37 protein-coding genes, 1 tRNA gene and 3 pseudogenes are annotated in these 44,778 nt (G+C 64.1%); 17 read left to right on the top strand and 24 right to left on the bottom strand.

Annotation, left to right across the window (positions count from 1 at the left end; all coding sequences use genetic code 11):
* Positions 1–661 (bottom strand): AraC family transcriptional regulator (locus EN745_RS02700; RefSeq protein ID WP_145991971.1); only part of this gene is annotated, 661 nt, incomplete at its 3' end.
* Between the two features lie 90 nt (positions 662–751).
* Between EN745_RS02700 and EN745_RS02695 the strand changes: the two genes are divergently transcribed.
* The gene (locus EN745_RS02695; RefSeq protein ID WP_127420475.1) at positions 752–1,900 is read left to right on the top strand and encodes a DJ-1/PfpI family protein; all 1,149 of its coding nucleotides are present in this window, start codon (positions 752–754) and stop codon (positions 1,898–1,900) included.
* A gap of 267 nt (positions 1,901–2,167) precedes the next feature.
* A complete protein-coding gene (locus EN745_RS02690; protein ID WP_245487611.1) occupies positions 2,168–3,046 on the top strand; it encodes a hypothetical protein in 879 nt (292 codons plus the stop codon).
* A gap of 66 nt (positions 3,047–3,112) precedes the next feature.
* Here EN745_RS02690 and EN745_RS02685 read toward each other — a convergent pair whose 3' ends face one another.
* The 3 genes from EN745_RS02685 to EN745_RS02675 are packed head-to-tail and all read right to left on the bottom strand — an operon-like array spanning position 3,113 to position 7,996.
* Positions 3,113–4,642 (bottom strand): hypothetical protein, encoded by a 1,530-nt coding sequence (locus EN745_RS02685; protein WP_127420474.1) that lies wholly within the window; start codon positions 4,640–4,642, stop codon positions 3,113–3,115.
* A gap of 60 nt (positions 4,643–4,702) precedes the next feature.
* Positions 4,703–5,839 carry a cellulase family glycosylhydrolase gene (locus EN745_RS02680; RefSeq protein WP_127420473.1) on the bottom strand — a complete coding sequence of 379 codons (1,137 nt, stop codon included), beginning with the start codon at positions 5,837–5,839 and terminating at the stop codon, positions 4,703–4,705.
* Positions 5,840–5,842: 3 nt separating this feature from the next.
* On the bottom strand, positions 5,843–7,996 hold the full coding sequence (locus EN745_RS02675) for a GumC family protein (RefSeq protein WP_127420472.1): 2,154 nt from the start codon (positions 7,994–7,996) through the stop codon (positions 5,843–5,845).
* Positions 7,997–8,236: 240 nt separating this feature from the next.
* On the opposite strand from EN745_RS02675, the gene EN745_RS02670 reads away from it, so the two are divergent.
* The gene (locus EN745_RS02670) at positions 8,237–9,646 is read left to right on the top strand and encodes a lipopolysaccharide biosynthesis protein (protein ID WP_127420471.1); all 1,410 of its coding nucleotides are present in this window, start codon (positions 8,237–8,239) and stop codon (positions 9,644–9,646) included.
* Positions 9,643–10,737, top strand: coding sequence for a glycosyltransferase family 4 protein (locus EN745_RS02665; protein WP_127420470.1), 1,095 nt, complete (start codon positions 9,643–9,645; stop codon positions 10,735–10,737). Before EN745_RS02670 ends, EN745_RS02665 begins: the two co-directional genes overlap by 4 nt.
* Here EN745_RS02665 and EN745_RS02660 read toward each other — a convergent pair.
* Complete coding sequence (locus tag EN745_RS02660) at positions 10,723–12,207, bottom strand: hypothetical protein (RefSeq protein ID WP_127420469.1); 1,485 nt, start codon at positions 12,205–12,207, stop codon at positions 10,723–10,725. The genes EN745_RS02665 and EN745_RS02660 overlap by 15 nt on opposite strands.
* 294 nt (positions 12,208–12,501) lie before the next feature.
* On the opposite strand from EN745_RS02660, the gene EN745_RS02655 reads away from it, so the two are divergent.
* On the top strand, positions 12,502–13,659 hold the full coding sequence (locus EN745_RS02655) for a GNAT family N-acetyltransferase (RefSeq protein WP_245482439.1): 1,158 nt from the start codon (positions 12,502–12,504) through the stop codon (positions 13,657–13,659).
* An 80-nt stretch (positions 13,660–13,739) separates the two neighbouring features.
* Here EN745_RS02655 and EN745_RS02650 read toward each other — a convergent pair whose 3' ends face one another.
* The 3 genes from EN745_RS02650 to EN745_RS02640 form a co-directional block, all read right to left on the bottom strand.
* A complete protein-coding gene (locus EN745_RS02650) occupies positions 13,740–14,966 on the bottom strand; it encodes an NAD(P)/FAD-dependent oxidoreductase (protein WP_126058540.1) in 1,227 nt (408 codons plus the stop codon).
* Entirely contained in the window at positions 14,963–15,673 is a 711-nt protein-coding gene (locus EN745_RS02645; protein ID WP_245455400.1) for a WecB/TagA/CpsF family glycosyltransferase, read from the bottom strand. Before EN745_RS02645 ends, EN745_RS02650 begins: the two co-directional genes overlap by 4 nt.
* A gap of 432 nt (positions 15,674–16,105) precedes the next feature.
* Complete coding sequence (locus EN745_RS02640) at positions 16,106–16,912, bottom strand: MerR family transcriptional regulator (RefSeq protein ID WP_126058541.1); 807 nt, start codon at positions 16,910–16,912, stop codon at positions 16,106–16,108.
* 181 nt (positions 16,913–17,093) lie between these two features.
* Between EN745_RS02640 and EN745_RS02635 the strand changes: the two genes are divergently transcribed.
* On the top strand, positions 17,094–18,374 hold the full coding sequence (locus EN745_RS02635) for a 4-aminobutyrate--2-oxoglutarate transaminase (RefSeq protein WP_126058542.1): 1,281 nt from the start codon (positions 17,094–17,096) through the stop codon (positions 18,372–18,374).
* A 33-nt stretch (positions 18,375–18,407) separates the two neighbouring features.
* A complete protein-coding gene (locus tag EN745_RS02630; protein WP_127420468.1) occupies positions 18,408–19,889 on the top strand; it encodes an NAD-dependent succinate-semialdehyde dehydrogenase in 1,482 nt (493 codons plus the stop codon).
* Positions 19,890–19,937: 48 nt separating this feature from the next.
* Here EN745_RS02630 and EN745_RS02625 read toward each other — a convergent pair whose 3' ends face one another.
* Positions 19,938–24,758, bottom strand: a complete 4,821-nt coding sequence (locus tag EN745_RS02625; protein ID WP_127420467.1) for a winged helix-turn-helix domain-containing protein — start codon at positions 24,756–24,758, stop codon at positions 19,938–19,940.
* A gap of 156 nt (positions 24,759–24,914) precedes the next feature.
* On the opposite strand from EN745_RS02625, the gene EN745_RS02620 reads away from it, so the two are divergent.
* Complete coding sequence (locus EN745_RS02620) at positions 24,915–25,769, top strand: DUF1194 domain-containing protein (RefSeq protein WP_126058544.1); 855 nt, start codon at positions 24,915–24,917, stop codon at positions 25,767–25,769.
* Between the two features lie 62 nt (positions 25,770–25,831).
* Here EN745_RS02620 and EN745_RS02615 read toward each other — a convergent pair whose 3' ends face one another.
* Positions 25,832–27,661 (bottom strand): patatin-like phospholipase family protein, encoded by a 1,830-nt coding sequence (locus EN745_RS02615; RefSeq protein ID WP_189362934.1) that lies wholly within the window; start codon positions 27,659–27,661, stop codon positions 25,832–25,834.
* Between the two features lie 309 nt (positions 27,662–27,970).
* Positions 27,971–28,047, bottom strand: a tRNA-Met gene (locus tag EN745_RS02610).
* A gap of 240 nt (positions 28,048–28,287) precedes the next feature.
* On the opposite strand from EN745_RS02610, the gene EN745_RS02605 reads away from it, so the two are divergent.
* Positions 28,288–29,253 carry a Gfo/Idh/MocA family oxidoreductase gene (locus tag EN745_RS02605; RefSeq protein ID WP_126058589.1) on the top strand — a complete coding sequence of 322 codons (966 nt, stop codon included), beginning with the start codon at positions 28,288–28,290 and terminating at the stop codon, positions 29,251–29,253.
* 42 nt (positions 29,254–29,295) lie between these two features.
* Here the strand turns inward: EN745_RS02605 and mnmA are convergent, their stop codons facing one another.
* A complete protein-coding gene (gene mnmA, locus EN745_RS02600; RefSeq protein ID WP_126058590.1) occupies positions 29,296–30,486 on the bottom strand; it encodes a tRNA 2-thiouridine(34) synthase MnmA in 1,191 nt (396 codons plus the stop codon).
* Positions 30,487–30,747: 261 nt separating this feature from the next.
* On the opposite strand from mnmA, the gene EN745_RS02595 reads away from it, so the two are divergent.
* Positions 30,748–31,023: a DUF1153 domain-containing protein gene (locus EN745_RS02595; RefSeq protein WP_006203587.1), complete on the top strand. Its 276-nt coding sequence runs from the start codon at positions 30,748–30,750 to the stop codon at positions 31,021–31,023.
* 68 nt (positions 31,024–31,091) lie between these two features.
* Here EN745_RS02595 and EN745_RS36765 read toward each other — a convergent pair whose 3' ends face one another.
* Positions 31,092–31,580 (bottom strand): zinc-binding dehydrogenase, encoded by a 489-nt coding sequence (locus tag EN745_RS36765; RefSeq protein ID WP_245487609.1) that lies wholly within the window; start codon positions 31,578–31,580, stop codon positions 31,092–31,094.
* A gap of 190 nt (positions 31,581–31,770) precedes the next feature.
* Positions 31,771–32,004 (bottom strand): annotated as a pseudogene (locus tag EN745_RS36760) (zinc-binding alcohol dehydrogenase family protein); the annotation flags it as partial.
* Positions 32,005–32,168: 164 nt separating this feature from the next.
* On the opposite strand from EN745_RS36760, the gene EN745_RS02585 reads away from it, so the two are divergent.
* The gene (locus EN745_RS02585) at positions 32,169–32,498 is read left to right on the top strand and encodes a helix-turn-helix domain-containing protein (protein WP_245487607.1); all 330 of its coding nucleotides are present in this window, start codon (positions 32,169–32,171) and stop codon (positions 32,496–32,498) included.
* A 67-nt stretch (positions 32,499–32,565) separates the two neighbouring features.
* Here EN745_RS02585 and EN745_RS02580 read toward each other — a convergent pair whose 3' ends face one another.
* Positions 32,566–32,943, bottom strand: a complete 378-nt coding sequence (locus EN745_RS02580; RefSeq protein ID WP_126058593.1) for a flagellar export protein FliJ — start codon at positions 32,941–32,943, stop codon at positions 32,566–32,568.
* A gap of 449 nt (positions 32,944–33,392) precedes the next feature.
* On the opposite strand from EN745_RS02580, the gene ctrA reads away from it, so the two are divergent.
* Positions 33,393–34,088, top strand: coding sequence for a cell cycle two-component system response regulator CtrA (ctrA, locus tag EN745_RS02575; protein WP_006203583.1), 696 nt, complete (start codon positions 33,393–33,395; stop codon positions 34,086–34,088).
* Positions 34,089–34,172: 84 nt separating this feature from the next.
* Here the strand turns inward: ctrA and EN745_RS02570 are convergent, their stop codons facing one another.
* Positions 34,173–34,541 carry a response regulator gene (locus EN745_RS02570; RefSeq protein WP_126058594.1) on the bottom strand — a complete coding sequence of 123 codons (369 nt, stop codon included), beginning with the start codon at positions 34,539–34,541 and terminating at the stop codon, positions 34,173–34,175.
* Between the two features lie 248 nt (positions 34,542–34,789).
* Positions 34,790–35,419 carry a histidine phosphotransferase family protein gene (locus EN745_RS02565; protein ID WP_126058595.1) on the bottom strand — a complete coding sequence of 210 codons (630 nt, stop codon included), beginning with the start codon at positions 35,417–35,419 and terminating at the stop codon, positions 34,790–34,792.
* A gap of 362 nt (positions 35,420–35,781) precedes the next feature.
* Here EN745_RS02565 and EN745_RS02560 point away from each other — a divergent pair, with 362 nt between their 5' ends.
* The 3 genes from EN745_RS02560 (at position 35,782) to EN745_RS02550 (ending at position 38,046) form a co-directional block, all read left to right on the top strand.
* Complete coding sequence (locus EN745_RS02560) at positions 35,782–36,363, top strand: DUF1134 domain-containing protein (protein WP_126058596.1); 582 nt, start codon at positions 35,782–35,784, stop codon at positions 36,361–36,363.
* Between the two features lie 151 nt (positions 36,364–36,514).
* Positions 36,515–37,675, top strand: coding sequence for a hypothetical protein (locus EN745_RS02555; protein ID WP_126058597.1), 1,161 nt, complete (start codon positions 36,515–36,517; stop codon positions 37,673–37,675).
* 41 nt (positions 37,676–37,716) lie between these two features.
* The gene (locus tag EN745_RS02550; protein ID WP_127406638.1) at positions 37,717–38,046 is read left to right on the top strand and encodes a hypothetical protein; all 330 of its coding nucleotides are present in this window, start codon (positions 37,717–37,719) and stop codon (positions 38,044–38,046) included.
* Here EN745_RS02550 and EN745_RS02545 read toward each other — a convergent pair.
* From EN745_RS02545 to EN745_RS02520, 6 genes are all read right to left on the bottom strand, one after another.
* Complete coding sequence (locus tag EN745_RS02545) at positions 37,994–38,791, bottom strand: RNA methyltransferase (protein ID WP_126058599.1); 798 nt, start codon at positions 38,789–38,791, stop codon at positions 37,994–37,996. The genes EN745_RS02550 and EN745_RS02545 overlap by 53 nt on opposite strands.
* 111 nt (positions 38,792–38,902) lie before the next feature.
* Positions 38,903–39,241, bottom strand: coding sequence for a metalloregulator ArsR/SmtB family transcription factor (locus EN745_RS02540; RefSeq protein WP_126058600.1), 339 nt, complete (start codon positions 39,239–39,241; stop codon positions 38,903–38,905).
* A 160-nt stretch (positions 39,242–39,401) separates the two neighbouring features.
* Positions 39,402–40,178: a HugZ family protein gene (locus EN745_RS02535; protein ID WP_127420464.1), complete on the bottom strand. Its 777-nt coding sequence runs from the start codon at positions 40,176–40,178 to the stop codon at positions 39,402–39,404.
* 38 nt (positions 40,179–40,216) lie between these two features.
* Positions 40,217–41,389 (bottom strand): CaiB/BaiF CoA-transferase family protein, encoded by a 1,173-nt coding sequence (locus tag EN745_RS02530; RefSeq protein ID WP_126058602.1) that lies wholly within the window; start codon positions 41,387–41,389, stop codon positions 40,217–40,219.
* A 5-nt stretch (positions 41,390–41,394) separates the two neighbouring features.
* On the bottom strand, positions 41,395–42,156 hold the full coding sequence (locus EN745_RS02525; protein WP_127420463.1) for a 3-hydroxyacyl-CoA dehydrogenase: 762 nt from the start codon (positions 42,154–42,156) through the stop codon (positions 41,395–41,397).
* 114 nt (positions 42,157–42,270) lie between these two features.
* Positions 42,271–42,807 carry an N-acetyltransferase gene (locus EN745_RS02520; RefSeq protein WP_126058604.1) on the bottom strand — a complete coding sequence of 179 codons (537 nt, stop codon included), beginning with the start codon at positions 42,805–42,807 and terminating at the stop codon, positions 42,271–42,273.
* Between the two features lie 275 nt (positions 42,808–43,082).
* On the opposite strand from EN745_RS02520, the pseudogene EN745_RS02515 reads away from it, so the two are divergent.
* Positions 43,083–44,071, top strand: a pseudogene (locus EN745_RS02515) (glutathione S-transferase family protein).
* Positions 44,072–44,073: 2 nt separating this feature from the next.
* On the opposite strand, the gene EN745_RS02510 reads toward EN745_RS02515, so the two are convergent.
* Entirely contained in the window at positions 44,074–44,577 is a 504-nt protein-coding gene (locus EN745_RS02510) for an NUDIX domain-containing protein (RefSeq protein ID WP_126058606.1), read from the bottom strand.
* Positions 44,578–44,645: 68 nt separating this feature from the next.
* Here EN745_RS02510 and EN745_RS36755 point away from each other — a divergent pair.
* Positions 44,646–44,778: pseudogene (locus tag EN745_RS36755) on the top strand (metallophosphoesterase); the annotation flags it as partial.

The raw sequence follows: 44,778 nt of genomic DNA, 5'->3' as shown, positions 1-44,778 counted from the left end.
CGGCGAGATGGTCCCGCATCCACTCAATCAAATCGGCGAAGCGGCCGGTGCGGCCGCCGAGCTCCACCAGCGAGGAAAACTGCGACTGGCCGGACCTGCGCTGGTGGACGACAAGCTGCTGCGCCGTGCGGCGCGCGACATCCTGGCCGAGATCGTCCTCGATGAGGGCGAGCGCGAGGTCGATGCCGGCGGAAATGCCGGCCGAGGTCCAGACATCGCCATCGTGAACGAAGATGCGGTCCGCATCGACGCTGATCCTCGGATAGCGGCGGGCGAAATCGTCCGTGCTTGCCCAATGCGTGGTGGCGCGGCGGCCGTTGAGCAGCCCCGCTTCCGCGAGCAGGTAGGCGCCCGAGCAGACGCTGGCGATCCGCCGCGCGCCGACGCGCTTCAGCCAGGCGGCGATCTGTTCGGCGGCAGCCAGGGAGCGCACGATCTCGCCGCCGGAAATGATGACCGTGTCGAAGCGCCCGTCGCGCAGAGGCGCCGTGGTGAGGCGGACGCCCGACGAGCTTTCGACCTCGCCGCCGCCCGGAGCCAGCATCGCCAGCTCGTAGCTTCCGGGGGCGAAACGCCCGGCGATCTCGAAGGCGGCCGTCGGCCCCGCGGCATCGAGCAACTGGAAGCCCGGGTGGATAACGATCGCGACTGTCCGTTGCATGGCAGTTTTCGCACGATTTATGTCATTTCGGCCAAAGCCTAGCGCCTTTACACTTTCGGTCAATCTCTTCGGTCGAGCAGAGGATCCACCATGCGCTTGCGGACTGTCTTGTGGGGCGGGCTGGGTATCGTTGTGCTTTTCCTGGCTCTCGGCGCGGGATGGCTGTTGTCGCTGCCGCCGACACCCGAAGCCATCGCCGCGCCGGCGATCGGCCGGCAAGAGGCGGACGCCACGATAGCGGCGCTGGGGCCGAAGCGGCAGCGGCCGCTGGTCGCCATCATCGGCATCAATGACGCCACCGAAACCACCGACTATCTGATGCCCTACGGCATCCTGAAGCGCGCCGATGTGGCCGATGTGATGACGGTGGCGACGCAGCCGGGGCCGATGACGCTCTTCCCCGCGCTCAGTGTCGAGCCGGACGCGACGGTGGCGGCGTTCGATGCGCGGCATCCGCAAGGCGCCGACTACGTCATCGTTCCGGCGATGAGCCGCGACGACGATCCTGCGGTGCTTGAATGGATAAGGCGCCAGTCGGCCAAGGGCGCCATCGTCATCGGCATCTGCGCCGGAGCCAAGGTCGTCGGCGCCAGCGGGTTGCTCGACGGCAAGCGGGCGACCACGCATTGGTACTCCGTGGGCGAGCTTCGCGATCGGCATCCCTCGATCCGCTATGTCGCCGACCGGCGCTTCGTGGTCGACCCGGGTGTGGCGACGACGACCGGGATCACGGCGTCGATGCCGATGATGCTGACCCTGATTGAGGCCATTGCCGGCAGGCAGAAGGCCGAAGCCGTCGCGACTGAGCTTGGACTGACCGGCTGGGATGCGCGCCATGCCAGCGCCGCCTTCAAGTTCACGCGCCCCTTCGCGTTGACGGCGATTCGCAGCACGCTTGCCTTCTGGGATCACGAGCAAATGGGTCTGGAACTGACGCCGGGCATGGACGAGGTGTCGCTCGCCCTTGTCGCGGATGCGTGGTCGCGCACCTACCGTTCGCGCGCCGTGACGGTTTCCGGGACGAATGAAGCCATCACGAGCCGCAACGGCATACGCTTCCTGCCCGACCAGGTGGCCGCCTCTTGGCCTTCGGAACGGCGGATCGCCAGCTTCGAGCATCAGCCACCGGTCGAGGCGCTGGACCAGACGCTGCGGAACATCGCCGACCGCTACGGCACCGGCACGAAGGATTTCGTCGCCATGCAGCTCGAATATCCGAAGCAGGGAGCTTCGCAATAAAGGCGCTGGCGCCATGGTCAAAGCCTCGGACTTCGAACAGCCGCCGGCGGCGACGCGGAAGGGGCGTGGCGCTTCGGCCTGGCGAGCCGTGGCCCGTACGGGATGCCGTGTCCTTGCGTGACCAAAAGCCGATGGTTGTGCAAGGTTGTATTTCAGAAACGACTACAGAATTACCTTTTAAGGCGCAGAGATTGTTAATTTTTGCCAAGTAGCATAAGTACGAACGTGAAGCTATCCAGCTAGTTTGGTAGTATTCCCGAGTCGATTATGGATGGCGCACTTCCCTCCGATCTCAGCTGTCGACCAATTCGCGAGGGCGATTGGGATGGCGTGATCGGCTGCCTCCGCAGGGGCTTTCCGATGCGTCGCCGCAGGTACTGGGAACATGCGCTGACCCGTCTGTCGCAACGGCCCGCGATCGACGACTGTCCGCGATACGGTTTCGCCCTGGAGAGTTCCGGCCGGATCGTCGGGGTCGTGCTCACCCTCTATTCCCGCTACCCGGGGCGGGAGGGCGATGAAATCCGCTGCAACATCTCAAGCTGGTCGGTGGATAAGGCATTCCGCCCCTATGCCATGAAGCTGATCTGGCCGGTGCTCAGGCGACGGGATGTGACCTATACCAACATTTCGCCGGCGCCTTCGACGTTGAATGCCAACAAGGCGCTCGGCTTTCGCCTCTTCGCCAGCGGCCAGTTCGCGTTCCTGCCGGCCTTGAGTTCGGCGCAGCCGTCATGCCGGGTGCTCGAGGTTAGCTCCGATCTCGCCGAGATGGCGATGCTGTCGGACAGCGAGAGATCCATCCTCGAGGATCATGCCGCGCTGGGCTGCCTGTCATTCGTCTGCATTCGCGACGGGGCGGCATACCCGCTGGTGCTGATGCCGCGCCGCATCCTGCACGGCCTGATCCCGTGCGCCCAAATCGTCTATTGCCGTTCGGTCGCGGATCTGAGCCGCGGCGCCGGCGCGCTGGGACGCTTTCTCCTGCGACACGGAATCCTGCTCTGCCTAGCCGATGCGAACGGGCCGATCGCAGGCCTGTTCGGCCGCTACTTCGCGAACAAGGGGCTGAAATATTTCAAAGGGCCGAAACCGCCTTCGCCCGGTGACCTGACATTCACCGAACTGGTGATATTCGGCCCCTGAACCAGAGGGCGACGACAGGTCAGCAGCGCCGTCTTTCGTCGGCATTGCCTTTGTGCTCCCGAAAGTTCAGTCCTGCGGCCTGGCCCTTGCCGCCGCTACCTCGCGCCAGTGCGTTCCGAGCGAGACACCGACGAGCAGCAGGCAGAAGCTGAGCGCAAGCGGAGAGTAGAACGCCTCTTCCTGCAGCACGGCATTGGCCGAGATGGTGACGATGCCGACAAAGGCGAACAGGAAATCCGGGTCGCCGGTCTCGATCAGCTGCCGCCGGGCGGCCACGGCGAGCGCCGCCAGGAAGCCGAAGAAGATGAAGCTGCCCACGCCCATCTGGTAGAGCATGACGCCGACGGCGCTCTCGACGGGAACCGAGGCGACGCCCTCGGCCTGGGCGGTCGCCCAGCTGAGATTGAGGCTGGTGCTCGACAAATTGCCGCCAAATCCCAATCCTTGCCCAAGCGGATTGGCCAGGAAGTCGCGCAAACCGGCGGTCAGGCCAAGCACGTGGTAGTCGCCATGCGTGGCGCCATAGGCGATCGCGGCCGTCGTCCAGGCTGCTGCCAGAGCCAGGGCGACCGCGAGCGTCAGGCGGACGCGGGAAGGGCGGTAGATGATGCGCATGGCGAGTGCGATGAGCAAAAGGAACGTGGCGCCCTTGGAGCCGATGACCAGAAGCAGCGGTAGGGCGGCGATGGGCAGCAGCCAGCGGCCCCTGAACAGGAGCCAGGCCGAGATGATGCTGAGCGCGTAGGCGTAGCTGATCGAATGGAAATTCGGGCCGCCGATGCGGAAGACACTGGGCAGGATGTCGTTGAAGAACGGCGTGTTGAAGAAGGTCGTCGTCATCACGTCCTGCAGGCCACGGAAAACGAAGCCCGTTTCCTTGAGCGACTTCTCCCAGACGCCGGTCTCGATTTGCCGGGCGATGTTGCGCTGGATGTAGAGGTCGCCATGGAACAGGCTGAGGAAATCCATCGTGAAGGTCAGCTCCACATAGCCGTAGATGACGGCGCCGGCGCCGAGCCAGAACATGCTCTTGCGCAGGTCGACCGGATAGAGGCTGGCGGCGAGAACCGCGATGTGGAAGCAGGCGAGCGGCGTGATCGTGTTGCGGAAATAAACGACCGCATCCTTGGGCTGGCCGTGCACGATCCCCAAGGCAAGATAGAAACAGATCGTCCCGCACAGAACGATGCTCAGCAGCAGCCAGAAGCGCAATTCGGTCAGGGCCCGCACGCGCTTCTGGAACGACGCGGCAAGGAAGATGCAGAAGGCGGTCATCAGGATGACGAAGTTGGTGCCGCGCAGCGCGTCGAACGTGTCGTTGTCGGGGATGTAAGGGGTGTACCAGGTCACCACGAGGTTCTGGTAGAGGAAGGCGCAGATGATCAGGACGGGGACGCCCGCGGGCATGGCGTTGGCCACGATCAGCGTCAGCAGGAAGGTCGCCGCGATGCCGAACGGCGTCCAGACGGCAAAGGCCGAAACCGTCAAGGCAACGAGGGTAAGCGACACGCAGACATGCAGCAGCGCGTCGTCGCGCGGCGCCTCAAAGCTCGACGCGTCCAGGCCGACCGGCGGATATGTCCCGGTGACGCTCATTGCCGGTCGGCCTTGACCGTCGCAGGCATCGGCGCCCGGATGTGCTGAGCCTTGTCCATGTCAGTCCTCGCCGTCGCTGCCCAGCAGGGCGGCGATCATCGAGCTGTCGAACCCTTCCGCGCTCTGCCTGTTGGCGATGAAGCCGAAGCCCTGGTCGAGCTCCCAATGGGCCCAGCCGATCTGGTTGGCCTCGGCAGCCCTGCGCACGGCGCGAACCCAGCGCGCGCGGCTGTCGGCATCGACGCAGAAATTGAGCACGCCAAATTCGTTCAGCATGACCGGGCAGTGCTGGGCCGCCGACCAGCGGCCGAGCCCAGCGAAGTCCGACGCAATCCGCGCTTCGCTCCACGGCCTCGACAGTTCCTGCTCCAGAAGGGAGGCAGCCTCCTCGTCGCCCGCCGCCTGGAGTTTGGAGACAAGCGCCCGGACCGGCGGCGAGTCCTTCGTCGCAGGAAAGGGCAGGTTGGCGAGACGGGCGAGCGGCGATCGATCCCAGGTCTCGCATTGATGCGTGAAGGCCATAGGCGCGTAGTAGTGGATGGCGGCGATCTGCCTGTCGTCGGCCAGCGGCGGGGTGTCGCCGATCTCCCAAATGCCCTGGAAGCGCGCCGGCCCCCAGACCAGCGCGTGCAGCGGACATTTGGCGCGCAAGGTTGCGGCAAGGTGTTCGCGCAGCGCGAGCCAGTCGCTCCGCTCCATCGGCGGTTCGTTGAGCAGCTCCGGATAGACCGAGTCCTCCGGCAGGTCGGCAATGACGACGCGGAGCGCCGTCCAGGCTTGAACCACGCGTTCGGCCGCGCTTGCCGGATCGCGCTCGAACGCGGCGCGCAGATCACCCGAAGGATGCATGTCCACCAGCACCGCGAAGCCCAGCCCGACAAGCTCGGCCACGCCACGCTGAATGGCGCGCAATGCCGCCCTGTTGCCATCCGCGACGAGATCGCCATTCACCGGCAACCGGATCGTTTCGAACCCCGTTTGACGAAGCTTCTCCAGAACGGCCGGGGCAGGGGCGGTCCCGCCTTCTCGTTCGAACCATCCGGGGAGGTTGAAGCCATGCGAGGGAACGGCGCGCTTGTTCGCCGCCGGCAGCGTGGCGGAGACGGAAAACGGCAAGGCTGTAAGCAGTGCGCCGCCGGTCAGGGCAAGCGCACGCCGCCGCGACAGCGCCGGCAAAGCCTGCTCCGGCGCCCGCATGGATCAGGTCCTCGCAAGGGCGCCGCGGCGCCAGTCGCCGGCGTTCGACGGGACGTCGTGCGGGGTCTTGCCGGGCTGGGCGCTGTCCTGCGCGATCACCAGCGTGGCGCTGCGTTCGACCTGGCCAGCGCCGAGATGCCGCTCGATCAGATCGGCGGCGTCGGATGCCCTTTCGGACCGGTTCAACGCGAACAGCGTGAGATCGGCCTTGGCAAAAAGCTCCGGGTCCCAACCTTCTTCGCCAAGCGATGGGGCGACCACGAGCACGAAATCGAAGGCGTTGCCGGCTTCGGCAAGAATGCTGCGCAAGCTGTTGCGATCGCGCGATTGCTGACCCTGTCCGGCCGCCCCACCGGCTGCAACCGTGCGCAGGCCGCTGGCGCCGTCGATGAACAGGCCGGAGCCGTACCCGGCGCGATGCGGCAGGTCTCCGACTTCAACCACGAGCACATTCTGTTCGGCTCGCTGCAGGCCGATCCCGACCATCGCGCCGGCGAGCCGTGCCTCGGCGCTGCTTTGCATCGAGGACACCAGCAACACAAAGGGTTTGGGGTGGTCGCTCAGGCGTCCGAGGATCTGCCGCATCAGTCTCAGCACGGCCAGCGACAGCGTTTCGTTGTCGGTCTCGAACAGCGACTTCCTCATCGCCTTGATATTTGCAAGCGCCGCGCCCCCGGCGACCCCGGGCAAGCGGTATTCGCCGAAATCGGCCGGCACGGGCAACGATCGGGGCTTGGCCTGCGGGCCATCCTGGCCCGGGTCGACCGCCTGCGGAGCGTCCCGCCGTTGGCTCGACGGATCATCCTCCGGCCGACCGACCGGGCCCAGCATCAGCGCGAGGCCGCATCCGGCCATGAGGCCGAGAAAGACGCTCACCGGCAGCAGCAGGGCCGGCTTTGGCCAGGTCGGCTGCAGCGGCGGCGCGGCGGCACTGATGGTGCGTGCCTCGGACGTCTGGACGCCCTGCAACTGCGATGTTTCCTGCGCGCGTTTCAGGAAGTCGTCGAGCACGGTGCGGGCGGCCTGAGCTTTCGAGTCGAGTTGCCTTAACTGCACCTGCGCCAGGCTCGAGTCCTGGGACTGCTGGCGCAAGGCTTCGAGCTTGTCCTGCAGCTTTCCGGCATTCTGGACGGCGAGATCGTAATTGGCCTTCAGCTGCTGCCTGATCCGCATCGCCTCACCGGCCATAAGCCGGTTGATGCGGTCCAGTTCGGACCTCAGCCGGCCGATCGCCGGATGGCGCGGCCCGTACATGGTTTCCAGATTTGCGAGCTCGGTGGCGCGCTGGTTGTAATCGTCGCGCAGATTGGCGGCCGCGTTGGAGGAGAGTATTTCCGACAGCTTGGCCAGGCCGGCAGCGGAGGTGCCAGCTGCCAAGGCCTGATTGTATCTGTCCTTGGCCTTGTCGGCATCGCCCTGCGCGGCAATCAGCTGCGTCGTCAGCTGGTCGAGCTGCGATTGCAGCGTGCCGCCATCGGTCGGGTCAACGATCCTGTGCTGCGATTTGAAATCCTCGACCGCGCGCTCGGCGTCGCTGACGTCCTTCTGCAGGCCTTTGATCCTGTCGTTGAGAAGGGAATTCACATCGTCATTGGCGGTTTCCCGCTCGCCGGCCAGGCTCGCCTTGTAACGGTCGACGATGGCGTTGGCGATGCGGGCCGCCTTCTCCGGCGACGGCGAGGTGAAGGAGACGTTGATGACATAGGTCAGCCCTTCGCGCTCGACCGATACCGCCTTCTGGAAACGCTTGAAGGCCGCGTCCTGCGGGGTACTTCCGCCGAACAGGGACATGACGCGCGATATCAGGCCGCGGGACGAGAATTCGGGATCGTTCCGGAGCTTCTGGCTGTCGAAGACGGTGCCCAGCAGGTCCTGCGATTCGATGACGAAGACCTGGCTCGCGATGGCTGCGCTGTCGGCCCCGATGCCCGGAAGGACGTTGTTGAAGTTGGTCGCGCGCGCGTCGCGCGGATCGATCAGGATCGAGGCGGTCGCGGTGTAGCTGGGACTGGTCACGGCAAGGTAGAGCACCGCCAGAAGCAGCGCCGCGCCGATGAAGGCAAGCACCAGCAGTCGGCGCCCCCAAAGAATGGCCCACAACGGTCCGATATCGAACAATGGCGGAAGAGCGCGATCGTCGATCCTGGCTGGCTTCATTACCTTTCCCCTGCAGAGCCGGCGTACCGACGCCACTCTACACGGTCCAGTATTCAGGATTAACGTTAGCCTTTCGTTAAGGTTACTGAGGTGCTTACGCGATTCATTTCGCGGTAACAGTAACCATGCAGAGCGTTCGCGCTGGCGCAATTGCCGGCTTTTGCTCTATTCAGGGGCAGGTTTCAGCGTCGGCTCGCCTGCCGCGGGGGTTAGGCCAGTTGATTGCTACAGGGGCCGACGTTGAGTGAGAATCAAGCCGATCGCGACGCCGTGGCCGGGAGCGCCAGCCCCGGGGCCGGCATGCGCATGCCCATCGTGGCGCTCGCCAAGAGCGGCGCGGTGGCCGGCATCATCAAGCTTGCCAGCGCGGGCCTGTCCTTCCTGATGTTCGTGGCCGTCGCCATGGTGATGGACGGACGGCAGTTCGGCCTTTACAGCGCGACCTATGCCGGCGCCAGCCTGGTGTCCTTCTTCGCCTCGGTCGGGCAGCAGAGCACCGTGCTCAGGTTCTGGCCGCAATATGCCGGGCTCGGCGATCTCAACTCCGCTCACGGCATGATGGCGCGCGCCATTCTCGTGGCGCTGGCGGGGCTTATAGGCTCCAGCCTGCTCATCCTCCTGGTCGGATTCCTGCCGTTCATCGGCAAGGGCACGCCGGAACGGTTCTCGCTGTGCCTGGCCGCCGCGGTCTTGTCCTTCTCGCTCGGCTGGTCGGAGTTCACCTCCGGCGCCTTCCGGGCCAAGAACGCGCTGATATCCGGCCTTTTGCCGCGCGATATCATCTGGCGCGCGGCGACGATCGGTATCCTTTTCGTCTGCCATTCCATGCGCGTCGAGATGAGCGCGGTCGAGGCGACCTGGCTGACCGCCCTGCTGCTCGTCCTTTCGGTCGTTCCGCAAACCGTGGCTCTGGTGCGCGACACGGCGCGCGCCGAACGTGGCCCCCTGAGCGAAGGGCAGAAGCAGGAATTCAGGACGGTGACGCTTGGCCTGTGGGGCGTCACCTCGCTGCCGCCGGCGCTCGGGCAGGTCAGCACCCTGCTCGTGGCCATGATCCTCGGGCCCGAGGCCGCCGGCGCGATCTTCGTCGCCGACCGGACGACACGGTTCGTGGCGCTTGCGCTCAACGGCATCAACCAGGCGCTCGCGCCGCAGATCTCCAGCGCCTTCTACAGCGGCGACAGGGCGCACGTTCAGCGCATCACCAGCCTCGCCGCGCTTGGCAGCTTCGCGATCGCGCTGTGCGTGCTCGCGGCATTCTGGATCCTGGGCGGCTTCATCCTGTCGATGTTCAATCCGGCCTATGCCACGCCCGCCATGCGCGCCACGCTTGTCATCTTCGGCATCGGCGCGACGTTCGGCATGGCTTGCGGCCCGATCGAAGTCCTGCTGCAACTGACCGGCCTCCAGCATGCGCTGTTCAAGGTGCTGGTCATCGTCAACGCGCTGGGGCTCGGCGCGACCGCCGTGACTACCTACTTCTTCGGGCCGATCGGCGCGGCGGTCAGCATCGCTGGCACCGTCATCGCATGGACCGCCATTGCGGTGTCGATCGCCAAGCGTAGAATAGGCATCGACCCATCGATCTTCGGCTTTGCGATGGGGAGGGCGGCGCCCGCTCCCCGCGTGGCGCTGAAGGGGCGTATGTGAAGATCATCCAGGTTCAGACCCAGGCCGAGGCCGCGGGCGCGCAACGTATTTCCGACATGGTGGGTGAAGGCCTGCGGGTTCGCGGGCATGAAGTGCGCACCGTCTTCATGTACCGGAAGACCGACGCTTTCGACGGCGATCCGTATGCGGATTTCATCCTGGCCGGGCGCCCGGGAGGATTGCCCGGACAGGTGCGCGCGGCCATCGGCCTTGCGGCCTATCTGCGCGCGGCGCGGCCGGACGCGGTGATCTCCTATCAGCACTACGGCAACATCTTCGGCACGATCGGCGCCCGGCTGGCCGGAGTCCGGCACATCGTCGCCAACCAGAGCGGCGCGCCGCAGACCAAAGGGGTGATGGGCCTGCTCTCGCAGATCGACAAGCTGATGGGCATGTCGGGGCTTTATCAGGCGAACGTCGTCAACTCGGCCTGGACGGAAGCGCAGTTCGATCGCTACCCGCAAGCCTACCGGCGGCGGATCCGGCGCATCGATCACGGCGTCCCCGCACCAGATGGGGACTTCAACAAGGTGGCCGCGCGCGCCGGCTTCGGCTTGCCCCGGGACGCATGGCTTGCCGTCTCGTCGGGGCGTCTGACGCAGATGAAGAACCAGATCGCGCTTGTCGGAGCGCTCGCGCACCTTCCCGATATCCATGTGGCGCTGGCCGGCGTCGGACCGGAGCGGGATGCGCTTGTCGATTTTGCCGCGAGCCGGGGCATCGCGGATCGGCTGCACTTGGTCGGCGAAGTGCCCACGGCGCGCATTTTCGAATTCCTCGCGGCCGGCGATGCCTATGCGTTTCCGTCGATGACCGAGACCTTTGGCCTTGCCTGCGTCGAAGCGGCGATTTCCGGTCTGCCGGTGGTGTCGAACGACCTTGCGGTGATGCGCGAGGTGCTGACGGCCGAGGATGGCGAAGCGGCGGCGATCTTCGTCAAGGCCGATGCCGACGGCATGGCCGGGGGCCTTGCCGAGATGATCGCCAGGCCGGAACTGATGGCCACGCTCTCCGCGGCGGGGCGGCGACTCGGACAGAAATATTCGCCGGCGAGGATGTGCGCGGGCTACGAGGCGCTACTGTTTCCCTGAACGCTTTCGCACCGCCGCGATCCCGTCGATAACCTCCAGCATGCCGGCGCGGTTAAGCGTGTGGATCTTCGGGTATGGCCAGTCACCTTCCGGATCGACCGGCCGGGGCTGCGAGAGCCGTACCGTCCGCTGGTCGAGTTCCAGCAATTCGGACAGGCCTAGCCCGCCGCCATAGCCGAGCGTTCCGTCCTGAACCGGAAGCAGGATACGGCCCTCCCGGTTGCGAACGAAAGCTCCGCCTGGGCGTGCCATACGAAGGTCGATCAGGACAGGGTTCATGGGATGCGGGGTCCACGGGCCGGAGAGCGCCTGAGCGCTGAAAACCACCAGCGTGTCGGACGTGCTGCCGTAACCGTCGCGATCGGTCGCGAACAGCCAAAGTTGCCCGCCATGCTCGAGCAGCGTCGCGTCGGAGATCTCGCCTTCGACCAGCACCGTCTCGGCGGCCCAGCGGTCCGGGAAGCCCGTGGCGCGATAGAGGGTGAGCCTGCCGCCGGCGCTGGCCTCGGGAAGCATCCAGACCGCGCCGTCACGCTCGAACACCTGCGGGTAGGAGAGGTGGTGCGGTTCCTCCAGCACGACCCTCGGCGTCTCGGGGGCGCCGCTGGCATCGAACGGCACGACGGAGATGACGGCCTTGCCGGTCGCATGAGGGTAATCCTCGACGAAGAGGAATGACCGGCCTTGCCACTGGAACGGAAAAGGGTCGGCGTAGAAATGGTCGCCCGGATCCGGCAAGACCGACCAGCCGCTCCCGAGCCGGCCTGTCTCAGCCACGCCGGGCGCATCGGTGAAGCGGTAGCCGACGCGCCAATGCGCATGGCGATAACCGACGCGCCGGATGGCCTCCCGGCCGAGCCGCGGCAGCGCGGAGGACAGATAGGCGGTGGCGAAGCCAAACGCCGTCGCGCCCTTTCGGCCCAGGGCGTCAGGCGTTTCTTCGTTCCGGAGTGATCCGCCTTCAGCGAACGCCCGCGCGATCGAAACGACCAGCGTGACGGCGCGGGCCAGCACATCCTCGGTGCCGAGCGCCGCCGATTCCCGCTTGTCCACCATCGGCCGAGCCCGGCCCACCACCGTCTCGCCGTTGAGGACGGCGTCGATCACTGGCAGCCTGCCGGCCGCGACTGCTATCGCCGCCGAGAGGTCAAAGCCCGAGCCGTCAAACCGAAGGCCGACTGTCGGGATATCCGACAGCGCCGCGTTGCCGGCAAGGTCCAGCCTCAACGCGGCGGGCCGGCCGCCGGATCGTGCCTCGATCCTGTCCAGCGGAGCGCCGAGGCCGGGCCCTTTCCGTCGAAACAGGCGCTGCTCGAAGGCAAAGGCGAGCTTTGCCGCAGCCGGCCAGGCGGCCGCTTCGGCCTGATGCAACACGGCCACGTCATGACCGTCGGCCCGAAGCCGCTCGATGACGAGCTCTTGCCATCGGCGAGGGGCAATTTGCGGAACAATCACGTCGATCGAGACCATGTCATTCCCGTTCGCGGTTATTTTGGTGCTCGGGCCGCAGACACTCGAAAACAGATGACTTGGCGGAAAAAGCTTACCTTGCGGTTACACTTGAAATCCGCAAGCGTGATTTGCGGGAAAATAAATCTCGACTGCCCCGGCCCGATCCTGCGGAACGTAGAATGCATGACAGATTTGCAACCGGCGTCCGAACTCTTGCATATACCAAGTTTCTAACTTTCCTGCGATTTGCCTTGACGCGGAACGCAAGACGTCGTCGATAGATCGGGCCGCTGTCTGCCGGTTCGGATTCTTATGTTTGAAGTCACTGCCGAGGATTCCTTCGACTTCCGCTCGACGGAATATGTCGAGCTGTTCGCCAGCTCGGCGGCGACGGCCTTTCAGCACCCCATATGGCTGGCGCAGCTCTATGAGCGGATCGTCCGGCAGAGCTCCGCCACCCCGCTGATCATCGTTGTGCGCGCCCGGCCGGGCGGCAAGCTCGCCATGGTCCTGCCACTCGTCAGGCGCCGATACACGTTGCTCAAGGTCGTGGAATTCGCCGACATGCGCGTTTCCGACTATGTGTCGCCGGTCACCACCGAGGAGACCTTGTCGCGCATCCTGGCGGATAGCCGCGCAGTCGCCGCGATCCGCAGGCATTTGCGGCCCTATGATCTCCTGCGCATCGGCAAGCTTGCGGATCGCTCGCTGGCTATGGAGCGCCTGTTCGGCATAGCGAAGCGCGAAAGCATGGGCATGAGCGCCTATTCCAGTAAGCTGGAGCCGACATTCGCCTCCTGGCGGGAACATCAGCTCAACCAGTCCTACCGCAAGGAGCTCGACAAGAAATCCCGGCAGCTCGGTCGCATGGGGGAGGCGCGCTTCGAATGCGCCCAGAACATCGACACCATCCGCACAACATTCGACGCGCTCAAGATCTACCGCGGCAAGCGTTTCGACGGCAGCAACGGCCCTGCCGACCTGCTGCAGCAGCAATCCTATTTCGATTTCTATCTGGCCGTGGCCGCAGAAGGGTGCGACGGCTTCGCGCGCACCTATACGTTCTGGATGAATGACAGGGCGATCGCCGGCGCGCTTGGGCTTGCTCACAAAGGCTCTCTCCTCGTCATCCTCGGCGGCTTCGACGAGGCCGGTTACAGGAAGCAGTCGATCGGCAGCCTGCTGTTCGAACAGATCGCGCGCGACTGCATCGAGCGCGGCGACCATTCCCTCGACTTCACCATCGGCGACGAACCCTACAAGCGCATCTTCGGCGGCCGGCCGTCGCCGATGTGGCAGATCTTCCGGGCCGGGAGCCCGCTCGGCTACGCGGCGCATTTGACGGTAGAGAAACTGCCCGCGGCCAAGGCGCTTGCGCGGCGCGTGCTGCACGGCAAGAAGGCCTCCCCCGATCGCGTGTCGCCGGTCCAAGCGGACGATGAATTGAGTCCCGAAGCTCGAAAGACCTGAAGCGCGTCGCGCTCGGCGGACTGTCTACAAAAGCGCCGGCTGGATGGTCGGGGTGGTTCGCGGTCTCGGATCGGCCCGCATCACGTCGCGGCTTCGAGTCTCGGCCTGCTCAGTCCGCGTAGCCTGGCGGCGAAACTGGGGCTCAGCCTGTTGATCCCGTGCATGATGCGGCGGCGGCTGAAGTGAAGCTGCCGCCATGCGCGCCAGCGTAGGTCGTTCTCGATCGTCAGCCTACGGCGGAAGTCCGCCAGATGAAGCCCGCGTGCATCCATCGCGCGCTTCGCAGGGTCGCCGTAGAAGCTCGCGATCTTCGCGGCCGCCATCCCTGGCGAGGCCATCCATTGCGGCACGTGCACCTTGCACAGGCGCTCGACGTCGGTGAGCAGACGGCTGACGCCCGTTCCGGCCGCGGGGCAGGATGTCTGATAGGCATCGCCGATCAGGACGACGCCATCTTTAACGCAATTCTCGGCGACGGTGATGTCGGTCAGCCAGCTCTCGACCTTGTCCATGACCTCGAAATCGCCGAATGCCTTGACGAGCCCCGGCAGGGTGTCGATCAGCGTTTCCCTGGGCCGCTCGCGCAGGGCCTTTACCCAGGGGTCACGATGATCCCTGAAGACAAACAGATTGGCGCGCGTGACATCGGCGGCCGGGAACAGGTTGAGATAGTCGATGCCGTCCGAGGTCCGTTCGCCATAGTAGGTGAGCGCCGGATGCCTGAAGGTGCTGTCCCCAGCCGGGCGAATGTTGAAGCCGAAGGTCAGCGACTGCCGCTGGTGGACGAACCGGCGCTCGATGCCAAGGTCGCGCTTGAGAATGTCGCCCATGCCCGTGGCGAGCACGAGCAGCCTGGCGGTGACGTCGCCTTGCCCCAGGATCGACACGCGCTGACGGTCCGCTCCCGCCTCCAGAGCGTTGACCCGGCCGGCGATGAAGCGCACGTTTTCGGGCAGTTCCGCCCGCATGGCGCCGACGAGGTCGTCGTAGAAGATGCCGAAGTGCCGGGCATGCGTGCGGTCGAGAAGACGCCCCTTACGGATGTTAACGATCTCATCGAACGCGACCGCCGCGCTGGCCAGCCTGTCCAGAAGGCCGATCCGGCGTAACTTTTCGATCTGGTCGCCGGCGATCTTCTCGACGCGGAATTCCCTGGGAAAGACGGGATAGCGGTCGACCAGCGTGACCTGAAAGCCGGCACGGCCGAGCACGTTCGCCGCAAGCGTGCCGGACAGGCCGCCGCCGACGATGACGATCTCCGTGTCGATCCCCGCTGGCAGCGAAGGGCGGGACTGATCGGCGGTCATTTGGAATACCTCAATATGGCGTAGATGGCCTGGGGGCTGGTGGTGAAATAGCGCCAGAAAAGCCGGCGCGGCTCCATCAGCACGCGCCACAGCCATTCGAAACCGGCTTTCTGGACCCAAAGCGGCGCCCTCGGCACCTTGCCGGCAAGATGGTCGAATAGCCCGCCCGAGGTCTTGATGACGCCGACATTCGAAAGTCGCGAGGCAAAGTCGCGGACGAAGATCTGCTCGCGCGGAACGCCGAGGCCCAGCCATAATATATCGGGCGCGAGTGCATTGATCTCGTGGAGCTTGCGTTCGAGTGTTTCGCCGGCAAGGTAGCCATGCGAATTGCCGACGATGCGCAGGCCGGGATATCTGGCCTTCATGCCGGCAACGGCGTTGCGGTTCTCGGCCTCCGTCGATCCCAGCAGGTAGAAGGTCGTGCCCTCGCGTTCGGCGAGCTTGGCCACATCGTGAAAGAGGTCGGTGGTGGCGACCCGCTCCGGCAGGTGCACGCCGCACAGCAGGCGTGAAGCGAAAACGAGCGGCTGACCGTCGGCGAAGATCTGGTCGGCCTCGCGAAAGAGCCCGGCCGTTTCCGCATTGGCGCGCGTCTGGGCGATGACGTCCCCATTGGCTGACGTGAAATAGTAGGGACGGCAGCCGGGCAGATGCCCGCGCGCCGCGGCGATCATCAGATGGGCCGCTTCCCGCCGATCGATCACCGTGATTGGCAGCCCGCCGATCAAAACGGTCGGGAAGGCGGAAAGCTTCTCGGGAAGAGGTGCTGATTCCTGGCGCGCGGCTGCCGCCCCATCCGCATTGGACGGGCGTCCAGATCCTTCAAAGTCTCTTTTCGGATTTTCCATTGCCCTGCGCATTCGAGAAGTATTCCACCCTCGAATATTCTAGGTAAAAGCAGCGGAAAGTTAAGCAATTCGTTAATCGTTAGTTAATTCATAGGATTTTACTAAAAATCTATGCAATCGTTCGATTCTCTACTTCAGCCGAGCCGTGTAGTGCGGTGGTGCGAAGGGCATGTCCGCCTCTGCTTTGGGCGCCAAGGGAGAGGATTCGTTCGTCCACTCGCCGTGACGACGCCGAAGCTCGCCTCCCTTTCGGCGGCCTTGCTGCCCGTGGGCAACGGCTCGTCCCAGTCAGAAGGTCGGCGGGGTGTTGATCCACAGCAGGACGGTTTCGCCGTCGTGGCGATTGCGCCAGGAATGGTAGCGGCGGCTTTCGAAATACAAGGAATCGCCGGGGCCTAGATCGAAGAACTGGTCGGAATCCAAGACCAGTTCCAGGCGTCCGGACAGCACATGCATGAACTCCTCGCCTTCGTGGCGGTAGGCGCCTTCGCTAGCGGCGCCAGGCGCCAGGACGAAACGGTGGCAGTCCATCATCGTGCGTCCCTCGGCGAGAAGCTGCACGGTCACGCCGGGGGTGGTTTCCGGCCAGGTGCGCCATGCCCCGGCACGCACGAGCGCCGGCACGTCGTCCCGCTCCTCGCCGGAAAGGCGCGAAACGGTGGTGCCGTAATACTGCGCCAGATCGTGCAGTGTCTTGAAGCTGACGCCCTGCGATGTCCGCTCCAGGGTGGACAGCGTGGAGGCGGCGATGCCGACATCGGCGGCAATCTGGTCCAGGGTCTTGCCGGCGCCATGGCGAAGGCTGCGCAGCCTGCGGCCGAGGTCGGACGTATCCGCGGTGTCGGCACTGTCGGACGGTGCCTCGCTTTCCAGCGCTTCGCGGATGGCCGCCGGGTTGAGGCCGCGCTCGGTCCTGTACCAGGCGATCTTCTTCAGCCGCGCCACATCCTCGGCGCTGTATTGCCGGTGGCCGGTATCCGACCGTCCCGGAACGACGAGCCCTTGGCTTTCCCAAAGGCGCAGGGTCGAGGCCGAGACGCCCGCGGATTTCGCCGCCTCCGCCACCTTGTAGCGTACCGGCGTGGCATTGCTCATGAGCGGAATATTCCCGGTTGGTTTGTCTCTCAGCCCTGTTCAGGACCATCGCCGAAAACGGCGGCGGTTTGAAGCCGAAAACACCGCTTGCATTCTTGCAGAAAAAATGTAGGAAGTTTGTATATGTCTTGCAGAAATTATGCAAGATATCAAATCCCACCCCAGAGCGCAGGAGCGCATGATGGCCGCGACCACCCTCACCGACCGCAAGAATGCAGCGATTTCCCGCGGCGTCGGCATGACCACGCAGATCTATGCCGAGCGTGCCGAGAACGCGGAAATCTGGGACAAGGAGGGCCGCCGCTACATCGATTTCGCCGCGGGCATCGCCGTGCTCAACACCGGCCATCGCCATCCGCGCGTGATCGCGGCGGTGAAGGATCAGCTCGATCATTTCACCCACACCTGCCACCAGGTCGTTCCCTATGAAAGCTACGTGCGGCTGGCCGAGCGGCTCAACGCGCTGACGCCGGGCGATTTCGCCAAGAAGACGATCTTCGTCACGACCGGCGCCGAAGCTGTCGAGAACGCCGTCAAGATCGCCCGCGCCGCGACCGGCCGCTCCGCCGTCATCGCCTTCGGCGGCGGCTTCCATGGCCGCACCTTCATGGGCATGGCTCTGACCGGCAAGGTCGTGCCCTACAAGGTCGGCTTCGGCGCCATGCCCGCTGACGTCTTCCACGTGCCGTTTCCGATCGATCTCCATGGCGTGACTTCTGAACAGTCGCTGGCGGCGCTGAAGAAGCTATTTGCCGCCGATGTCGATCCGCAGCGCGTCGCCGCGATCATCATCGAGCCGGTGCAGGGCGAGGGCGGCTTCTATCCGGCTCCGGCTTCTCTGATGAAAGCGCTGCGCGAACTCTGCGACCAGCATGGCATCTTGCTCATTGCCGATGAAGTACAGACGGGCTTTGCCCGCACCGGCAAGATGTTTGCGATGGATCATCATGCCGTGGCGCCCGATCTGGTGACGATGGCCAAGAGCCTCGCCGGCGGTTTCCCGCTTGCCGCCGTCACCGGCCGCGCGGAAATCATGGACGCGCCGGGACCGGGCGGGCTGGGCGGCACCTATGGCGGCAGCCCGATCGGCGTCGCGGCCGCCCATGCCGTGCTCGACGTCATCGAGGACGAGGATCTCTGCGGCCGCGCCAACCAGCTCGGCAACCGGCTCAAGCAGCGCCTGGAATCGCTGCGCGAGAAGGCGCCGCAGATCGTCGATATCCGCGGTCCGGGCTTCATGAACGCGGTCGAGTTCAACGACAGGACGACGAAGCTGCCGAGCGCCGAGTTCGCCAACAAGGTGCGGCTGATCGCGCTCGATAAGGGCCTGATCCTGCTGACCTGCGGCGTGCATGGCAACGTCATCCGCTTCCTCGCCCCGATCACCATCCAGGACAGCGTCTTCGGCGAGGCGCTCGACATTCTGGAGAGCGCGATCCTCGAAGCAAGCGCCGGCAACTAGCCGGAGCCCCGTCCATTTTCCGGAGCAAATGACATGGCCTTCACGACCGCGTTGACCAAGCATGTTTCCTTCTCGTCGCGCTTCCTGCGCGACACCGGCTACATCGACGGCGTCTGGACCGCGGGCGACGCGACCCGGACCTTCGACGTGCTGAACCCGGCAACCGGCGAGGTGCTGGCGTCGCTGTCCGATATGGGTGCCGCCGAGACGCGGGACGCCATCGCCGCCGCCCATGCCGCGCAGCCGGCCTGGGCGGCGCGCCCGGCCAAGGAGCGCGCCGCGATCCTGCGCAAGTGGCACGAGCTGATGGTCGCCAACGCCGACGAGCTGGCGGCCATCCTGACCGCCGAGATGGGCAAGCCCTTCGCCGAGGCCCGCGGCGAGATCCTCTACGCCGCAGCCTATGTCGAGTGGTACGCGGAGGAAGCCAAGCGCGTCTACGGCGAGACGATCCCGGCACCGTCGAACGACAAGCGCATGATCGTCATCAAGCAGCCTGTCGGCGTCGTCGGCACGATCACGCCATGGAATTTCCCCGCCGCGATGATCGCGCGCAAGGTCGCGCCTGCGCTCGCCGTCGGCTGCACGGTCGTCTCCAAGCCGGCCGAACAGACGCCGCTTTCGGCGCTGGCGCTGGCCGTCCTCGCCGAGCAGGCCGGCGTGCCTGCCGGCGTCTTCAACGTCATCGTCGGGGAAGATGGTCCGGCCATCGGCAAGGAACTGTGCGGCAACGACAAGGTGCGCAAGATCAGCTTCACCGGCTCGACCGAGGTCGGCCGCATCCTGATGCGCCAGTGCGCTGACCAGATCAAGAAGGTCAGCCTCGAGCTCGGCGGCAATGCGCCGTTCATCGTCTTCGACGATGCCGATCTCGACGCCGCGGTCGAAGGCGCGCTCGCCTCCAAGTACCGCAATGCCGGCCAGACCTGCGTCTGCGCCAACCGCCTCTACGTCCAGTCCGGCGTCTATGACGCCTTCGCCGCCAGGCTCGCGGCTAAGGTGGCAGAGATGCCGGTCGGCGACGGCTTCGAGGCAGGCGTGATGGTCGGCCCGCTGATCGACGACAAGGGCCTGGCGAAGGTCGAGAGCCATGTCGAGGACGCGGTATCGAAGGGCGCCAAGGTGCTGACCGGCGGCAAGCGCATCAAAGGCGCCGGCACGTTCTTCTCGCCGACAGTGCTGACGGGTGTCACAAGCGGCATGCAGGTGGCGCGCGAGGAGACGTTCGGCCCGGTCGCGCCGCTTTTCCGCTTCGACACGGTCGAGGATGTGATCGCGCAGGCGAACGACACCGAATTCGGACTCGCGGCGTATTTCTTCGCCGGCGACCTGAAGAAGGTCTGGCGGGTAGCCGAGGCGCTGGAATACGGCATGGTCGGGATCAACACCGGCCTGATCTCCAGCGAAGCGGCGCCCTTCGGCGGCATCAAGCAGTCCGGCCTCGGCCGCGAGGGCTCCCGCCACGGCGCAGACGACTATCTGGAAATCAAATATCTCTGCATCGGCAATCTGTAGGCAGCTACTCTCCCGACTCAAGCGACAACATCCGACCGGTCGCCGGCGTCAGCCCGGACAGGTGCCGGTTGCAGGGTCCGCAGGCAGGAAGAAGCTTCGCCGCTCGCAAGCGGTGAGTTCGCGAGGCACGATGCGCCGGGCGAAGTCGATGAGGTCCTTGGGCGCCTGGAAGACACGAACGATACGGACACTTTTTTCGCCGGCAACAATTGCGACGCGGGCGCCGTCGGAACTGAAAGCTGCGCGTGTAAAGCCCAGTAGAACGGTTGCTTCGTCGTGGCTGCCAAGGACGGCAATCTGGCGCCCCGATTGCGTCGCCCATAGCCGCACCGTGCGATCTTTGGAGGACGCGGTCACGACATACAAGCCGTTAGGACTGAACTGGGCGCTGTCGACGGCGCCGTCGTGGCCCCTTAGAACGGCACTTTCCAGTCCGCCAGCGACGCTCCAGATGCGGACGGTTCCATCGCGCGAGCCGGTCAGCAGCGACTGACCGTCGGGGCTGAAGGCGAGGACCGTTAGCGCGCCGGTGTGTCCCACTAGCGTTCCGACGTTTGCTCCGTCCGTGGTCGACCAAATGCGAGCCGTGTGGTCGAGCGAGCCTGTGGCGACGAGTTGACCGTCCGGGCTGAAGGCCGCTGCCGTGATGCGATCCTGATGCCCCACAAGAACCCTGAGCTCGGCTCCGCCCGTCGTCAGCAGGTGGCCCGCATTGTCTTCCCTGGCCGAGAGGATCAGATTTCCGTCGGGGCTAAGAATGGCCTGGGGCAGATTGCTGCTTGTATTGATGACGGCCAGCTCGGTGCCGTTCGCAGCGTCCCACTGCTGCGCGGTGCCGTTGATCGATGCGACAAGAAGCGATTTGCCATCGCGACCAAACTGGATCTGGACCAAGCCGCCATGTGATCGGAACTGGACGGTCTCCGAACCCGTGGCGACATCCCAAATACGGACCTGCCCCCCAAGAGATGCCGTCGCGACCTGCTGTCCATCGGGACTGAACGTCGCGTTTTGAATGATCTCATGTGTATCGAACCGGATTGTCTCGCGCCCGCTCACGACATCCCAGAGGTGCGCCGCGCTGTCGCCGCCGCCGGTCAGCAGGTGGACATTGTCGGGACTGAAGACCGCGAAAGTCGGCCGGTATTCATGCGAGAGCGCGGTCGTCAGCGCGCCGTCGACATCCCACAGCCGAGCAGTGCCATCATGTGAAGCAGTGAGAAGAATGTTGCCGTCGACCGGGCTGAATTCCAGATGCTCGACCAAAGATTCATGGCCGGCGATCGTCGTCACCAACGAGGCGCGTTCAACGTCCCAGATGCGGATCGGCCCATTGACCGAGGCGGTCGCCAGGAAGCGGTCGTCCGGGGTGAAAGCACCGTTCATCTCCACATCACGTTCATCCGTGTCGATGTCTGCCTTCAATCCCGAAACCTCCTGGCCGAGCACATCATCCAGCGTTCCCAACACTCCATCCCAAATCCGGGCAGTGCCATCGAGGGATACAGTGGCGATTCGCTGACCCCCGTGACTGAAAATCACGCCGTTCAATTGCGTGTCGCTCTTGCTGCCGGCCAACTTTGCGATCTCCGTTCCTTTCGACACATCGAAAAGGCTGGAAGTGTCGCGGTGTGAATGCCAACCCCACGGGCCGGCCAGCATCCGGCTTCCGTCCGGGCTGAACGCCAGGCTGTAGGGCCAGGAGGTCACTCGGATTGACCGCGTCAGCGCGCCGTCTGCACTATTCCAGATCGAAACAAAATGCCTGCCTGCCGTCGCGAAGCTGCGGCCGTCTGAACTGAAAGCAGCACGCGTATATGCGTCGCTCCTTACACCTAGGACTTTCTTTCCGGTCCGAGCATCCCAGAGCGTTGCATCGCTGTTCTCCCCCGCCGTCAGCACCCGGGTGCCATCCGGGCTGAAGATTGCCGTCGGATAGTTGCTTACAGGCCGCAGGATGAAGAGCTGTTCTCCCGATGTGGCCTCCCAAAGGCGTGCAGTGCCATCCCTCGCGGCCGTCAGGATACGGCTCCCATCCGGGCTGAATTCAGCCCTCTCCAGGGCCTCTTCATGTCCTTTTAGAACTGCGGTTTCGGCGCCGCTGGAGATGTCCCAGACGGCCGCAGTCTTGTCGTGGGATGCGGTGACGATGCGATCGCCGGCCGGATTGAATGCCGCATCCGTCACGCCGGCCCCATGCCGGAAGATTTTGATCTGTCGGTGCGCCAGCAGAGCCTTGTAGAGGGCTGTCTCAGCCTCAAAGAGATAGGGCCGCTTGGGCGGGTCTTTCGAGGACAGTGCTTCGAGCGCCAACAGGATCGCAGCCTCGGTGTTGCCTCTCGACGCGGACTGCTCCGAAAGAAACGAGAGCGAAAGAGACTGATTGCGCAGCGCCTGATCGCGTTGGCCCCTTGCCTCCTCCCGCGCTTTGAAGGCGACCAGCGCGCCTGCGCCCGCCATGAGAGCGAGCGCGATGGCCACGATCGCGGCATTGCGCGTCCGTCGGGCGAGCCGGTTTGCTGCGACAGCCGCGAGGCTCCGGCGCTCGGCCACGCGCTCCAGGCGCTCGCGTTTTGCCTCTTCGGCGGCCTCGATCAGCGCCAGCTCCGCGTGCCGATCCTTCTCCTCTTTCTGCCGATGGGCACGCAAGGACGCCTCGATGTATTCGAGGACGGCATCGTCGACCTCCTCGCGTCTTGACAGCATCAACTCTTCGCCCTCCGCGAGACGTTTGCCGGACGGAAGTAGAAGCTCTCGATTCCTGTTCTCCAGCTGCCAACGGTGAGCGTCGGCCCTGAGGCGGTCGCGTGTCTCGAGGAAGTTCCGGTTTGCGTTCACAATGTCACCGGCGCGCGGCCAACGGCTCAACAGTGCTTCATGTGCTACGCGGACGACGACATGGCCTGCGGCGTCCTCATCGCTGACGAGGAGCCGGGCGTCGATCAGGGCCCTGACCAGGGCCGATCGCGCGGGAGTGCCTGCAACTTCGGTGAGCAGGGCAGGACGTGCCGTCACCGTTTCATCGCCCGGATTTGCCGTGGTGAGGGCGCCCAGCACCGCGGGCAAGGCCTCCTGGATGTTGGGCGCCAGCAGGTCTACGACTTCATCGGCGCGGCGCGCGATTGCGCCTTCGAGCCCGCCGAGCGCGCGATAATGCGCAAAGGTGAGGACCCGGCGCTCGCGACCGGCCTCGTACAACGCGTCGAGCACAAACTCGAGAAGCGGCAATGATCCGGGATCGGCAGCGGCTGCCTCCTGCAGCACATCATCGAGCCGCCCCAGCTCGGCATTCTGCTCGAAGCGGAGCCCGGCAACGCCAGCGGGCTCGCGGATGATCTGCGCGATCTCCGGGCCGGTCGGCGGCAGGAGTTCGTAGCTGGCGAGACCGTCCTTGAGCGCCGAGAACCCCGGCACCTCGCCGCAGCGGTGAAAGAAGTCCGAACGGATCGCCGCGATCACGCAGACCAGTCCGCTCGCGGCCAGCACCGCCATGAGCCGCACAAGGGCCTCGCGCGTCGCCGGCTGCTTCTGCGTGGTGAAAAGCTCCTCGAGCTGATCGATGGCAACCAGCAATCTGATCTGCGAGCGGGCCGATCCGGCGGCCTTGCCAAGTGCCTGCCGGATCTTCGCCAGCGCCCGGTCCGGCGCGTTCCTGCAGAGCAGCGCCAGCTCCGCGGCTGTTACTTCGCGGGACAGTTCCGGCACAGCAGCTTCGCCAAGCAGTGCCGCAGCCAGCACAGCGAACGCATCCGGTCCTTCGGAGAGGCGGATCAGGCAGCGGCGCCACAGGGATATGCCCGCCACGGCTCCAGGCCGCGTCAATGACGCCATCAGCCCGGCGCGCAGGAGGGAAGATTTGCCGCAACCGCTCATCCCGTAGATGAGCAGGAATGCCGTGCCGCTGGCTGCCTGCTGCTCCAATCTTGCGGTGCAGGCAGCAATCGCCCGCGCCCGGCCGAAGAACAGGTTGGCATCTTCGAATTCGAAGGCATCGAGGCCGCGAAATGGCGACTTGACCGGTTCCTCCGAAGCAAGGGGTACGCGGTAGATGTGCAAGGCGCGCGCGACGCTCTTCAGCTTGTGCTCGCCGAGATCGACGAATTCCAGCGAGAGTCGGTCTTGCGCCTGGGCGTGGACCGCTTCGGTGACGCAAATCCCACCCGGTCGTGACAGAATTTGCAGATGCGCGGCGACCTCGGCGGCCTCGCCCGCGAGGTGGTCGCCCTCGGCGACGACATAGCCCAGGTGAACGCCGATGCGGAAGCGCAGGCGCTTTGTCTCGGGAACTTCGCAGTCCCGCCTGTCGACCTCATGCTGGATCTCGCTCGCACACCGCATCGCCTCGACAGGGCCGGCAAACTCGGCGACCAGACTCCCTTCGCCGTTCCAGAACGCGCGACCCGCATGTTGGACCAGCAGCCGATCGATGATCTGCCGGTACTCTCGGAGAGATGCGGCAGAAATCCGCTTGCCTGTCGGCCGGCTCTCGGAGGCCAATTCGGCTGCCAGGATGGTCGCCATCCTCGGTCCGGCATTTGCGGGAAGGACCAGCCTGTAGCCGCGCCTCGGCACTGTCTGCACGACGGTCTGCCGGCTGTCGTTGAGCGCCGCACGGATCTCGTGAATGCATTGCACCAGGCTGTCGTCGGTGACGGCTATCCCGTTCCAGACCGCCCTCATCAGGTCGTCCTTGGTGACCACGCGATCCGCGTTCGCCAGAAGGTGACGAAGCACCGCAAAGGTCTGCTGGCGAAGCGCGATCGTCCTGTTGGACTTGTCGCGCAAGGTCTCGCTGCTCACGTCGGCGGTAATGCCGTTGAGTACGAACGTCGTGGGCGGCGAGCTATCCAAGCCGGTTTCCTCACGCACGAAGCCGCAGTCCAATGCTTCGATATTAGCACGGACTGCGAAGCGTCATCACCATCCGGACGGGCGCGGAGCGCAGATTTCGGCGAATGATCGGAAGCTGTTCGTGACGCGCGGGACGCCTCGGACCGACAATTGCATGTCAGCGAGAGGCTCGCCATGGACGACCTGGTGCGGATTGCTCGATGTGCGGGTGCAAGACCGGTGCTGCGGCTCACGGCCGTCTGCCTGCTGCTCTTCGCGATGGCGTCGCAGGCTCACGCGACCGACCGTCCCGCTGACCACCTGGCCGAAGTCGATCTGCAATTGATCCTGGCCGTGGACGTTTCGCCCTCGATGAGCAACGTTGAGCAACGAGTGCAACGCGACGGCTACGTCAGTGCCTTCCGCCACGCGGACATCGCGACGGCCATCAAGTCGGGAGAGCGGGGCAGAATTGCAGTGCTTTATCTGGAGTGGGCAGGGCCACACCAGCAAACAGTCATCATGCCGTGGACAATTGTTGAAGGCCGCGAGGACGCTCTGATCTTGGCAGACAGGCTCGCGGCGCTGCCGTTGACCGAAGGTCGCGGAACGTCGATCTCCGGCGCATTGTGGGCGGCGCGTGATCTGTTCGCGAAGAGTGGCTTGCGCAGCCCGCGCAGGGTTGTTGACGTATCCGGCGATGGACCCAACAATGCCGGAGCGCCGCTTGATCCCGTCCGGCAGGTCCTTCTGGCGGAAGGCGTGACGATCAACGGGCTGCCGATCGCACTGCCCCGCATTGGCTGGGCCGGCGGGTTTGCGATCTACGACCGTTCCTACCTGCAATCCTATTTCGAACGCTGCGTCATTGGCGGACCAGACGCATTTGCGATCGGCGTCACCGAGGCCACCATGTTCGCCACCGCGGTCCGGCTAAAGCTGGTGCGTGAAATTTCCATGAACATGGGTCAGGTGATCCACGCCGCCTACACCACGCGTTCCGACCGCACAGCCGACTGCAACATGATCGCTCAGTCGCCGGGCCGGTAAGTTCGGCAATGGGACCGCGATGCAGGGCAGCAACGGAATGCGGAGAGTCTAGTGGTGATGCGCTAAGTAATATGTGCGTTACCGAGCACCGCCCGGAGCCCTGAGTCGTTCTGGCGGAGACGTTCCTCGATCCATTGCGCCGTGCGGTCGTGGGCGTCCGAAAACAGCTCGGAATGCCGACTCCAATCCATGAATGTGCTCGAAACCTGCGGACAGACCAAGACATCCTCGTCACCGACGGCAATGTCCTGCGGCCCGTGTGCCAGCATACTCGCGGCAATAACCTGAAGCATGCTCGGAACCTGCGGCAGGCGGGCACGGCCGAAAGGGTTCAGCAGGGCGACCGCCAGTTCCGATCTTCCGGGGATGCGGTCGTAATCGACGTGGTATTTTTGCGGCCCACTGGACCCAAAGCTCACGATGACATTGGGGCCGGTCTTGAGTTCCCTCATCTGTTCCAGCGGCAAATTGTTCATGATGGCGCCGTCCACCAGCATATCGCCGTCAGCCGTAAAGAACGGCGGCAGGACACCCGGGAGCGAGCCGGATGCCCGAACGGCTTGCCAGAGTTTCCCACGAAGGTGGACGTGGGGCTGACGGCTGCTCAGATTGGTCGAAAGCGCAAAGAACGGAAGCCAAAGATCTTCGATCAGAACGTCGCCGTATTCCTCCCGAAGGGCTCGATCGAAGGCTTTGTGATCCAGAAGCGCGAAACGCGGCAAGGTGGGGCGCCGAAACGCCCTGCTCTTGACAAATACGTTGTGCGTGCCGCGGTCGATCTGCTCCGCGTCCAACCCTCTTGCGAAGCCGGCCATCATCGCGGCTCCGGAACTCGTCCCGCCGAGATAGTCGAAGCGCGCGCCCGCCTCGACGAAGGCCTTGTAGACGCCCAGATGGGCGCTGCCCAGGGACCCACCCCCCGCCGCCACGAAGCCGCGTGCCTTGCAGGAAATAAATCGGACCAGGCGCTGGATATCAGACGCGTCCTCCAGCGCAACATGATGATGCTGGCCGACATGGGGACGCTCATCGAGCCACGCAGAGGTGCCGGAGACCGCAGCCGAGCGATTGTCGTGAATTAGGACAAGCCGACCGGTCGATGGTGGATGGACCGATAGCGCCAATTCCTCGGACGTGTTCAAGCGAGGCGAGGAGGACGCGTTCGCTACAAGCAGAACGGTATCGGCCTGGCGAATGCAGACTCGTGTCCATTCATTAGGTTCTTCATCGGCGACGTAGACAACGAATTCAGCTTGCGCCTCCAGTTCGTTCAACCAGTTAAGGACCGGCTGGTCGTCGATCGGACGACCCGCGAATTTCGCGTGGACGTCATGCCGGGAAACGAACTGAGCGCGCGTGAGCGCACCGAGCTCTTGCTGTAGGTGCCCGATGAAAACCGGTGAGATGCGACTTCCGCCGGCTGCGATGATGGCAAGCGTTCGGATCTTGGCAGGTTTCTGACGTGACAAAATAGGAGATTGGGTGGCGAACCGGCGCGCCAGAGATGTTGTGACCGCCTCTCTCAGGTTCGGCAGAGCCTCGGCCGCCTTCTCGAAATGATTGCGACTGATTTCAAGGACGATCGAATCGCGCGCTGCAAGGACAGTGGCCGTACGGGGCAGCCCTGCAAAGAAACCAATTTCGCCGACGAGTTCGCCCTGAGCGATCTCGGCGACCGAGCCAATCTCATCTCCTTTGTGTACCGTAAAGCGACCGGACAGCACGACGAAGAACCTGTCCGATGGATCGCCTTCGCGAACCAGGACCTCACCGCGCCTTAGGACCCGACGGTCGGATTCGGCAGCCAAAGCCTCGAGCGCCAGCAACGACGCACGATCGAACATCAATGTCGCCGACAATAGTCTCGCGGCGAGAGAATCGACGGAGGACATTTGAGCCATCCCGGGACGCATTCGCTCCGGTGATTGTATCCCCTACCGCTCGTGTTTGCAGCGTCGCAAGGCGCGATCCGAGCCGAACCGCAACGTTGGCGGCTGGAGCCCGTCTATGGATCAAAATTCTGATGTGCCGACCTTATGCCAAGCATTGGTTCCCTGTGGCGTCTGCGAGGCGCTCGATCCGTGGCAACTGGTGGGTAGCAGCGAGAGGCTTCGGAAGCCTAGGTGTTGTTAACGGGGTAGCGGAGGACCGTTCTCTCCGCTTTCAACAATCGGCACCGGCCCATCTGTCGGTGGGAGCGATGGTAGCGGGAGAGGGACTTGAACCCCCGACCCCAGGATTATGATTCCCGTGCTCTAACCAACTGAGCTACCCCGCCAGGGCGGTGAAAGGCCCGAAATCTGCCTCAAACCGCAAGGCATGTCGGGGCGTTCACCAAGGTCGGCGCGGATATAAGGTTGGCAGGGCAAGCCTGTCAAGCTTCGATACGATCAGTCGCCCGGCATATTCGCGCAACCCCAAAAGCTTTGCCGGACAGGCATCTGATCTGGGCTACCGGGGTTGAGTTCGACCGGGCACGTCGCTATGTCTCGGCCACGAAATTCTAGAGTTTGAACGAATGAAGCCGCGCATTGCAGTCCTCGGTTGCGGATACTGGGGCAGCAACCATATCCGCACCCTCAAGGCGCTCGGCGCCTTGCACGCGGTTTCGGATCTCAATCGCGCCCGCGCGGAAGGCTTTGCCAGCGAGCAGGACTGCCTGGCGATCGAACCGGAGCAATTGTTCACCCGCGACGACGTCGACGCCATCATCATGGCGCTGCCGCCGCAGTTCCATGCCGACATGGCGGTGCGCGCCGTCGAGGGTGGCAAGGACGTGCTGGTGGAGAAGCCGATCGCGCTGACGGTGGCCGACGCCGAGCGCTCGGTCAAGGCGGCCAAGGATAATGGCCGCGTCTTCATGGTCGGCCATGTCCTGCGCTTCCACCCCGCCTTCGAGACGCTCAAGGGCCTGATCGACAATGGCGAGCTCGGCGAGGTGCGCTACATCCATTCGCATCGCCTCGGCCTCGGCAAGTTCCATACCGAGAACGACGCGCTGTGGGACCTCGCGCCGCACGATCTGTCGATGATCCTGGCGATCACCGGCACGGAACCGATCGAGGTCAGGGGCGAGGGCGCGGCGCTGCTCGACAATCTCAGCGACTTCGCGCATCTGCACATGCGCTTTCCCAACGGCCTGCGCAGCCATCTGTTCGCATCGCGGCTCAATCCCTATCGCGAGCGGCGGCTGACGGTTGTCGGCACCAAGGCTATGGCGGTGTTCGACGATGTCGAACCTTGGGAGCGCAAGCTTGCCGTCTATCGCCATGCGGTCTGGCAGGACAGCGGCCAGTGGGCCTTCACTACCAACGAGCCGTCCTATGTGGCGGTCGGTGAAGGCATGCCGCTGACGCGCGAACTCGCGCATTTCATGCAATGCATCGAAACCCGGGCCGAACCCCGCACCAGCGGCGAGGAAGCGATCAGGGTGCTGCGCATCCTGACGGCGGGTACAGTCACCCACACCGGATCTTCATCCTGAGCCTGGCCTAAACCGTCCAGAGGATCGTGGCGATGTGCCGCGCTATTCGGCGGGGATCTGCGCCGGGCGGGCGGCAAGCCGCGTCAGCATGGCCTCGGCCTCGGCGCCGCGCTCCGAGCGTTCGATGAAGCCGCCGCCGAACACGCGCGCCTCGTTGCCGTCGTCGGAATAGAGCACGCAGGCCTGGCCGGGCGCGATGCCCGACTCGCCGTCGACCAGTTCCACCGAGGTGACGCCATCGCGGTGATGCAGCACCGCCGGACGCGGCGGGCGCGTCGAGCGGACCTTGGCGAACAGCTCCAGCCCGCCGGCCGGCACGTCGGCGAGCGGCCCGTCGCCCAGCCAGTTCATGTTGCGCAGATAGATCTTGTGCGTCTCCAGCGCCTCGCGCGGGCCGACGATGACGCGGGCGCGGTCGGCGTCCAGATGGACGACATAGAGCGGCTCGCCGGAGGCGATGCCGATGCCGCGGCGCTGGCCGATCGTATAGCGCAGGATGCCTTCATGGCGGCCGAGCACGCGGCCGTCGATGTGGACGATGTCACCGGGATTGGCGGCGGCCGGCTTCAGCTTGGCGATGATGTCGGAATATTTGCCCTGCGGCACGAAGCAGATGTCCTGGCTGTCCTGCTTGGTGGCGACCGTTAGCCCCATCTCCTCGGCGATGGCGCGAACCTGCGGCTTCGACAGGCCACCCAGCGGAAAGCGCAGATAGTCGATCTGCGCCTGCGTGGTGGCGAACAGGAAATAGCTCTGGTCGCGGTCGGCATCGACCGGGCGGTAGAGCGCGCGATGGGCGCCGTTGGCGCCGGAGCGGATGTAGTGGCCGGTGGCCAAAGCATCGGCTCCAAGGTCCTGCGCGGTTGCCAGGAGGTCGGCAAACTTCACCGTCTGGTTGCACGAAACACAGGGTATCGGCGTTTCTCCGGCGACATAGGAATCGGCGAAGGGATCGATGACCGCCTTGCGGAAGCGCTCCTCGTAGTCGAGCACGTAATGCGGGATGCCGAGTGTCTCGGAGACACGGCGGGCATCGTCGATGTCCTGGCCGGCGCAGCACGAGCCGGCGCGATGTGTCGCCGCGCCATGGTCATAGAGCTGCAGCGTGACGCCGACGACGTCATAGCCTTCGCGCTTCAGGATGCCGGCGACGACAGAGGAATCGACGCCGCCCGACATGGCGACGACGACGCGGGTGTTTTCGGGGCGTCCGGGAAGGTCGAGGCTGTTCATGGTACTTTCGTTCTGCGTGGCGTCTGAATGCCAATGGCCGGAATATAGGTCAAGCACCCGCGTGGCGCCAGCGTCTCCCGGACGGGTCGATTTTTTGCCTGCAAAATCAATGCCCGGCGGCGCATCTCTCAAATGCCGAGGAAAACGCTAACGCGACGTTCACGATCCTTACCTAGTCATTAGGGTTCGCTTAGGCAATTTTTAAAGCTGTGGCGGTACTGTGGCGGGGATTGGGTCTTTGAGTTTTTTGTAGAGAGTACGATGACCGATCTGGTTAGACCGCGAGTCAAGTATGTTATCGGGCCTGACGGCAGCCCTCTTACGATTGCCGATCTGCCGCCGACCAATACACGGCGCTGGGTTATCCGGCGCAAGGCGGAAGTGGTGGCCGCGGTGCGTGGCGGCCTGCTCAGCCTCGAAGAGGCTTGCCAGCGCTACAAGCTCACCACCGAGGAATTCCTGTCCTGGCAAGCGTCGATCGACGAATACGGCCTTGCCGGGCTGCGCACGACGCGCATCCAACAATACCGGCATTGAGGCCTGTTCAGGCTAAACGAAGGGCGCGGTAAACCGCGCCCTTCGTTTTTTGTCGGATCGTCCCGCGCTCAGACTGCCAGCACCACCTTGCCGATCGGCCTGGCGGCGAGGAAGGCATGGGCGTCGCCGGCCCGCGCCAGCGGAAAGCTTTCCGCCACATGCACGGCAAGCTTTCTCGCATCGACCAATTTCCCGAGTTCAATGAGACCGTCGCGATCCGGCACCACCGACATGCGCTCGACGCGGATGCCGCGGGCGCCGGCCGTTGCCCTGGTGGCGTCGTGAACGTTAAGCAGCGACACCAGCATGCCGCCGTCACGCACGACTTTCAGCGACTGGTCGGCATGATCGCCGCCGATTGCGTCCAGCACCAGATCGACATCGCCGACCTTTTCGGTGAAATCACCTGCGGTGTAGTCGACGACCTCGTCGGCGCCGATCGAGCGCACGAAGTCGAGCTTGTCCGGACTGGCGGTCGCTATGACATGGGCGCCGTGCGCCTTGGCGATCTGCACCGCCAAATGGCCGACGCCGCCGGCCGCCGCGTGCACCAGCACGCGCTGACCCTTTCTCAGGCAGGCCTTGCCAGGCTGTCAGGCCGGCCAGGGGCAGCGCCGCGGCGTGGATGTGATCGATGCTTTCGGGCTTTGGCGCAATCTCATCGGCGGGGGCCACGGCCAGTTCGGCGTAGGCCGCCGCCTGCTTCGGAAAGTGCGGCATGCCGAACACCTGATCGCCAACCTTGAGGCCGGTAACATCGGGGCCAAGCGCCTCGATGGTTCCGGAAATGTCCCAGCCGAGGATGAAGGGCGGCTCGCCGAGCAGCGGATAGTTGCCGCCGCGCACCGCGCCGTCGACAGGGTTGATGCCGGCGGCGCTGACGCGGACCAGCACTTCGCCGGCCTTCGGCGCCGGGTCCGGCCGGTCGGCGATGACAAGGACGTCGGGACCGCCGACGGTATTCTGGGTAACGGCACGCATGAGAGGCTCCTCGATGTTGGTGTGCCGCTATCATTTGGATAGTAATATTCTCTTGTCTAGTATGTACCTTATCTATATATAGGCACCTCATGGATAGTGATTGCGGCGCCCCCTTCGGCTATGATGCATTCCGGCGGACGTGCCCTTCGCACACCGTGCTCGAAATGCTGGCCAGCAAATGGGTCTACCTGACCGTCTGCGCGCTGCGCCGCGGGCGGATGCGCAATGGCGAGCTGGCCCGCAAGCTCGAAGGCATCACGCCGAAAATGCTGACTCAGACGCTGCGTGTGCTCGAGCGCGACGGGCTGGTGCGGCGGGAGATCTTTCCGGTGATCCCGCCAAGGGTCGAATATGAGCTGACCGATCTCGGCCGGAACCTGGCGGGACTGCTCAATCAGATACGGTCCTGGTCGGAAGAGCACGCGCCCGACATCAAGGCGGCCCGCACCCGGGCATCGATGGACCGTCAAGCGGATCTTGCGACGCTGGACTGAGCGGCCGCCAGGCTCCTGGCCGGCGGTTCGCCGGCTTGCGTCGCGCGGATAGCGCTCGTCGGCGGCTTTACCCGATCATTGCGCTGCGGCCGCCGAGTTCGGCGTCGCGAATCTTGGTGTCGCGTGATTCCAGCATCTCTGCCTTGGAAAGCTCCGCTTCAGCTTCGCCGAGTAATGATTCGGCAGTGCTTCGCTGCTGGGCGAGGTCGCTTTGCGAATTTCTCAGGTTGTCGCGGCGCAGGCGCGCCGCCTTGGCGAAGGTCGGATAGGCAAAATGATTGATGTCGGTGATGCCGGCCTTCTTCTCCTCGGCGGCGATCTGCACCTCCAGTTCGACGGCCATGCGTTCGAACTCGGCGATCATCATGTCGAGCTGCAGCAGCTGCCGCCGCTTCTCATTCACCTGAAACTGTTTCAGCCGAACGAGGTTTTCACGTGACTTCATGATTCGGTACTCCCGGAAACGCACACCCGCACATATCGTCCAATCCGCTCGGAAAGGCCCAAGCGCTGCCCGTATCCCCTGGCTTTCCCCCCACTATGGGAAACAAACTCCTAAAGTTTTTTGCCGTTGGTAACCATTCGTTTACGGGCATTGTTAATCATACGGGCGAGGACTTAAGGCCGGGTAAAAATTCCGGCTTTCGACGGGAAGCCGACCAGCGAGTCCCTGGAGTCACTTAGGCTGGCTTATTAATGTGGTGCATTAGCGGTTTTGGTCTGTGATTCGTTATTAGATTCAAGAGGGTGTAGAAAGGGGTTAAAAAATCTGGTATCGTCCTCGGCACGAAATTAGGTTTTGTTAACCATTCGATGGCACCTTCTGTTCAGGCAATCACTGCTCCGGTCCCGGACGGGTCGTGACATGGTCCGGCAGCAGAAAAGGGGAATGAAATGCGTGTTCTGCTGATAGAAGATGACAGTGCAACCGCACAAAGCATCGAATTGATGCTGAAATCGGAAAGCTTCAATGTCTATACGACCGATCTCGGCGAAGAGGGTGTCGATCTCGGAAAGCTCTACGACTACGACATCATCCTTCTCGACCTCAATCTGCCGGACATGTCGGGCTATGAAGTCTTGAGAACGCTTCGCCTGTCCAAGGTGAAGACGCCTATATTGATCCTGTCCGGCATGGCCGGCATCGAGGACAAGGTGCGCGGCCTCGGCTTCGGCGCCGACGACTACATGACCAAGCCATTCCACAAGGACGAGTTGGTGGCGCGCATTCACGCCATCGTGCGGCGTTCCAAGGGCCATGCCCAGTCGGTCATCACCACCGGCGACCTGGTGGTCAACCTCGACGCCAAGACCGTCGAAGTCGGCGGCCAGCGCGTCCACCTGACCGGCAAGGAATACCAGATGCTGGAGCTGCTCTCGCTGCGCAAGGGCACCACGCTGACCAAGGAAATGTTCCTCAACCACCTCTATGGCGGCATGGACGAGCCGGAACTGAAGATCATCGACGTCTTCATCTGCAAGCTGCGCAAGAAGCTCGACGCGGCCTCCGGCGGCCAGAACTACATCGAGACCGTTTGGGGCCGCGGCTACGTGCTGCGCGAGCCGGAAGACATCCGCGTCAGCGCCTGACCCATTCTTTCGATTGCTCTTCAGCACAAAAAAACCCGGCTTCAGCCGGGTTTTTTGTGTTGAATGGCCAATCCTGGCCTGCCGTCAGGCGGCGATCTTCAGGACGCGGAATCGTTCCAGCAATTGCGGCCGGTTGAATGGTTTCAAGAGGTAGCCCTGGGCGCCGGCCCGCTTTGCCCGCATGATCGATGCGACATCGACCTCGACCAGAGAGACCAGGATCTGCGGCTTGACCGCGCTTTCCATTGCGCGCACCCGGCGAATGAAGTCCACCGCCTGCATGTCCGGCAGTCCGCCGTCGACAACGATGACGTCCGGCATGTCGGCGGCGCACACCTCAATGGCATCAAGCCCGCTGGCCGCTTCGATCACGGTGAAGTCGGAGCCACCGAGGATGCGCTTTGCGACCTTCCTGATGACGCTCGAATCGTCGACGAACAGGCAGCGTTTCATTTCCGGGTCCTCTTTGCCATTCCGGCGAACCGGCAACGTGCGGGTAACCGTGGCCACCATAGTTCAATCTGGTAAAGAAGCGGAAAAGCCGTTAGGTAAAGTTTTTGCAAAGATGCGCCTTGTTCGCTTTTGCGTCACGAACTCAGCCTGGACTGGCCGGAAAAACTTGCTTCGCCTGAATTTCAGGCTCCATCACAAATATTATCTGGAATAAATACTTTATCTGTTCTTGCCGGCGGATACAGCGCTCAGACGACCGACAGCACGATTTCCTCGGCTGTCGCATGGATCGATATCGTCATGTTGGCCTCGCGCGCCAGGAGCAGCGTGTAGTAGGGCTGGACGGAATGGGCGTCGATCGGCTCCTCGGGCTTATGACCGGAATGCAGTTCGAGGAATTTCGGCGGCACGCGCAGCATCGGACCGCTGGCCGACAGCGCAAAGCGCGGCTCGGCGTCGAGATTCTCGAGTGTGACGACAAGCTTGCCGCCGCGCGGGATGGCGGCGTTGGCGACGAGAATGAGGTTGAGCAGCAGCTTGACCTTGTTCTTGGGCAGGAGCGCGCGGGTTCCGTTCCACACCAGCTCCGGCTTCTCGTTCTTCAGGAAGGCGATGGCGACAGCCTCGGCGTCGCCGGTGTCGATCATCATGCCGGCGGAACCGGCGGCGCCGAAGGCAATGCGGGCAAATTGCAGCCGGGCCGAAGCGTTCTTGGCACTCTGGCGGATCAGTTTCATGGCGTCTTCGTCGGCGCCGCCCTCATCGAGCAATTCAAGGCCGTTGTTGATCGCGCCGACCGGCGAGATGATGTCGTGGCAGACCCGGCTGCACAGGAGCGCGGCAAGGTCGGGTGCGGAAAGGGTGAAAAGCTCGGCCATAGGCGAAGTCCCTGCTAAAGTTCACGTATTCACGGCCGAGCGATCAGTCGTTGCGCCCCGCCAACACGAATCACGCGCTCTCCCTGGGCACTCTGAATACACAGCGCCTGTGCGTGCAGCAACAAATCCAAAATTGTCGGCGGCGAAAATGGTGCTTTCGCGCAGAAATGCCGGGCCGGCGCAGCGACTCGTGGCCGGAGGCGGGGCTTCCCGGCCTTCGAACCGCCATCTTCATGTGAGAGTTTAATGGTTGAAAAAGGATTACGGCATAGTTTGCCCGTGAAAGTCACCTCAAGCGGCCGCCAAGAGCCGGAGGGGGTGCGAGGCGTCGGCGAAAGTGCTCCCTGACGGAGATTGGAAGCATGTTTTCCCGATACTACGACCGGAATCTTTTCCGCGTCATTTCCATGGCGATTGCCTTCTTCAGCGTTCTCGCCTTCTCAACCTCCGCGCTGCGGGCCCAGGAATATACCGCTCAGGAGATCGTCGATTCCGGCCACAAGTTCTTCGGCGCGACCTCTGGCGGCCTGGCCACGGTCGTCGAGAAGATTTTTGCGTCCTACGGCCTACCGAACGGTTACCTGCTCGGCGAGGAAGGGTCCGGCGCGCTGATCGGCGGCCTGACCTATGGCGAGGGCACCCTCTACACCAAGAATGCCGGCGACCATAAGGTGTTCTGGCAAGGCCCTTCGCTCGGCTGGGACTTCGGCGGCGAGGGGTCGCGCGTCATGATGCTTGTCTACAACCTCGACGACATAGGCAATCTCTATAACCGGTTCGGCGGCGTTGCCGGCTCCGCCTATGTCGTGGCGGGCGTCGGCTTCAACGTGCTGCAGAACAACAGGGTCCTGCTCGTTCCGATCCGGACCGGCGTCGGCGCCAGGCTCGGCGTCAATCTCGGCTATCTGAAACTTACGCAGCGGCCGACCTGGAACCCGTTCTGACAAGCTCATGGCCGCGCCAATCCGACATCAGTGCTTCGGCCTGTTGCAGGTCTTGCCGCGGCATGCTCTTGCCGCGGCGCTGGATTTCCGTCATGCCAAGGTGGCAAAGTCGAGCTTTGGCGGTTGCCGCCATCCATAGCGGATAGTCACCTTGGTCCAGTCGATCCTGTTTTTCGCCCTCGGCTTTCTTTGCGCCGGCTTCCTGGCGCTGCTTGTCGCTCCGGCCATCTGGCGCCGGGCGGTCGCGCTGACGCGCCGGCGGCTCGAGGCTTCGATGCCGCTGACGCTGGCCGAAATCCAGGCAGACAAGGATCAGGTCAGGGCCGAGTTCGCGATGTCGACGCGACGGCTGGAGATGATGGTCAAGGCCCTGCAGGAAAAAGCCGCCGAGCAGTTGGTCGAGATCGGCCGCGGCCGCGAGGCGCTTAAGGGGTTGGCGGTCGAGCGGAAGGACAAGAACCAGGCGCTTTCCGACCTCGAGGCGAGGACCGGGGAACTGCACCAGCGCGAGCAGCAGTTGCACCAACTGTCCGAGAAACTGGCGCATATGGAGCGCATGCTGGAGAAGCGCGCGCTCGAGCTGGAAAAGCTGGAGCACATGTACGACGATGCCAGCTTCGCCTCGAGCAACCGCCAGATCGAGCTGGTGGCACGCGAATCCGAGCTGGACAAGCTCGCCAACGACATCGCCATGCTGCGCGCCCAGCGCAAGGAAGCGGACAGGCGCAACCAGGAGACGACGGCCGAAAGCAAGGCCGCGCGCGAGGCCCTGAAGGCGGAAAAGAAAAGAACCGGCGAACTGGACAAGAAGGTCGAGCGGCTGCTCGCCACGCTTGCCGATCGCGAGGAGAAGCTCGACCGCCGCGAGAAGGAACTGCTACGGCATCGCGAGCGGGCGAAGGGCGAGGCCGCAGGGCCTGCTGCCGCGGCGTTGACGGTCGACGTTACCGGCAACGACATCGACAAGGCGATCGCCAGGCTTGATGGCGATCGCGAGCGGCTGGAGGCGCGGCTGACGACACTGGCGCGCGAGAACAAGCGGCTCAAGACTGACCTTGCCGCCCGGGAAACATCGAAGTCCGGTGCGGGCAATGATGCACGCAACGCAAGTGCTGCCTTGCGCGACCAGATGAACGAACTGGCCGCCGAGGTCGTCAACCTGACGATGAAGCTGGATGGACCGGATTCGCCGATCGCCAAGGCGCTCGCCTCTCCGCCGCGTGAAGGCCGACCGGCGAATGGGGAACGCGTCACCAGCCTTGCCGATCGTGTGCGGGCGCTGCAAAAGGCGCATTCGCCGAACGGAAGGTAGCGCGCACCGCCACCTGCTTGCACCCAGGGCCGGGCATCACCATGTCTGATGCCATGATCCTCCGTGCGGTCGCCGCGATTTTCCTGCTCGCTCTCTGGCTCTTTTATCCGCTGCTTTCTGCGCTGTTGGATGTCGCGACGTCGCTGTGGGGTATCACCGAAATGGCCTGCGATGCGCGATCGAGGGCAACCGGCGCTCCAGTGCCGCTGGCAGACGACATGGAGGTCTTCAGGATCGAGGCCGCCCCGAGTGAGATCGGCACGACGCGCATCGTTCCGAAACCAGATCAGTCTTCGACCACGTCTCTCATAGGCGATGTCAGCCGCGCGAAAAATGATGCAGCGCGATTGCCGATGCGGCCGCGACATTGAGGCTGTCGAAGCCTTGCGCCATAGCGATCCGCACCGTGCGCAATTGGGAGAGCAAGCCCTCGGGCAGGCCTTCGCCTTCGGTGCCGAGATAGAGCGCCAGCCGCTTCGACCTCTGCGCATCGCGGATATCTGTCTCGCCGCTTGGCGACAGCGCGAACTGGCCAAAGCCCGACTGATCGAGCAGGGCGGTGAAAGCGGCGGTGTCGTCAAAGGATGCGAAGGGGACTTTCAGCGCCGCGCCGACCGACACGCGAATGGCTTTTCGGTACAACGGATCGCAGCAGGTCGCGTCCATAAAGACCGCATCGGCGCCGAAGGCGGCGGCGTTGCGGAAGATCGCGCCCATATTGTCGTGGTTGGCAATGCCGACGAGAACGACGATAAGCGCGCCGCCGGGCAAGGTGTCGAGCAAGGCCTCGGCGGACTGCGCCGGACCCCTGCTGCCGATCGCCAATATGCCGCGATGCATGTGGAACCCGGCGATCCCGTCGATGATCTCGCTGGTGGCGATATAAACCGGAAGGTCAGCCGGAGCCTTGCGCAAGGTGGTGTCGAGGCCCGCCAGCCGATTTTCGAGGACCAGCACCGATTCGGCGGCAAAGCGGCCGGCCGAGAAGAGCACGTCGAGCACCACCTTGCCCTCGGCGACGAAACGGCCGTGACGGCCAACGAGATCGCGCTCGCGGATATCGAGATAGGCGGCGACGCGCGGGTCACCTGGATCGTCGATGCGGATAAGGTCCATGCGCTGCCCAGCCGAGGATTCAAAGTGCCGGAGCGTGGCTCGTGGGTCCATCTGGACCCAAGCCACGCTCTGGCGATCGTCAGCGAGGTAAGGAGCGATCGGGCCTGCCGGTCAAGCCCCGGCGCGCCGCAGCCGATGGGCCATCTGGGACAGATCGCCGTCGCCGAAGATGCCGTCCAACATGCGAAGCAGCTCGCGCGCGGCGTCGGACTTGCAGGAATAGTAGATCATCTGCCGGTCGCGGCGGGTCTCGACCAGGTCAAGCCCCCGCAACTTCGCCAGATGCTGAGACAGGGCGGACTGGCTCAGCTGGACTTTTTCGGCGATGGCGCCGACCGACATTTCACCGTCGACCAGATAGCTCATGATCAACAGCCGTTTCTCATTGCCCATGAGCGTCAGAAACGTGGCTGCCGATTCGGCGTTGGCGATTAGCTTGCTCGAGATCATCGATGCCCCATGTTTTTTCAGCTCATCCAGGCGCTATGGGGGCAATAGCGTCTGATTCCATGAATTCACCTGTGGATGCCCGCTGCTGAATCAGCGACACACCAAAGGGTAGAACATTTCTTCCAAATCTCAAGACTTGCTTTTGATTCAAGACAATTAACTACCGCTCTTGTGAATAGCCGGCTGCGCGGCCGGCCTTTGCCATGTCGACCAGGACGGGCCGCAACTCACGCGCGGCTTTCAGGGGCTCAGGAAAGAAGACCCGGCATAGGGCATCGCCAGCCGCCAGGTCCATGCCTTCGGCATCGAAACCAGTGGCGACCCAGCCGTCTCCCTCGGCCTTGGCGAAATGGCGCGCATAAACGGCAATCGCGTCTAGATGGTCGGCATTCATGTGGTCGAGTGCCGATTGCTCGCCTTCGGCCAGTTCCTCGACGATCGGTCCGGCGATGACGAGGTCGGCGCGGTCGAGCAGGTAGGCCTTGCCGAAACCGCCATTGAGGCTGGCGCGTTCCGGTTCGAGGCGGAAAATAGAGAAGTCGCCGAGTCCGACGTAAAGCTTCGCCTTGGGGTTGCGGTTGAGGTAGCGCCGCTCGGCGCGCATATGTTCGGCCGAACCGCGCTCCAGCCGCCTTGCGCGACAGACAAGGGTTATCCGTGGGTGCGCCAGCGGATCGCCCTTGCCGGGCTCGCCGACGAGCAGCGAGCAACGCGGGTCGGCAAGCAGCGCGCCGGTGTGCGCCGACAGCATCGAGACCAGGATCAGCGGAGCGCCGTCGCTGTCGGTGGCGACGCCGACCCGGCTCGCCAGCGGCGCTGCGGTCTCAGGGTCGATCACAGCCAGGGCGCCGAAACGGGCGCCGCGGATCAGCGTCTTAGCCAGCCTGACCGCTGCGGCGTCGGTCTCGCGGATGACGTCTTTTTTCCGATCGACCAAAAGCGCTCCCCGTTAAGCTGATCTTTCTGCTCCGCTTATCATCCGATCACACCGGATTTGACAAGGGCGGCAATCTCGCTTTCAGCCATGCCGTAGCGCGCCAGAACCATCTCCGGCTTAAGATCACGATCGGTCGGCGCGGTGGCCAGCGCTGACGGCGTTTGCGAGAAGCGCGGCGCCGGGGCAGGGCGATCGAGATTGCCTGATTGCACAAAGGCGCCGCGGGCGCGACTGTGCGGATGATCCCTTGCCTCCAGCAAGGACAACACCGGGGCGACGCAGGCATCGCTTGCGGCGAAAAGCGCTTCCCAGTCGTTGCGGGTCTTTTGTTTCATCCGCGCGGCGATTTCGGCGCGCATGGCCGGCCATGTCGTCCTGTCGTATTGACCATGCGCGAAGCGCGGGTCGAGCGGGAGCAGCCTGGCGAATTCGGCGAAGAAGCGGGGCTCGAGGCAGCCGACCGCGACATGGCGCGCGTCCGCCGTCTCGTAAGTATCGTAGAAGGGCGCGCCGGAATCGAGCAGGTTCTCGCCGCGTGCGTCGCTCCAGAGGCCGGCCGCCATGAAGGCGTGTATCGGCGTTGCCAGCATGGAAGCGCCTTCAACCATGGCGGCATCGATCACCTGGCCCTTGCCGGAACGCGAGCGCTGGAACAAAGCAGCGAGCACGCCAGCAACCAACATCATGGCGCCACCGCCATAGTCGGCGACGAGGTTGAGCGGCGGGACCGGCGGGCTTCCCTGCCTGCCGATGGCGTGCAGCAGGCCGGAATAGCCGAGATAGGTGATGTCGTGGCCGGCGCGGTCCGAAAGCGGCCCGCCCTGGCCGAAGCCGGTCAGGCGGCCGTAGATCAGCGCCGGATTGCGCGCCAGCACCGTGTCAGGCCCGAGACCAAGCCGCTCCATGACGCCAGGGCGATAGCCCTCGATCAGCATGTCGGCCCTTTCGGCGAGGCCGAGCAGCAGGTCGGCGCCTTCGCCGCGCTTCAGATCGACACGCAGGATGGAGCGGCCGTGACGGTCGAGATCGTATTCGCCCGGCAGGTCCAGCAAAGGCTGACTGGGGCCGGCGCGCTCGATGCGCAAGACCTCGGCGCCCATTTCCGACAGCATCAGCCCGACCAGCGGCAATGGGCCGAGGCCAGCCATCTCGATCACCGTCAGGCCGACCAGCGGACCGGCCTTTCCGGCAGCGGGGATGCCGGTGTCCATCGGGGCTATTTGGGCGCCATGCGGATGGCGCCGTCGAGGCGGATGGTCTCGCCGTTCAGCATCTGGTTCTCGACAATATGGAGTGCAAGTGCCGCATATTCGGACGGCTCGCCGAGGCGGGACGGGAACGGTACCGCTGCGCCGAGCGAATCCTGCACCTCCTGCGGCATGCCGGCCATCATCGGCGTCCGGAAGATGCCGGGCGCGATGGTGCAGACGCGTATGCCTGAGCGAGCAAGGTCGCGGGCGACCGGCAGCGTCATGCCGACCACGCCGCCCTTGGAGGCCGAATAGGCTGCCTGGCCAATCTGGCCGTCATAAGCGGCGACTGACGCCGTGTTGACGATGACACCGCGCTCGCCGCCTTCCAGCGCATCGAGCTTGGCGGCGCGGTCGGCGACAAGGCGGATCATGTTGAAGGTACCGATCAGGTTGATCTCGATCACCTTGCGGTACTGGTCGAGCGCATGCGGACCCTCCTTGCCGATCGTCTTCATGCCGATGGCGATGCCGGCGCAATTGACGAGGATGCGCGGCTCGCCAAGCTTCTGCGCCACCTCGCCGACGGCGATAACGCCGCTGGCGTTGCTGCTGACGTCACACTGGACGGCGATGCCGCCAATATCGGCTGCCACCTTTTGCGCGCGCTCGACGCCGACATCGAGGATGGCGACGTGCGCACCCCTGGCGGCAAGCGCGCGAGCCGTCGCTTCGCCGAGGCCGGAGCCGCCGCCGGTGACGATCGAAATCTGGCCATTCGGGTTCATGCGGCGTCCTCCACGTTTTTCCCGGTCATGCTACGAAGGACGTCACGACGGCGCAACGGCAGACGGGGTCAATCGAAGCTTGACCGGGATCAATCGTGCCGATTGAGCCGTCGATCAGGCCATTGCCGGAACTTGGTCCGGCACACGCGCCTGATCCGCATGGCCGACCTCGCCCACGAATTTGGCCACGGCGCCGGGTGTGATTTCGTGGTGAAGCAGCCTGTCGAGATCGACGGGCCGCGGCATGGAAATCTGACCGCGCGGGAAGCGTTTGAAGCCGAGCGGGCCATAATAGGGCTCGTCGCCGACAAGGATCACCGCCGGCGCGCCGGCCTTGACGGCGGCTTCGAGCGCAATCGCCACGAGCCGGCGGCCGATGCCGAGGTTCTTGAAGGCGGGGCGCACAGCGAGCGGTCCGAGCATCATGGCGCGTCCGGCGCCGGCGGCCACGCGTGTCATCCGCACCGAGGCGATGACGGTATCGCCATCGACGGCGACGAAGGACATTGCACGTTCGTGCCCTCCCGCCTCGCGGATCTTGTAGGCGGCGAGCACGAAGCGGCCCGGCCCGAAGGCTTCGTCGTTGATGGCTTCGATTTCGGAGTCATGCGCCGGGGTTTCCGGCAGGTATTCGACGTCGGCAAGGCTCATGGTCTTCGCGTTCCGGTATGCGAGGAAGGGTTTGCTGCAAGCGGCAGCGTTCGCCAGTCAGCGCTTCATCAAGCGCGGGCGCCCTTTCGTCGTCGGTCGAACCGGATCGTGGCAAAGTCAAACATGCGGAGTTCCCGCTAGCAAAAATTTCCGGCCGCTGCAATCCGCACAATTTCATCGACCGTTTGGGCCGAGTGACGGTCTGTTCAGCACATCGGGCCTTCGGGATCGCGACCCTGCGCCTACATGGGCCTCAGGGCGCAATGGAGTTTTGCATGGGATTGCTGGTCGAAGGCAGGTGGCAGGATCGCTGGTACGATACGGCCGACAGCGGCGGCAGGTTCGTGCGGGCGCAGTCGCAATGGCGTGACTGGATCACGCGCGACGGGGCGCCTGCCGAAGGCCGTTCGCGCGGCTTCAAGGCCGAGCCCGGCCGCTACCATCTTTATGTCTCGCTGGCGTGTCCGTGGGCGCACCGGACACTGATCTTCCGGGTGCTGAAGAAGTTGGAAGATGTCATTTCGGTATCGGTGGTGCATCATTTGATGGGCGCGCACGGCTGGACTTTCCTGCCGCAGGATGGCGCCACCGGCGACACGCTGTACGGCCTCGATTTCCTGCACCAGATCTACAGCAAGGCCGACCCGGCCTATTCGGGCCGGGTGACGGTGCCGGTGCTGTGGGACAAGAAGGAAGAAACGATCGTCTCCAACGAATCTTCCGAGATCATTCGCATGCTCAATTCGGCCTTCGACGAATGGGGAGACATGGGGCTCGATTTATATCCCGAGGCGCTGCGCGCGGAGATCGATCGCGTCAACGCTGTGGTCTATCCGGCCATCAACAACGGCGTCTATCGCGCCGGCTTCGCCACCACGCAAGCCGCCTATGAGGAGGCGTTCGAAGAGTTGTTTTCTGTGCTCGACCAGATGGAGACGCGACTGTCAAAGCAGCGCTATCTCGCAGGCGACGCATCACCGAGGCGGACTGGCGGTTGTTCACCACGCTGGTGCGGTTCGACCCGGTCTATGTCGGGCACTTCAGGTGCAATCTGCGCCGCATCGCCGACTATCCGAACCTGTCGAACTATCTGCGCGACCTCTATCAGGTGCCAAGCGTTTCGGGCACGGTCAACCTGCATCACATCAAGGCGCATTACTACGGCAGCCACAGAATGATCAATCCGACGGGCATCGTGCCGGTCGGGCCGGAAATCGACTACGCAGCGCCGCACGACCGGGCGCGGTTTGGGAAAGCTGCCTAGGCTTACCAGTAGGGCGAGATCTCAGCCTTCGTGAAAATCTCGGCGATCCGCCGCAGCGTTGCAGGCGTCGTCGCTTCCGGCAAGCGGTCAAGCGGGAAGAAGCCGGCCTCGGCGATTTCATGGTCGGGCAGTTTTCGCGTCGTCTGGCTGAAATTCTCGATCAGATAGAAACCGACATGATCGCGCCTGCTGGAGCGGCGGTTGAAATGCACCGACTTCAGCTCTGGCGGCGCCGTCATGCTGATGTTGCCCTCCTCGGCAAGCTCGCGCGCCAGCGCCTCCAGAAGTGTTTCGCCGACCTCGACGCCGCCGCCCGGCAACTGCCAGCCGGGCACATAGGTGTGTCGGATCAGGAAGATGCTATTGGCGGTGCGGTCGTGAACCAGTCCGCGCACGCCGAGCGTCATCGGCCGCCTGAGCAGGAAAGACAGATGGAACAACCTTGCCCTGAGACCCGGCCAGCCGGTCTGACGCATGGCCGCTTCCGGATCGAGCGGCGCCGTCATCCGCGGAACCGCGATTCGACGCAAAACCATGAGTGGAAAGCAGGCACCGGCTCGCTTATGAAAGAGCAATGTTCAGGCTCGCGCATATTTCCGATGTCCATCTGGGGCCGCTTCCCGGTGTAACCTATCGCGAACTCGCCTCCAAGCGCGTGGTCGGCTATGTCAACTGGCAGCGCAATCGCCGCCGCCACATGCATGATG

This window comes from Mesorhizobium sp. M4A.F.Ca.ET.022.05.2.1 (assembly GCF_003998845.1).
In the GTDB taxonomy this organism is placed as follows: Bacteria; Pseudomonadota; Alphaproteobacteria; order Rhizobiales; family Rhizobiaceae; genus Mesorhizobium.
The sequence above is the reverse complement of the archived record's forward strand: the minus strand, read 5'-3'. Positions and strand labels throughout refer to the sequence as shown.

Bases quoted from the DNA above. Each gene is read 5' to 3' on its own strand.
- EN745_RS02595 (WP_006203587.1), top strand. From the start codon at position 30,748: ATGACCGATCTGGTTAGACCGCGAGTCAAGTATGTTATCGGGCCTGAC.
- EN745_RS02530 (WP_126058602.1), bottom strand. From the start codon at position 41,389: ATGGACACCGGCATCCCCGCTGCCGGAAAGGCCGGTCCGCTGGTCGGC.
- EN745_RS02685 (WP_127420474.1), bottom strand. From the start codon at position 4,642: ATGAGCGTCACCGGGACATATCCGCCGGTCGGCCTGGACGCGTCGAGC.
- EN745_RS02605 (WP_126058589.1), top strand. From the start codon at position 28,288: ATGAAGCCGCGCATTGCAGTCCTCGGTTGCGGATACTGGGGCAGCAAC.
- EN745_RS02565 (WP_126058595.1), bottom strand. From the start codon at position 35,419: ATGGCCGAGCTTTTCACCCTTTCCGCACCCGACCTTGCCGCGCTCCTG.
- EN745_RS02635 (WP_126058542.1), top strand. From the start codon at position 17,094: ATGGCCGCGACCACCCTCACCGACCGCAAGAATGCAGCGATTTCCCGC.
- EN745_RS02570 (WP_126058594.1), bottom strand. From the start codon at position 34,541: ATGAAACGCTGCCTGTTCGTCGACGATTCGAGCGTCATCAGGAAGGTC.
- mnmA (WP_126058590.1), bottom strand. From the start codon at position 30,486: ATGAACAGCCTCGACCTTCCCGGACGCCCCGAAAACACCCGCGTCGTC.
- EN745_RS02550 (WP_127406638.1), top strand. From the start codon at position 37,717: ATGTCTGATGCCATGATCCTCCGTGCGGTCGCCGCGATTTTCCTGCTC.
- EN745_RS02675 (WP_127420472.1), bottom strand. From the start codon at position 7,996: ATGAAGCCAGCCAGGATCGACGATCGCGCTCTTCCGCCATTGTTCGAT.
- EN745_RS02650 (WP_126058540.1), bottom strand. From the start codon at position 14,966: ATGACCGCCGATCAGTCCCGCCCTTCGCTGCCAGCGGGGATCGACACG.
- EN745_RS02615 (WP_189362934.1), bottom strand. From the start codon at position 27,661: ATGTCCTCCGTCGATTCTCTCGCCGCGAGACTATTGTCGGCGACATTG.
- EN745_RS02660 (WP_127420469.1), bottom strand. From the start codon at position 12,207: ATGGTCTCGATCGACGTGATTGTTCCGCAAATTGCCCCTCGCCGATGG.
- EN745_RS02520 (WP_126058604.1), bottom strand. From the start codon at position 42,807: ATGAGCCTTGCCGACGTCGAATACCTGCCGGAAACCCCGGCGCATGAC.
- ctrA (WP_006203583.1), top strand. From the start codon at position 33,393: ATGCGTGTTCTGCTGATAGAAGATGACAGTGCAACCGCACAAAGCATC.
- EN745_RS02560 (WP_126058596.1), top strand. From the start codon at position 35,782: ATGTTTTCCCGATACTACGACCGGAATCTTTTCCGCGTCATTTCCATG.
- EN745_RS02640 (WP_126058541.1), bottom strand. From the start codon at position 16,912: ATGAGCAATGCCACGCCGGTACGCTACAAGGTGGCGGAGGCGGCGAAA.
- EN745_RS02545 (WP_126058599.1), bottom strand. From the start codon at position 38,791: ATGGACCTTATCCGCATCGACGATCCAGGTGACCCGCGCGTCGCCGCC.
- EN745_RS02630 (WP_127420468.1), top strand. From the start codon at position 18,408: ATGGCCTTCACGACCGCGTTGACCAAGCATGTTTCCTTCTCGTCGCGC.
- EN745_RS02695 (WP_127420475.1), top strand. From the start codon at position 752: ATGCGCTTGCGGACTGTCTTGTGGGGCGGGCTGGGTATCGTTGTGCTT.
- EN745_RS02690 (WP_245487611.1), top strand. From the start codon at position 2,168: ATGGATGGCGCACTTCCCTCCGATCTCAGCTGTCGACCAATTCGCGAG.
- EN745_RS02680 (WP_127420473.1), bottom strand. From the start codon at position 5,839: ATGCGGGCGCCGGAGCAGGCTTTGCCGGCGCTGTCGCGGCGGCGTGCG.
- EN745_RS02655 (WP_245482439.1), top strand. From the start codon at position 12,502: ATGTTTGAAGTCACTGCCGAGGATTCCTTCGACTTCCGCTCGACGGAA.
- EN745_RS02525 (WP_127420463.1), bottom strand. From the start codon at position 42,156: ATGAACCCGAATGGCCAGATTTCGATCGTCACCGGCGGCGGCTCCGGC.
- EN745_RS02510 (WP_126058606.1), bottom strand. From the start codon at position 44,577: ATGACGGCGCCGCTCGATCCGGAAGCGGCCATGCGTCAGACCGGCTGG.
- EN745_RS02585 (WP_245487607.1), top strand. From the start codon at position 32,169: ATGCTGGCCAGCAAATGGGTCTACCTGACCGTCTGCGCGCTGCGCCGC.
- EN745_RS02620 (WP_126058544.1), top strand. From the start codon at position 24,915: ATGGACGACCTGGTGCGGATTGCTCGATGTGCGGGTGCAAGACCGGTG.
- EN745_RS02580 (WP_126058593.1), bottom strand. From the start codon at position 32,943: ATGAAGTCACGTGAAAACCTCGTTCGGCTGAAACAGTTTCAGGTGAAT.
- EN745_RS02540 (WP_126058600.1), bottom strand. From the start codon at position 39,241: ATGATCTCGAGCAAGCTAATCGCCAACGCCGAATCGGCAGCCACGTTT.